Below are 57,671 nucleotides of genomic sequence, written 5' to 3' on the forward strand. Positions count from 1 at the left end.
ACTTCAGTCGCGATTTGTCGGGAGTGGCTACAGCGCCTGGTATTGTCCCCGCCGATAGCCAAGGTGGGGAAGACTGATCGGCGATGGTGACACCACCAGCTCAGCCGGCCTGGCGGCCGGATCGCGCTCACGAGCGCTCCTACACTAGCCATGGGGCGCATCCTGGCCGCGGTGGCTGGGTTACCCAAGCCGGCCTGACGGCCGGATCGCGCAGAAAATCTGCGCTCCCACCGGTTTAGGCGTGATGCGGTGCTGTTGTGGGAGCGAAGCTCTGCTTCGCGATGAATGCGGCACTGTTCGAGGATGCCGGCCGGCCTGGCGACCGGATCGCGCAGAAAATCTGCGCTCCCACCGGTTTAGGCGTGATGCGGTGCTGTTGTGGGAGCGAAGCTCTGCTTCGCGATGAACGCGGCACTGTTCGAGGATGCCGGCCGGCCTGGCGACCGGATCGCGCAGAAAATCTGCGCTCCCACGAGAGATGAGGCCATCCCGACGCGGAGTGATTACACCCAGTGTGTTATCCAGAGAATGATCTCCGGGAAGGCCGTGAACAGCCCTACCGCCCCGAGTAGAATCATCCAGTAGGGCAGGGACGCCTTTGCTGCGGCGGTCAAGTCGACATCGTTGTTCGAGATTGACGACAGCACGAAGAGGTTGAGCCCCACCGGGGGTGTGATCATGCCGATCTCGATTAGCAGAGTGACGATGATGCCGAACCAGATGGGATCGAAACCCAGACTGGTGATCATCGGGAAGGTGATGGGTAGCGTCATCAGCAATAGCGAGATGCCGTCGAAAAAGCATCCGAGCACGATATAGACGATGACGATCATCAGCAGGATGCCGTAGGGTCCAAGGCCGAAGCTTCCGATCGCATCGACGGCAGCGCGCGGGATGCCCAGTAGGCTGACGGCCTGTGACAGGATCACCGTGCCTATCAGGATCATGCCGATAGCCGCGAACATCAGCGAAGCATGCTTGAAGGCTTGCCACAGGCGTTGCAGGGTCAAGTCTCCCCATGTCATTCCTAGCACGATACTGGCGACCACCCCCAATGCGGCGGATTCGGTGGGGGTGGCGATCCCCAGGTAGATGGTGCCGAGTACGAAGAAAATGAGGATGGGGAGCGGCCAGATTTCCAGTATTCCATGGCGGATGTCAGCCCAGATGATTCTGTCCTTCGATGCTGGTGTCACCGCCTCGCCGATGTTGGAGCGGATCATGATCCATAACGAGAAGGCGGCAGCGATCAACAGGCCTGGTAGCATGCCGGCGATGAATAGCTTGCCTATGGAAACGTTCTGGGTCGCGCCATAGATGATCAGCGCCAGGCTGGGAGGAATGAGCAGGCCCAACGTCCCGCCAGCGGCCAGGGTGCCCACTACCACACTGGGTTTGTAACCACGCCCTTTGAGTTCGGGATAGCCTACCGAGCCTATCGCTGCCGCGGTGGAGGTGCTGGAACCACTGACGGCACCGAAAAGTGTGCATACGGCGATATTGGTATGCAGCAGTTGTCCGGGAATGCGCGCGAAGAGCGGTGTCAGGCCGTTGTAGACCCGCTTGGAGACACCGCTGGCCAGTAGAATCTCACCGAGGAAGATGAACAGCGGCACGGCGCTGAGCGTGAAGTCGGTGAGCATGTTCCATGCAGCGTTGATGGCGAGCGGCGTGGCGCCATTGGCCTGGAAATGAAGCAAAAACATCCCGGTGAGACCGAGAGCTGCGCCCAAAATCGCTCCGCTCGAGAGAAAAACGATCAGGCTTCCGCTGAGTAGTAGCCAGCTCATTAGATGGCATCCTCTGTCAGGGATTTTTCCGCAAGCGGTTGACGTATCCCATGCCGTAGCTGCACCAGTAAGCACAGCAACATGGAGAATGGCATGATCGCCATCCAGGGCCACAAGAGGATGCCGCTGATGTCAGTCCGTGAGTTGATGGAGTACGAGAAGCCCATGAAATTCCAGGCCTCGTAGGCAAAGATCAGGCAGAACACAATCAGCGTCATGGTGCCGACGATATCCATGACTCTCGCCATTGACGCAGGTACGAGATTGGTGAGTATTTCGATACGAATATGGCGACCCTTGTCGAGCACATGGGGCAGGCACAGGAAGGTCAGCGACAGGAAGAGCAAGCCGGCCAGTTCATCGGAAAACCGCAAGGGACGGCCACCAACATAGCGCATCAGCGTGCTGACGAAGATGAGTGCCGTCATGATCACACCGCCGACCACGCCAAGAAGGAAGGACCCCTATGCCGTTCTCTCGATCAGCAGATTGACTTTTTGCATCATTGACATTGCCCACCCCACAAAAGAGGAAGGAGTCGGCCAATGCCGACTCCTTTCGTGTTGCTATTCGGAAAGTGCCTGGGTGACGGTGTTGTAATAGTGTGTCCCGTCTTCTCCGGCGTTTTCGGCCATGGTTTTCCAGGTACTCCATGCTGCCGTGACGAAGGTGTCGACATCCGCTTCGGAGAATGATGGCAGGATGGTGATGCCCAGCGATTCGCGCTCCTCCCGAGCCAGCGCTTCGCGCTCGGGATCGACGGCGAGCTCGCGTGTCGTGTTCCAGGTCTCTTGACCTGCCTCTTCAAGGGCTTGACGCTGATTGTCATCGAGCCGTCCCAAGGCTCTTTCGCTGATGCCGAATAGCCACGGCGCGGCAGCCCAGGGATGCAGGTAGGATTCGTATTCCGTGACTTCCTGCAGAGAAACGGTCTTGGCTACTGTGGAGAGATAGTAGGCGCAATCCACGACACCCGTTTGCAGTGCCATGTACATGTCGTTCTGGGGGATGACTTGTGCGGAGATGCCCAGCGTATCGAAAGTATCGACCAGGTGCCGTGACCAGACGCGTACCTTCTTCCCCTGCAGGTCATCAAGGGAGCTGACAGGCTCCTTGCAATGGAGACCGACATCGAAGATGGGGGCGACTACACCGCCAACCGTATGAATGTTCCACTTTGCAAAGCCGTCGTCGTACATTTCCTTGATGACAGGAAGAATGTCGAGATGCTGCTCCGCTTCGGTAATCGCCCCTTGGGCATAAACCGATGCCAGGGCGGGTGCATCTCGTGTATAGTATTCGCCATATAGCAGTGCCATATCGACCATGCCGTGTTGCAATGTGCGCAGTATATCGGCTTCCTTCAGGCCAAGAGCGCCAGCATGGTAGACTTCGATCTTCAGTTCTCCACTTGATTTTTCATCGACCAGCTTGGCGAATCTTTCGATATGCTCGGCCTCTGGCCTGGATTGTGAGAGACCGCTATGGAATTTCAGGGTGATGGCATCTGCTTGTGCGTTTCCCGCTGTTGCCGTCAAGCCAAGCATGATCATGCCCAACGCCAGTTTGTCGCTATTGTAATTTTTCATTCAATGCCTCTCTGCGCAAGGTGGTTTTTCATCTTGCTGCAGAGTCTTCTCATCGCAACGGGCAATTTGCGACACCAAGGTGCCGGCTAGCGACATGATGGGGATGCCAAGATACTTATTTTGACAGGCCGAAATACAGTTGATTCTGAAGTAGAATAACTTAATATTCATCATGCCATGGTTTGCGGTGGGACGTTTCAATTTTGGCCGGAAGAGACAGTCACGGCATAATTCATCCACTTGATTGGATGTATGGACTGGAGCATGATGAAAATCTGCGGGGGACAGGTCGCAACGAAAAGAAATAATTTTACAAATGCGATTGATTGTCGAGCTGGCTACTAAACCTCTCCTTTACATGAAAAAAAGAGGTAGCTATGGGGGCACATTTTGCAAGTCTTCTGAAGAACAAGAACATGGTGTATATCGAAAGCGAAGCACCCTTTCAATCTGCTTGCCAAGTGAAGCGTGTCGCTTTCCTGTTGTTGGAGAACTTCTCGATGATGGCATTCACGGGCGCTGTCGATGCACTCGTGACCGCCAATCTGATGCGGCCGTCCACTATCTATGAAGTGCTGGTGGTGGGCAATGGAAGCGATGCGGTGGTTTCCGATCTTGGCATCGAGATCTCGGTCGATTGCCAGTTAGCGCAGCTCGATGAGAGGCAGTTGGACATCCTCATCCTGTGCGGTGGCCTCCGAGTGCAGCCACGAGCCAACCCGGCCATGCGTACCAAGCTGAAGGTTGCCAACAAAGCTGGAGTGGTACTTGGTAGTTTATGGAATGGTGCCTACTTCCTGGCCGAGGCTGGGTTGCTGGATGGCTACGAATGCGCCTATCACCCCGATGGGCGGGCGATGATGATGGAGGAGTTCCCGAATGTGGCAATATCCAACCGTAGCCATGTGCTGGACCGGTATCGCGTTAGCTGTGCCGGTGCCAGCAGTTCCCTGAACATGATGCTCGAAGTGGTTCGGAACGACTGCGGCAGTGAGTTCGCAAGCGCCATCGAAGAGGTGTTGAGTTGCGACAAGATGGCGGAAGTCATCGACGTCTCGGTCTGCAGCGTCGACCGTAATCCCACCTTGCCGGAACCTTTGAAAACTGCGCTGCAATTGATGCGAAGCAATATCGAGGAGCCATTGTCGATCGCGGAAATCACCGAATGTGTGGGGATTTCCAGACGTCAACTCGAACGATTGTTCTGTCATCACGTCTATGCCAGCCCCTCGCGGTACTACCTCGAGTTACGCTTGACCCACGCTCGGCAGCTACTTCAACAAACCAACAAGCCCATTGTCGAGATTGCGGTTGCCACGGGCTTTGTCAGCATCTCCCATTTCCGTCGCTGTTTTCACCAGTTGTTCGATATCTCTGCCGGACGCTTTCGCAAGACGTTTCAGGACGGAGACATGACGTCGGCGTGATGCGGGGGTAGGCTGCGCCGAGAGGGCACCATTGCACGGCTAACCGTGCAATGGTGGCTCGTTGTCTCAACCGGCAAGCAGTGTGGGCAGCCACAGTGCGATTTGTGGCCACACGCTGATCAGTGCGGCGGCCAGGCACATCAGCAGGAAGAAGGGCGCCGAAGCCCAGGCGACCCGGCCAATGTTTTCGCCGGTCATGCCTTGTAGCACGAACAAGTTGAAGCCGACTGGCGGGGTGATCTGGCCCAATTCCACCATGATCACCAGGAAGACGCCGAACCACAGTGGGTCGAAGCCTGCTAGGATGACGATGGGCAGGGTGATAGGCAGGCTCATCACGGTGATCGAGATGCCGTCGAGAAACAGACCCAGCACGATATAGAACACCGCCAGTGCCATGAGCAGTGCCATGGGCGTGAACTGTTGCGCGGCGATCCACGCGGCCAGCTCTCTGGGCAGGTGCAGGTAGCCCATGGCCGTGGAGAGCAGCATGGCGGTGACCAGTAGGCTACAGACCATGGTGGCGCTGACCAGGGTGCCTTTGAGGGCATCGAGCAGCAGGGGCAGGGTGAGCTGGCGTTCCAGGATGAGCAGCCCCAAGGTGGCGGCCACACCTACCGCGGCGGCTTCCGATGGAGTAGCGATCCCTGAATAGATCGAACCGATGACGATGGTGATCAAAGCCACCACCGGGGTCAGCAACGTCAGGGCCTGCCAGATGCCGACCTCGCTTCCCGTTTGCCGGGGAGCGAGTTGTGGCTGCAGCATGCTGCGCAGGACGATGAAACCGCTGTACAGCAGGGCGATCAGCAGGCCCGGTACCACGCCGGCCATGAACAGCTTGCTGATCGAGACCTCGGCCTGCACACCGTAGACGATCATCACGATGGAGGGCGGGATCAACAACCCCAGGCTGCCTGCACCGGCCAACGAGCCGATCGACAGATTGCGGTCATAGCCGCGGCTGGCGAGTTCGCGGGTGGTGATCTTGCCGATGGTGGCCGTGGTGGCGGCACTGGAGCCGCTGACGGCGGCGAACAGCGCGCAACCGAACACGTTGGTGTGCAGCACACCGCCGGGGAGGGGGCGTGTGAGTGGTGTCAGGCCCTTGAACAGCCGTTCGGAGACGTTGGAGCGGAAGATCAGCTCGCCCATCAGGATGAACAGCGGAATGGCGGAAAGCTCCCAACTGTTGCCGGCGCGATAGAGAATCCGCGAGAAGATCAGTCCGATACGGTCAAGCCCAAAATCCCCCAGCCACCACAGCGAGCCCATGGCGGCGATCACCAGGGCGGCGAAGACCCAGGTACCCATGGCCAGCACCGTGATCAGCAGTGCCGCCACGCCAATGGCGATCCATACCATGTCCATAGTCGATGATCCTCAGTCTTGTTCTGGAAGCACTGCTTAAATGCCTGTGCTACTCAATCGCTGCGGTGCGCGGAAGCCTCACCTATACCCCATAGGCTCCGGTTGACTCGAAACCTGCGGTTTCTCGCCCCTTCGGGGCCATCCTTCGGATGTTTGTCGCTTCGCTCGGTTCTGTGCTCCGGGCGCCTTGCGCTTGAGTATGCTCGTCGATTTAATCAGCGCTTCCTTGTGTCGGGTGGGTGTGGCGCGAACGCTCGGTGACGAGCTGCAGGCTGCGGACCACTAGCGTGAAGCACAGCAGCCACAGGCCGAGCAATACGATGCCCTCGGGAATCCATAACGGCGTTTCGGATAGGGTGTCGCTGGTGATTCCGCGCTCGTAGCTGCGGGCCACGTTCTGCCACCAGAACAGGGAAAGCCAGCCGAAAGCCGCGAAGCTGGTGGCGGCGATCAGCAGTTCTAGTGGCCAGTGCCATTTCTTGGGCAATCGGTCGAGGACCAGGGCGACCCGGATCAGGCCATCTTTTTCCAGGACATAGGGCAGGCCAAGAAAGGTCATGGCGGCGACGGCATAGCCGATGTATTCATCGAGTATGAACGTCGAGTGTCCGAACAGCCGCAGCACGATCTCGAGGATGATGTGCCCGAACATGTACAGGATCAGCAGGATCGCGACCCCCGCCGCGAGGCGATTCAAGCCTCGCGACAGGGTAGCCAGCCAACCGATCATGGGGTTTGCCCGTTATGGAAGGCGTCGAGGATCGCTTGGCCACGCTCACCCATGGTGTCTTGCCAGCCACTGACGACCGGGCTCGCGGCATCCGCCAGCGCTTGTTGGAAGTCGGCGGAGATCGGGTCGTGGATCGTCACGCCCTGCTCGTCGAGCGTGGCGTAGTTGCTCACAGTGCGTTCGCGCACCGCTTGCCAGTTGTGTTCGTCCGTACGGCGAGCGGCTTCGCGCAGGGCTTCCTGCTGATCCGCTGAGAGCGATTCGAAGGCATCGCGGTTCATATGCACCATGTTCAATGGGATGGCGTACTGGATACCGCTGAAGTGCTGCTGGTGTTCCCAGAAGCTGGCATTGGCGCCGGCCTCGGCGGAGGTGAGTACGGCGTTGATGCCTCCGGTGGCTAGCTGCGGAACCACATCGGCCCAGGAGAGGCTGACCGGGGCTGCGCCGGCATTGCGCAGGGTTTCGGTGCCGTTGCGGTCAAAGGTGCGGATCTTCAGGTTCTGAAGGCTTTCGCTGGAGGTGACGGCTTCACGCGACCAGATGCCGCTGGCCGGCCAGGGCGAGGCATACAGCAGGATTTGATCGTTGTCCTCGAACACTTCGTCGTAGTGGGGGCGTGCGATCTCGTACAACCGACGCGCTTCGTCGACGCCCTCTACCAGGAACGGCAGCGAGGAAAGCAGGAAGATGGGGTCGATGCCGCTCATGGTGCCCGAGAGGGTATCGGCGATCTGCACGGCATTGTCGGCTACGGCGTAGAAGTGATCGCCCGACTTGAAGCCCAGTGCGCCACCGGTATGCAGCGTGATGTCCACTTCACCGTCGGTGAGTTCCGTAACCTGTTCGATGAAGTATGCATCGCCCTGAGCATGAATGGAGTTGGCGTTGTATTCGTTGGAAAAATCGAGGCGCGTGGCCGCTTGGGCGGAGGCGGTGATGCCGAGGCACAAGGCAAGACCAAGCCCGGATAGTGACAGCCGGGAACGTGTGGGGCGGATCGCTGAGACGAGGGTTGATAGGGGCATTGAGAGACTCCGGTTATTGTTAGCTCTCTAACGGTCCCTTATTCCTTTTGTCCGTGGCTGCCCATTTGCGACTGCTCGGGTGTTATTTGCGACTGGAAGTTTCAGACCACGCCGTTGACTTGGCTCAACCAGGCCGGTCTGGCGGACGGATCGCGCAGCAAGCTGCGCTCCCCCTGGGATAATGTGATGGGTGGGGAAATCATTTCTCGATGAATACTTCGGCAAACTGCCGGAAATCGTCTAGCCGATTCTTGCAAATGGAAAACACCATGTCCCAGTTAACATTCTCGTAGTTGTGCACCACGATGTTTCGAAAGCCTACCGATTTACGCATATTGGTGGCGAGTTGTGGTGAAATTATCCCTGCCTGGGCAAGAACATCGAACGTTTGCCCCATGGTTACCGGGGCTGTCACGTCACCGTGTTCGGCAATCCAGTGGGCGGCAATATCGACACATATCTGTACGGCGCGGGTTAAGTTCAGCGATACGATATCTTGGGCATCCAAGTCGGTCGCCAGGGTCTTTGCATCATCGGGGCAGCGGGATTCCAACCGAGCGATACAGCGCCGCAGGGACTCCAGCTTTTGATTGATCACTTGCCTATCCATGCTCGCTGTCTCGTCGTCAGGATATGTTGTTGCAAGGGGACGAAATCCGTATTTTCCATGATGTTCTTGTAGATCAGTTGCCCCCATGCGGCATCCGATCCCTTGATGCGTACCCCGGTTGTCACGATCTGGCTTAGTAGCGGTTCTCCGGCACTGGCGAGGTCGATCAGGTCGACAGGGCGGTCGAACGCAAGAGCGAGGGCGTCAATCATTTCCAGGCGCCGCTCGGCGGTGAGTGGCTGTGCTGCCTGCACCGCGACATCTACATCGCTGCTTTCATGCGCCTGTCCGTTGGCAACGGAACCAAACAAGATGACCTGTTCCAGATCGGGAAAGGCCGTAATTACCTTCTCGAGTTTGGTGGACGCCAACATCACTTCATGAGATGCCACTGACCGGCTCATCGCTTTGCCTTCTCGCTTCCCTGACTGTTGTTGGGGCTTGCTGTGCTATTGAACAGTGTACCTTATGACCGGTCAGCACCGAAGCGCCGGCCTGGCGGCCGGATCGCGCAGCAAGCTGCGCTCCCACGGGGGGTACGTAACCTTATGGGGTGGTGGGAGCGCAATTTATTGCGCGATGCATTTGGCAGGGTCGCTGAGGAGGCCGGCCTGGCGGCCGGATCGCGCAGAAGATCTGCGCTCCCACGGGGGGTACGTAGCCTTATGGGGTGGTGGGAGCGCAATTTATTGCGCGATGCATTTGGCAGGGTTGCTGAGGAGGCCGGCCTGGCGGCCGGATCGCGCAGCAAGCTGCGCTCCCACGGGGATACGTAGCCTAATGGGGGTAGTGGGAGCGCAATTCATTGCGCGATGAATGATGCAACACGCACTGGTACTTTATAGCCACACAGCATTCCAGTAAGAGTATTGGCCAATGTCGTTAACCAAGCCGGCTCTTAGAGGGTTGGCCACTATGTATCTGGCCATAGCCTTTAGTTCGTTTTCCTGCCGGATAGCATGATCGTGAAATCCTTGCTGCCAGAGCGTGACTCCGATATCCAGAGACACCTTTGCTTTATAGATCCGGACTAACTTCGAAATATCGCCGGACAGTTGTATCAGCCAATGCACGTGATCTGGCATGACGACGTAGCTAAGTGTTTCACCATGTTGGCTCACTGCTGGGGCGTAGAGGTGGCGGCAGGCAATACGGGCATTCTTCGTAGAGATAAACCAAGGGTGACGATTTTGGGTGGCCATGGTGATCAGATAATAATGTCCTCTTATCGAATGCCGTCCTTTTCTGAGTGTATGACTGCGAGGATGTGACATATCGGCTTCCTTACCGAAGATTGTAAAGATTAACCTGGCTTGCTCGCGCAGGCCTCTGCGCTCCCATGAAATATGCGCAGTTTAACATGGTGGGAGTGCAGCTCCACTGCATGATGGATGGGGGGTGGGAGCGCCATGCATTGCGCGATGCATCTGGCAGTGGCCCGAGGGTGCCGGCCTGGCGGCCGGATCGCGCAGCAAGCTGCGCTCCCACGGGGATGCGTAGCCTTATGGGGTGGTGGGAGCGCAATTCATTGCGCGTTGCATCTGGCAGGGTCGCTGAGAGTGCCGGCCTGGCGGCCGGATCGCGCAGCAAGCTGCGCTCCCACGGGGGGTACGTAGCCTTATGGGGTGGTGGGAACGCAATCAGCCGGCATTGGCTTTCAGCCACTGCCAGTAGTCCTGGATGCCTTCGCGGATATCCGTGAACTTGGGCGCGAAGCCGAGTTCTTGCTGTGCCAGTGAGATGTCCAGTGGTGAGCCCCTGACCACGAACGGGCCGGGGCCGAGCTGGACGTTGGCGTGCGTGCCGATGATGTCGGCGACGTCTTCGACGATCTGCAAGTGGTCGACGGTGACACCGCTTGAGATGTTGAAGTTGCGGTGGGTGACGCTTTCCTGCTCGAACAGTTGCACGATGCCGGTTGCCGTGTCGTGGACATGGGTCCAGTCCAGGGCTTGTTCCGAGCCGTTGGGAGCCTGGATGTCGTCGAGCCCTTCCAGTGGCCCGAACAGCGCCTGATAGACCTTGTGCATGTGGGAAGGGCGCTTGCCGGGGCCGTAGACGAAGAACAGCCGCGCATTCCTGACATCCATGCCGTAGGTGTCGCTGTACTGTAGGCCGTAGAGCTCGCCGGCGATCTTGGTGGCGCCATAGAGGTCGGTCGCCTTGTAGGGAGTCGATTCGCTCTGCGGCCCTGCGGCATCGCCGTACACCGCGCCGGAGCTCATGTTGACGACTTTCTTGATGCCCAGGATGCGGCAGGTTTCGAGCACGTTCAGGGTGCCGGTGGCATTGATCGAGATGTTCTTGAAGGGGCGTTGCTGGAAGTGCGGGCCGGCGATGACCGAAACACCATGAATCACACCTTCCAGCTCATCGCGATGGCGTTGCAGGATCTCGAACATGGTGTGATAGTCGAGCACATCGGCGCTTTCTAGCACCAGGTTGTCGCGCACTTCTTCCAGATAGTCGAGGCCGAGACGATCGAATTGGCCGGCGGCCATGTCGCAGATGATGACTTTCTTGCCTTTCTTGGCCAGTTGGTAGGCCACCCAGGAGCCGACGTGGCCGAGCCCCCCAGTAATCAGAACAGACATGGATCGAGTCTCCTTGTGAATTCAGTGGTTCCTAGTTGAGGACCAGGTTGGGTATGAACATCACTACCGCCGGGAAGACGATGATGGTCAGTAGCACGATGAACAGCGGGATGTAGAACGGGATCGTCTCCCGGACAAGGCCCGCGAAGGACATGCCGGTGATCTTCTGTATCGTGAACAGCACGGTGCCGACCGGCGGTGTGATCAAGCCGATCATCAGGGTGAAGATCATCACCACGCCGAAATGCACGGGGTCGATGCCGTATTGCACCACCACCGGCACCAACAGCGGTGTCAGCAGGAACAGTGCCGGTACCGAGTCGATGAACAGCCCGATCAGCAGAATGAATAAGGCAAGCAACAGCAGCAGCGCAAGCGGGTCGGTCACGGTGGTGAGCAGGAAATCCGCCACCAGCGAGGTGACCTGGTAGCGTGCCAGCACCCAGCTATACAGGGCACTGCCGGCGATGATGAACAGCAGCGCGGCGGTGTCGATGGCGGTGGCGCGCAGGATATCCAGAAACTGGCGGAAACTGATCGAGCGGTAGACCATGAATGAGATGATCAGGCAGTAGAGCAGCGCGACCACGGAGGCTTCAGTGGGGGTGAACATGCCGGAAAGAATGCCCACGATGATGATTAGTGGCGTGAGCATGGGCAGCACGCCACGCGTGATGGCGAGGGTGAACTCGCTCAAGCGCGCCCTGGCCCGCGTCGGGAAGCCACGACGATGCGAGATGATGGCGACCATTACCATCAGCCCTAGCCCCATGATCAGCCCGGGGATGATAGAGGCGAGGAAGATCGCGGCAATCGAGGCATTGGCCAGTGCGCCGTAGATGACCGCGGGAATGCTGGGCGGAATGATCGGGCCGATGGTGGCCGAGCTGGCGGTGACAGCGGCGCTGAAGCCGATCGGGTAGCCATCGTCTTCCATGGCCTTGATCTCCAGCGCACCGAGCCCGCCGGCATCGGCGACCGCCGAGCCGGACATGCCGGCAAACAGCATGCTGGCGACGACGTTGACGTGACCCAGCCCGCCCTTGAGATGGCCGACCATGGTGCGGGCGATATCGAACACGCGGTCCGAAATCCCGGCACTGTTCATCAAACGGCCAATGAGCAGGAAGGCCGGGATGGCGAGCAGGGTGAAGCTGTTGACCCCATAGAGGGTACGTTGCGAGATCATCTCCATGGGGATGGCATCGAAGCCCCGGGTGTAGCCCAGCACCAACGCCGAGGAGGCGATCATGGCGAATGCCACGGGAACCCCGATCATCAGCAGGATGATCAGGCCGACGAACATGATGGCGAATACTTCCATGGTCAGTCACTCCTGCTTTCTTCGGTGGTGGGGTAACGGCTTCCGACAACGCGCTGGTAGAGGTCCTGGAGCAGAAGACCGATCATGAGAAGCGCGGAGATGAGCTGAATGAGGTAGATGTAGGAAAAGCTCATCCGGAATGTACTGGCCATGATGCCGGCCGTGCGGTCCATCATGTTCCAGGCGCCGACCACCAGCATCAGCAGCACCAGTACGCAGATGACGTCCGCCACGCTGGTGGCGATATTGCGAAGCGATGGACTCAGGACGTCGGTGACGATGGTGATGCGAATGTGCTCCTGGTAACGCAGTGCGAGAACGGAGCCAAGGAAGATCTCGGCCAGGAACAGGTAGCGCGAGGCCTCGTCGGTCCAGGGCACAGCGATGCCCAGGACGTAGCGTGAGATGACCTGGATGGCCATGATGATCAGCATCAGGGCGAAGGCCGTCATGACGATGCCGGTCAGCAGTTTCCAGAAAAGTTCGACCGTACGGGTAACGAGTTCCGCGGTTTTCACGGGAGCCTCCGATATGATGTCGATCGGAATGGAGGGGCTGGGCGATCCGTCGCGGTTGTTCCCGGACGGATCGCCTTACCTTTACTCGACGAGTGACAGGACGTAGTCACGTACCGCGGGGTGGTAGCTTTCGGCGATGTCGCGAATGGCGGGCTCCGCTGCGCTACGGAAGGCGGCCACGTCCGGCTCGACGACGGTCATGCCCAGTTCCTGTAGCGTGGCGTAGAGATCGTCCTGGCCGTTGGCGACCATGTCGTCACCCCAAGTGGTGGCTTCGTCGATGGCTCCGAGAATGACGTCACGCTCTTCGTCGCTGAGACCTTGGTAGAAGTCCTCGTTCATCAGCCAGTGGAAGAAGGAATAGACGTGCTCGGTGCGATTGATGTGGCTCTGCACCTCGTAGATCTTGCCGGCATGGATGAGGTCGACCGGGTTTTCCTGCATCTCGATCACCCCGGTCTGCAGCGAGGTATATACCTCGGGCCAGGCGATGGGACTGGGCAGGGCGCCGATTTCCTCCCAGATCTGGATCCAGGGCGCGATCTCGGGCACCCGCATGCGCACTTCCTGGATATCCTCGGGTGTTTCGACCGGGAAGTTGGAGGTCAGGTTACGCGGGTTGCGCGCCGACAGCCCGACCAGGCGGATATTGCCGTTGGAGATCAACTGTTCGTTGAGCAGTTCGCCGGTCTCGCCGCTGTAGACCTCGCGGGCCTGTTCGCTGGAGCTGTAGACGAAGGGCAGGTCGGCGGCGGCGAATTTTTCGGCATACAGGGTCATGGGCATCGAGCCACCCAGGGCGATGGCGTATTCGCCGTAGCTGGCGCCTTCGAGGTGGTCGCGTTCGCCACCCACCTCGGTACCCAACAGGGTGACCGAGAATTCACCATTGGTTTGTTCTTCGATGCTTTCCTTGAGCCGCTCGCCGACTTTGAACATGGCGTGCGAAGGCTCGACGTGGATGGCGATCGCCAGCTCCTTGGCCGAGGCGTTCACCGAGGCCCCGAGGGTAACGAGGCCGGCGAGTACGATTCCACTTGCTTTTATTGTCTTCATGATTGTGCCCCTTTTTGATTGTGAGCTTGGATGGCGTGTCGGTGCTTCATCCTGAAAACGGGCTGCGAAATGCCCGCAACGCGACGGCTAGGTCGGGTTCCTGTTTTGCTTGTTCTTCCAGAGGTACGCCGTTGGCCGTGGCTTCCCAGGCGGCGCGAAGGCTTCGGCATCCGGCGGCGATTCCATTGGGGTGGCCCATGATGCCGCCACCGCAAGTGAAGATGAGGTCGGTCGAGTGCAGCTTGGCGAAGGTGGCAGGGGCCTGATGGATCGTTTGCGCCGAGGAGAATACCGGCATGGCGCGGTCGTCTCGGCCTGGCCCTTCCAGCAAGGGCGCCAGGCAGGCACGCGCGGAGTCGATCACCGATTCATCGGCTTCGGCGAACTTGCTGCCCAGCCCGTTGACGTGCAGGTGGTCGGCCCCCGCGAGGCGTAGCAGGGCCTGATAGGCACGATAGCTCATGCCGATCTGTGGGTGACGATAGAACAGCCCCCAGCCGTTGCGATGGCCATGAATGGGGAGTTCGGAGTGGCGTCGCAGTGCCACTAGCGACGACATCCCTACCCAGTTGACGCTGGCCATGATGCAGGTGCCTCCATGATCGCGAACCAGGTCGTGGCGCTGGCGCATCTCGTCGATGTCGCCGGTGATGTTAAAGGCATACATAGGCTTGCGGCCGGTGCGCTGCGCATGCTCCTCGATGACTCGCATGATGGCGGGCACGCGCTTGGCTAGTGGCGAATAGGGGGGATCGGCGATCAGTTCATCGTCCTTGATGAAGTCGATGCCAGCCTCGATCAGTTGCTTGACCAGGTCCGCCGTTTGCTCTGGCGATAGCCCAACGCTGGGCTTGATGATAGTGCCGATCAGCGGGCCGTCGTCGACCCCGGCCAGGCGTCGCGTGCCGTCGATGGAGAACTGCGGTCCCGCGAATGCCTTGATGAAGTCGTTAGGCAGCGTGATGTCCGTCAGCCGGAGGCCGGAGAGTTCCCGCAACTCGGTGAGGTTGCCCAACACGGTGGCCAGCAGGTTGGGCAGGCTGGCACCGATGTTCTCCAATGGCCAGGACAGAATGACATCGGCGCGGGTGTAGGTTTCGCTGGGGAGTGCGCCAGGTAGCGACGGTGCGGTGACCGTTTCCCGACGGATCACCGATTCGACACGCGCTGCATGACGTTCGCGCAGTGCGTCGGTTTCCCCTGCGAGTTTGAGGAAGGTGCCGGAGGATTGTTCGCCGGCCATGGCCTCGGCGGCCCGTTTGGGGTCGAGTGGCGTTTCGATACGATAGCTGGCGCTGATTCGCGGCCTGTGCCGTTGAGCCATTTGTGTGCCCCCTTCAGCTTTCTTTGTCGTTGTTTAAGGAAAGCTAGCACGGTCTTTTTGGTAGCGCTACCATTTTTTTGATCATAAGGTAGACTGAAGACATTGCAACCCAGGCTGAACGAGGAAAAGGCCATGGCGACCGGGAAATCGGTAATCAGAGAGCGCCGCCGGCACCGAGGCGACAATCGTGTGACCATCGAGGATGTGGCGAAGCAGGCCGGTGTCGCCCCGATCACGGTGTCGCGTGCCTTGAACACGCCGGAGAAGGTCTCGGCGAAACTGCGCGAGCGTATCGATCACGCGGTGGAGGCGTTGGGGTATGTGCCGAACCTGATCGCAGGCGGGCTGGCATCGGCGGGGACGCGCGTGATTCCGGTGATAGTACCGTCGCTGTCGATCCTGACGTTCATTGAGGTGGTACACGGTATTCAGCAAACCCTGGAAGCGGCCGGATATCAGGTACTGCTGGGGTCGACCGATTTCGATCTGGACCGCGAGGCTGCGTTGGTCGACTCGGTATTGGGCTATTCGCCTTCGGGGGTGATCATGACCGGCCTGTTGCACCGCGATAGCACCGTGCGCCGCTTGAAGGCCTGGGGTCGGCCGGTGGTCGAGCTCATGGAGCTGGGTGATTCCTGCCTCGACATGAATGTGGGGGTGGAGAACGACGAAGCCGGTGCCTGCATGGCCAGACACTTGCTGGAACGCGGCTATCGTCGCATCGCTTTCCTGGGTACCGGCATGCAACGCGACTATCGCGCACGACAGCGCTACGAGGGGCACCGCCAGGCGCTGGAAGCCGCGGGAGTGAAAGGCGACCTGTTGTTCCACAATGAGGAACCGTCATCGTATGCCGCTGGCCGGCGCGTCTTCCTCGAGGCGCTGGAGGCATGCCCCGATCTCGAGGCGATGCATTTCGCCAACGACAACCTGGCCGCTGGGGCGATCCTGGAAGCCAACCGGAGAGGGATGCGCGTGCCGGAGGATATCGCCATCGGCGGCTACCTGGGTTTGCCATTGGGAGAGCATTTGACGCCCCAACTGACGACCGTGGCGGTGCCACGCTTCGAGATGGGTGTCGAGGCGGCGAAGCTGCTGTTGGTGCGACTGGAGGGCAGGTCACCCCCTTCGCCTCGGGTCGACATCGGTTATGAATTGATCGTGCGAGAGAGCACCTGAACCTACGACCGGAGGACAACGATATGCAACGACTGCTGGCGGCCTTCTATGGCGATGATTTCACCGGCTCGACGGAAAACCTGGCGCAGTTCAGTCGCCACGGGCTACGTGGACGGCTGTTCTTTTCCAGCGCCAACCGCGAAGCGATCATGAACATGGCGCCAGGGTTGGACGTGATCGGGTTGGCGGGGACGGCCCGTGGGCTTGCACCCGCAGCAATGACCGAGGAGGTCGAGCCGGCCCTGGCGGTACTCGAAGCGCTGGATCCGTTAGTCAAGCAATACAAGGTGTGCTCGACCTTCGACTCGTCGCCGACGGTGGGCAGTATCGGCCATGTCATGGAATTGGCCAGACGCCACTGGTCGGGGTGTGCCTTGCCGGTCTTGCCCGCCACACCCGCTTTCGGTCGTTACACGGCGTTTTCCCACCTGTTCACGCGCTATCAAGGCGAGATCTGTCGGTTGGATCAGAACCCGGCCATGGCCCATCACCCTTCGACGCCGATGACGGAGGCCGACTTGAGACGGCATCTGGCCAATCAGACGGCCATATCGCCTGCGGCGGTGACGTTGCTCGACTATCGCACTGAGGATGGCGGTTGGCAGCAACTGGAATCCGCCGCGGAGGAGGAACGTTTCGTCGTCCTCGATGCAACTGACCAGGACGAACTGCAACATGCCGCCGGCTTGATTGTGAAGCTCGCCAAGCAACGTTCCACGCTGGCAGTGGCCGCGCAGGGTCTGGCCGATGCCTTGGGGCGGCTTTGGTCGCGGGATATGGACGAGCGGGAGCCGTTACCGACCAGCTACCCGGGGGTGGAGCGGTTGTTGGTGCTGTCCGGCAGTTGTTCACCCCAGACACGTGGCCAGCTCGCCCATTTCGAAGCCGAGGGAGGCAAGATCGTGGCGGTCTCACCCGAGCAGGCGTTGCGCGACCCGGAGGGTCTGGCCAGCCAGCTTGCCAGCCAAGTGGCGGAGGTATTCGAAGAGGGGCTCGATGTCGCGGTGGCGACCACTCGGGGGGATGCCGACGTAATCGCTGGCCTGTCTTCCGAACGCCTGGCGCAAGCCGTGGGGCAGGTATATGCGTGTCTGGCGCGGGAGCTCAGGGAGCGCAAAGCCATTCAACGAATCGTGTTCGCCGGTGGCGACACCTCGAGCCACGCCATGCGCCAGACCGGTGCCGATGCATTGGAGCTGGTGGCCTTCGACGAGGCCCAGGGCGGGCACTTGTGCCGGCTGGTGGCCATCGATTCGCCGATCGACGGGCTGGAAGTGGTGCTCAAGGGCGGCCAGATCGGTGGCGAGGATCTGTTTTCGCGGGTGAAGCGCGGCACCCAGTAGCCTCGCTCGCCAATGGGCGATTGTGGGAGCGAAGCTTTGCTTCGCGATGGATGCGGCACTGCTCGAGGATGCCGGCCTGGCGGCCGGATCGCGCAGAGAATCTGCGCTCCCACGAAGGAGGCACAGCCTTATGGGGTGGTGGGAGCGCAATTCATTGCGCGATGCATCTGGCAGAGGCGCTGAGGAGGCCAGCCTGGCGGCCGGATCGCGCAGCAAGCTGCGCTCCCACGAGGGAGGCACAGCCTTATGGGGTGGTGGGAGCGCAATTCATTGCGCGATGCATTTGGCGGGGGCGCTGAGGGCCGGCCTGGCGGCCGGATCGCCGCCACGGCGGCTCCTACATCAGGTTTCGTGCCTATAGCCACCCAGCTCAATGGACGAATGAAAGCCAATGCGGGAGTGACCGTGATCGCGATGGGAGATGCCACCCACGCCAGCCCCGTGGCACAAACGCCAGGGTAGGAGCGACCGTGGTCGCGATGGGAGATGCCACCCACGCCAGCCCCGTGGCACAAACGCCAGGGTAGGAGCGACCGTGGTCGCGATGGGAGATGCCGCCCACGCCAGCCCCGTGGCACAAACGCCAGGGTAGGAGCGACCGTGGTCGCGATCCGGCCGTCAGGCCGGCTGAGTGTCCAACGGCACCACCGCATATGGCTACCGGGCAGGGCCCGTTGGCCAATCCCACCCCATCGCGACCACGGTCTCTCCTACTTTAGCTTGTCGGCATAAGGACAAGACAGGGCCTCGTCTGAGCCCCTGCCAATGCCATCGCGAGCTCGCGCGTTCCTACGCCAGGCGCCTTGAGCGTAATCCTTTGTGACGACCGTCGTTTCCTGGCGCGTTGATGACTTGACAACTCGCCTCAGGGGTGCATATACCATCTATATGGATGGTGTATGGATTCCATGCGGATGATTTATTTGCCGGGGATAAGCTGATGAGTGTGCATGAACTTCGACGAAAGGCAGGCGATACCACCGAGAAGATCACTATCAATCTGGCTGTGGTTGATCTGGGGCAGATCGATCTGCTGGTGCAAGAAGGTTTCTACTCCAACCGTACCGACCTGATTCGCACGGCGATCCGCAACCAGCTGGCGAAGCATGCAGAAGTGGTCAGGGAGACAGCGGCACGCAAGACCTTTGTCCTGGGGTTGCAACATTACAGCCGCAGTGATCTCGAGGCGGTACAGGCAGCCGGGGAGGTACTTCAGATTCAGGTATTGGGGCTGGCCAGTATCGCCGATGATGTCTCCCCTGAGCTTGCCCTCGCCACCATCGATTCGGTCGTCGTGCTGGGTGCTTTGCATGCCAGTGCGGCGGTCAAGGCCGCCTTGGCGGATCGAATTCATTAATGGGCTACAACGCCAAGGAAGCTTCCGATGATGAACACAACGATGATGGCGGGATTACAAGAAGCGACGCGGTTGACCCGCGCGGGTCAGTTGCATGAGGCAACCGCGCTGATACAGCGCACGCTGCGAGGCGTGCCGAGCCAGGATGTCGCGGCTCAGCCCACTTCCGACGCTTCAGCTCCGGGAGAGACACTAGAAGGGAGCTACTGCGTGATTGACGACGAGCCCGCTTCGGCAGCAAAGTCAGCCGCCGGTGAGTCGCCATGGCGTGCATCACCTGCACCCGAGGCGAAGCGCGAGGATACGCAGACCCGCCCGGAAGGCCCTCAGCCGAATCCTGCGCGCACCCCGGCGGCACCGCGACCATTCGCCGCCGGTCTGCATGACGTATGGCGCGAAACGTTGCATCGCTTCCGAGAACCCGAGGAGGCCGGGTCACAGCCGCTCTCGGACCGGGTCCCTGACAGCGTGCCCGACGCTGGAAAATTTACTACCGGGACTTTCACTAACCATGCCGGCACGCGCGACTACAAGCTATATATCCCCAGCGGCTATCATGGCCAGTCGCTGCCGCTTATCGTCATGCTTCACGGATGCACCCAGGATCCCGATGATTTTGCCGCTGGCACTGGCATGAATAAGCTCGCCGAAGAACAACTGTGCTTCGTGCTCTATCCCGCCCAATCCACTGCCGCCAACCACGCTAAGTGCTGGAACTGGTTCATGGAGGCTGACCAGCAGCGTGAACGAGGTGAACCGGCCATCATTGCTGGCCTGACCCGCCAGGTCCTCGACGAGCATCGCCTGGACGAGCGGCGAGTCTATGTGGCGGGTTTATCGGCCGGCGGTGCCATGGCAATGACGCTGGCAATGACCTACCCGGATCTTTATGCGGCGGTGGGCATCCACTCGGGGCTTCCCCACGCGGCCACGCACGACCTTCCCTCCGCACTCGCGGCGATGCAGGGCGGCACCGGCCCCTTGGCGAGCCACAAAAAAACGGGGGCTGTCGGTAGGCCGGCCAGCACGGCCGGCGTTCCCGCAGTGATATTTCACGGCGACCGCGACGCCACGGTGCATCCGTGCAATGGCGACCAGGTGGTCGCTCAATGTGTGTCGTCCCCTGCCATAGGGGAGGCGTCGAACGAGGGTAGAGGTGCGCGCGTGGAACGCGGCCGGGTGCCCAACGGCCATGCCTATACGCGCACCACCCATCATGACGCGAGTGGTCAGCCCACGGTGGAGCAATGGCTGATCCACGGCGCCGGTCATGCCTGGTCGGGTGGAGATCCACGCGGTTCGTATACCGATCCTAAAGGGCCGGATGCCGCCAAGGAGATGCTGCGCTTTTTCTTCGCCCACCCGAAAATTGCGGAGTCAGCAGACTGAAATTGTAGGGTCCTGGATATCAGCGAATTGGGTCATTGGTGGTATGCCCCGTTTAGTACCTTGTGTCTATTGAGCAAGTGTTTGGGATCGAGCGCCTGCTTGAGGGTGCGCATCAGAGCGATCTCCTGGGGCGAGCGCGACAGGCCCAGGTAGTCACGTTTTTCCAGGCCGATGCCATGCTCGGCGGAGATCGAGCCGCCCAGCACGGCCAGTGGGGCATAGACCAGCCGTTCGATCGCTTGGCGGGTTTCGGTATCGTCGCGGCCGACAGTGATCGAGACATGCAGGTTGCCATCGCCCAGGTGGCCGAAGACCACCATGCGCCCGGTATCCGGCCAGCGAGCGGCAAGGCTGGCTTCCAGATCTTCCACGTAGCGCGCCATGCGCTCGATCGGCAAGCTGATATCGAAGGTGAACAGGGGAGAGAACTCGGCGAGCAAGCCTTCGATATCCTCGCGAATGGCCCAGATTGCACGACGCTGGCCTTCCGATTGGGTGACGACCGCATCGCTGACCAGCGATTGCTCGAAAGCACTTTCCAGGGTGCTGTTGAAAAGCTTGGCATCTTGCTCTTCGTCGATGCCCTGGGCTTCGGCGATCACGTAGTAGGGATATTCGGCGGGCAGTGGGGGCGTGTGCCGGCCGCTGTCCACGGTGAGCAGCCGGTAATGGTTCTGCCAAATTGCCTCGAAGGCGCTAAGGTTGCCCCCCAGTTTCTGGCGCATGAGGGCCAGGAGGTGGCTGAGTGCCTCGAAGGAGGGGACGGCGATCAGCGCGGTCTCTTCGCTGGTCATGCGTGGCTGCAAGCGAAGCACTGCGCGGGTGACGATGCCCAGTGTGCCTTCGCTGCCGATGAACAGGTGCTTGAGGTCGTAGCCGGCATTGTTCTTGAGCATGCGGTTGAGCGAGCTGATCACGGTGCCGTCGGCGAGCACGGCTTCAAGGCCGAGCACTTGCTGGCGCATCATGCCGTAGCGAATGACGCGGATGCCTCCTGCGTTGGTGGCGATGGTGCCGCCAATGGTGCAGGAGCCACGAGCGCCAAGGTCCAGCGGGAATTGCCACCCTTGTGCTTCGGCAGCTTCCTGCGCTTTCTGCAGCGGCACGCCTGCCTGTACCGTCATGGTGCCGGCGAGGGTGTCGAGTTCTTCGATGGCGGTCATGCGTTCCAAGGAAATGACCAGTTCGTCGGGTGCCGCCCGCCCGCCGTGCACCAGGCCGGTCAAGCCGCCATGGGTGACGACCGGCTGGTTGGCGGCGTGGCACAGCGCCATGACCGCGGCAAGCTGGTCGGTATCGGCCGGACGCACGATGGCGGCGGCTTGACAGCTTTCGCCCCTGAGCCAGTCGACGTTGCGTTGGGTGACGTCGTCACCGGTGAGAATGCCTTGGGTGCCGACCACTTTCTGGATGTCATTGAGCAGTGATTGCATGCGTATTCCTTAGCCAAGTTTCTAAGCGATGGCTACAAATCGCGCAGAAAATCTGCGCTCCCACCAGGTAGCGAGCAGCCTTGCCCGGGGTGGTGGGAGCGCAGCTCCGCTGCGCGATGGAGTTGGGGACCGTGTCCAAGAAGGATTGCCGGCCTGTCGGCCGGATCGCGCAGAAAATCTGCGCTCCCACCAGGCGGCGAGCAGCCTTGCTTGGGGTGGTGGGAGCGCAGCTCCGCTGCGCGATGGGGTTGGGGACATTGTCCAAGGAGGATTACCGGCCTGTCGGCCGGATTGCGCAGAAAATCTGCGCTCCCACCAGGTAGCGAGCAGCCTTGCCCGGGGTGGTGGGAGCGCAGCTCCGCTGCGCGATGTAGTTGGGGACCGTGTCCAAGAAGGATTGCCGGCCTGTCGGCCGGATCGCGCAGAAAATCTGCGCTCCCACCAGGTATCGAGGGGGCTTCCATGAGCCATTCGTCATGCCATCGCCGGTTCATGGGCGCGGCCAGGAATGGCATCCAACAATTGTCGGGTATAGACCTCGCGAGGTGACAGGAACACTTCCTCGGCAGTGCCTTGCTCGACGATGCGGCCGTGCTGCATGACGATGATGCGGTCGCAGATCTGGGCGGCCACCCGTAGATCGTGGGTAATGAACAGCAATGATAGGGAAAGTTTTTGTTTGAGATCCTCGAGCAACTCGAGAATTTGCGCCTGGATCGACACATCCAGCGCCGAAACGGCTTCGTCGGCGACGATCAATTCGGGATTCAGTGCGAGCGCCCGGGCGATACCGATGCGCTGGCGCTGCCCGCCCGAGAATTCGTGGGGAAAGCGTTCGGCCGTCTTGGCACCCAGCCCGACCAGCTCGAGCAAGTCTTCGGCTTGCTTGAGTGCCTGCTCGCGAGGCACGCTGTTGGCCATGGGGCCTTGGGCGATGGCCATGCCCACGCGGGTGCGCGGGTTGAGTGAGGCGTAAGGGTCCTGGAATACCATCTGCACGCGCTTTCGCTCGCGACGTAGGGCGTCGCCCTTGAGCACGGTGAAATCGATACCGTCGAGGCGTAATTCGCCACTATCGGGACGTTCGAGGCGCACCACGCAGCGTCCCAGGGTCGACTTGCCGGAGCCGGACTCACCGACGATGCCCACGGTCTCGCCGCGGTCGAGGGTGAAGGAGACGTCGTGAAGTGCCACTACCTCGCGGGCCGGTTTGAATAGCCCCCCACGTGAGCGGAAGACCTTGTGCAACTGCCTTACCTCGAGCAGCGGGGCAGGTTCGCGCTCGGCGCGCGTCGGTGGCACGGCATTGCTGGGAATGGCGTTGATCAGGGCGCGGGTGTAGGCGTGTTTCGGAGTATCGAGCACGTCATTGGCCGAGCCAAGCTCGACTACCTGGCCTTCGCGCATCACGCAGACTCGGTTGGCGATCTCGGCGACCACGCCGAAGTCGTGGGTGATGAACATCACCGCCATATGATGGCGTTGCTGAAGGTCGCGGATCAGCTCGAGGATTTGTGCCTGGGTGGTGACGTCCAGCGCGGTGGTAGGTTCATCGGCGATCAGCAGTTCGGGCTCCAGGGCCAGGGCCATGGCGATCATCACCCGCTGGCGCTGGCCGCCGGAGAGCTCAAAGGGATAGGCGCGAATGGCTTTTTCCGGCTGGGGAATGCCGACTTCTTCGAGCAAGGCCAGGGCCTTGGCTTGCCGCTCCTTGGGCGTGAGCACGCCATGGGCTTCGAAGACCTCGGCGATCTGGTCGCCGGCGCGCATCAGCGGATTGAGCGCGGTCATCGGCTCCTGGAAGATCATGCCGATGCGCCGTCCGCGCAGATGGCGGTGCCTGTCCTCGCTGAAGGTGAGCAGGTCCTGGCCGTCGAACAGGATCTCGCCGCCGGTGGCGCGCACGCCCTTGGGCAAGAGTCCCATGACAGCGTTGGCGGCCATCGACTTGCCCGAGCCGGACTCACCCACCACACACATGACTTCGCCCCGGGCCACGTCATAGGTGACGTTCTCCACCGCGTAGTGGCGGTCGGCGCCCCTGGGCAGCGCCAGGCTGAGGTCGCGGATACTCAGGATGGTGTCGCTCATGGTGTTCTCCTGTGAGACCTACTGGCGTTGGCGGGCGAGCTTGGGATTCAAGGCGTCGTCGAGGCCCTCGCCGACCAGGTTCAACGCCAGCACGGTGAGCAGGATAGCGATGCCGGGGAAGAAGCTTAGCCACCAGGCCTGGCGGATCACGGTGCGTGCCGCGCCGATCATATAGCCCCAGGACATGACGTTGGGATCGCCCAGGCCGAGGAAGGATAGGGCGGATTCCAGCAGGATGGCGGTAGCCACCATCAGCGAGGCGAGCACGATGATCGGCGACAGGGTGTTGGGCAGGATCTGGCGCAGGATGATGGTGCTATTGGTTTGGCCGACCAGCCGCGCGGCTTCCACGTATTCGCGATGTCGCAGCGACATGAACTCGGCGCGGACCAGACGCGCCACCGGTGGCCAGCTGACGATGGCGATGGCCAGCACGATGGAGGTCACGCTGGGTTGCATGATCGCCACCAGCACGATGGCCAGGGCGAAGTTGGGGATGGTCTGGAAGAACTCGGTGAAGCGCATCAGGCCGTCGTCGATCAGGCCCCCGTAGTAGCCGGCGATAGCGCCCAGCGGTACGCCGATGATCAGCGCCACAGCGGTCGAAACCAGGCCAATCAGCAGCGATACCCAGGCACCGTGCATCAACCCGGCGGCGACATCGCGACCCATGGTGTCGGTACCCAGCACGAAGCCGTCGACTTCCATCGGGGAGAGGAAAGGGCGCTGCACCATACGCCACGGCGATTCGGGATAGAGCAGCGGCGCGAGGATGGCCATCAGGATGATCATGGTCAGAATGATCAAGCCAATCAGGGCACCGCGGTTCTGGGCGAAGCGGGCGAAGAAGCTCATGACGCCTCCTTGATGCGCGGGTCGGCCAGGCGATAGACCAGATCGGTGACGATGTTGAACACGATCACCAGTGCCGCCGAGAAGAAGAAGATCCCCAGCAGCAGGTTGTAATCGCGCTGCATCAAGGCCTCGTACATCAGGCGGCCGATGCCCGGCCAAGCAAACACGGTCTCGGTGAGGATGGCGCCGCCGACCATCTGCCCGGCCTGCAGGCCGGCCAGGGTGATGATCGGCAGCAGGGCGTTGCGCAGGATGTGACGCCGTTGGATAACACGATCCTTCAGGCCCTTGGCACGAGCGGTCTTGACGTAGTCCTGCTGACTGGCCTCGAGCATCGAGGCGCGGGTGATGCGGGTGTAGATCGCCATGAAGAATAACGCCAAGGTGGTGGCGGGCAAAATCAGGTGCTTGGCGACGTCCAGCACCAGGGCGAACCCTTCGAGACCGGCACCTACCGTGTACATGCCGTAGGCCGGCAGCCAGTCGAGATAGACGGAGAACAGTACCACCGCCATCAGCGCGACCCAGAACAGCGGTGTGGCGTAGAAAAGCAGGGCCAACGCCATGATCAGCGAGCCGGAGACTTTCTTGACCCTGGCGGCGGCCAGCGAGCCGGCAAGGATCCCCAACGCTAGCGACAGCACGAAGGCGGTACCGGTGAGGAGTAGGGTAGCGGGAAGGCGCTGTAGGATCAGGTCGAGCACCGGCATCTGCTGGCGGTAGGAGTAGCCGAAATCGAGCGTGGCGATACCCGAGACATAGTGCCAGAGCTGGACGTAGATGGGTTGATCGAGCCCGAAGCGCTCACGTAGCTGGCGCAGGAATTCCTTGTCGGTGGCACCCGCTTCACCGGCCAGGATCGCGGCAGGGTCGCCGGGCGCCATATGGATCAGGAAGAAGTTGAAGATGATGATCAGAAACAGCACAACGATGGCTTTCATCAGTCGCATCGTGATCAGTCGGGCATACAGCATGCTGGAAAGCCTCTGCGAGCATGACGAGCAACGAGGGACGGCCCGTGCCGCCCCTCATGGACTGGGTCAGTCTTCGATCCAGGCGTCCTTGAAACCGTCGTTGACGCCGACCCCGGAAGTGACCAGGTTTTTGACGTTGCAGCGGTAGATGGTGGGGAAGCCGAGTTCCAACAGCCAGCCGACCGGGACGTCCTCGTGAAGGATTTCCTGGACGTTGTGGTAGTGCTCTTCGCGCTTTTCGTCCGGGTGGGCGGTCGCCGCCAGGTCGAACAGTTCGTCGACACGCTCGTTTTCATAACCTTCGACGTTGTTCCAAGGCGAGCCCTTCTCGATGTTGGATGAGATGTAGGTGCGCGAGATGCCTAGTGCCGGGTCACCGTACTGGTAGAGATAGGTGAAGGCCAGGTCATAGTCCCAGTCACCGAGCCGCTGGTTCCAGCCGCCCACGTCGGTGGCTTCGGTACGCACATTGATGCCGACTTCCTTGAGATTTTGCTGCACGGCTTCTGCCCAACGGTTCCAGGTCTCGCCGTAGGGCAGCGGCAGCAGGCGAATCTCTTCGCCGTCATAACCCATCTCGTCGAGCAACTCGCGCGCCTTGTCCGGATCGTGCTCGTAGGGATCGAGACCCTCGTTCTGGAAACGGGCGTTGGAGCCGAAGGCGGAAAGTGGCACTTCGCCCAGACCATTCCACAGCACATCGCGAGCGAAGTCGCGGTTCATGGCGTACATCACCGCCTGGCGGAAGCGCTTGTCGGCGGTGGGCCCTTCGCGGTTGTTCATCCAAAGCATGGCGAAGGGGCTGAAGTACTCATGGCCCTCCTGGGTGACGCAGGAGTTGTCCATCTCGACCAGGCGCGGGACATCGAAGTTTTCCACTGTGCCGTAGGGCAGCACGTCGACGGTGCCGTTTTCATAGGCTACCGCGCGCGAGGCGCCATCGGGGATGATGTGCCAGTTGATGCCGTCGAGGTAGGGCAAGCCGTCTTCGTAGTAGTCCTCGTTCTTGACCAGTTCGATGACGGTACCGCGATCCCAGTTGGCGAACTTGAAGGGGCCGGTGCCGATGGGGTGGTTGTTGGCTTCGTTATTACGGAAGTCGGTGCCTTCGTAGATGTGCTTGGGCACCATGGTGAAGGTGCCGGCCTCGAAGGAGATCAGGAAGGGACCGAAGGGTTCCGCAAGGGTGAAGACCACGGTGTGATCGTCGGGTGCTTCGATGCTTTCGATATGTTGCAGCACGGCGCGCGCGCTGGGGTTGAGTTCGCGGTGGAAGACGTCGGCGGAGAACACTACATCGGCGGAGGTGAAAGGCTCGCCATCGTGCCATTTGACGCCTTTGCGCAGATGGAAGGTATAGGTCAGGCCGTCGTCGCTGACTTCCCAGGACTCGGCCAGTTGCGGCATGGGGTTGAGGTCAGTGTCGTAGCGCAGCAGGCCTTCGTAGATGTTGCCGGCCACGGTGCGGGTTGGGGCATTCTGGATCATGCCCAGCACCAGTCCTGGCGGTTCGGGTTGGATCACGGTATCGACGACGCCACCTGCTTGTGGTTCGGCCAAGGCGGGTAGCGTGACCAGGGAACAGGCAGCAACGGCGGAGGCGAGTGATTTTTTCATTGTGACTCTGTCCGGTTGTTGGTTCGTTGTGGTTGTAGGTGAACGCTTTTTGAACTTAGCAGTGGTTCTTCAAACTGTCGACAGTCGGCGCTCGACGGTCGACAAAGGGAGGTAATAGGTCATACTGTGAATAGAATCCGATTTCTAACGATCTAGATGACCACAATGAATACCAAGCACGCGGCCAGCTTCCCGAGTCTCCGGCAAAGCAATCTCGTCGAGCAGGTTGCCGATGTCCTTACCGAGGCGATCATCGCTCGTCGTTTAGAGCCCGGAGAACGGCTTTCCGAGGTGCAGTTGGCTCGTGACATGGGGGTCAGCCGGGCGCCGGTGAGGGAAGCGGCTCGTCTATTGGAGAGTCGAGGGTTACTGGTATCGCGGCCGCGCAGGGGTTTCTTCGTGCGCGAATTGGACAGCGACGATCTCGCCGATGTGTTCGACTTGCGTCTGTGTCTCGAGCGGCATGCTTTCCAGTTATTGGCAGCGCGGTTTACGCCCGAGATGCATGACGCCCTGCATCGGCAGGTGGAGATCATGTGCGATGTGGCCAAGGAGGGCGATGACGGTCGCAAGATCGAGGAGGATCTACGCTTCCATCGGTTGGTCTTCGAGTTCGCCGGCAATCGCCGCCTGCTCAAGGCGTTCGATGACCTGTCGCACGAGTTGCGCCTGTGCATGGCGTTGATCGGCCGCACTCATGCCGATCCCGACAGCATCGTCACCAGTCACTGGGCGCTGGTCGAAGCCCTGGCAAGCGGCGAGGCCGATAATTGCCGGGCCGCCGTCGATTATCACATCGGGGTGGCACGGGACTATGTGATTCAGGGAATCGCCCCGCCGCCGAGTGGGTAGAAACGCAGAAACGTCTATCGTCTCGAGGAGGTGCCAGATGCCAAGCGATGTCGAAAGCCGTGTGCTGGAGCAGTGTGATCGCCTGTTCGACGATACCTTGGACTTGACCCGTGACCTGGTTGGGCAATACAGCGTGCTTGGCAACGAGCAAGGTGCGCTGGAGACGATGGCACGCTGGTTGCGGCACCTGGACATGCCGGTGGAGCAGGTGCCGATGGATGATCCGGACCTGCACCGCAACCCCCATTACGCCCCTGTCGATTGGTCCAGCGAGGGCCGCTATAACTTGGTATCACGCCTGAACCCTGAGTCCAGCCGTCCCCATCTGGTGTTCAACGGCCATCTCGACGTGGTACCCGCCGAACCGACCGATATGTGGACGAGAGCCCCTTGGGAGCCGTGGGAACAGGATGGCTGGCTTTACGGGCGTGGCTCCGGCGACATGAAGGCGGGAATCGCGGCCATGGTGATGGCTGTGCAGGCGGTGCGTGAGGCCGGTGTCACCATCGACTTTCCCCTGACCCTGCAGACGGTAATCGAGGAAGAGTGCACGGGAAACGGGGCGCTGGCTTGCGTCAACCGTGGGCATGGCGGTGATTTCGTGTTGATTCCCGAGCCGTTCGGTACACGGATCTATTCCGGGCAGATTGGTGTGCTGCGGTTTCGCATTCGCGTCAATGGGGTGCCCGCGCATGTGCTGGATACCTCAGCAGGGAGCAATGCGATCGAGTACCTGCAGGCTTTGATCCCCGGGCTCAAGGTATTGGAGGAGGAACTCAACCGTGCACCACGGATGCCGCCTTACGACAGCCTGGAGCATCCCTTCAACCTGAATATCGGGCGTTTCGAAGGTGGCAACTGGGCCTCCAGCGTGCCGGCGCACGCCACCCTCGAGGGGCGTCTGGGCTTCGCCCCGGAGATGTCGCCGCAGACGGCAATGGAGATGATGCGCGAGTGCGTGGCAAAGAGACATGCCGAGCTAGGTGGCAATGTCGAGCCACCCATCGTCGACTTCCATGGCTTTCGATCCGAGGGCCATCTGGTCGATCTGGATAACCCTGGCGTTCGCCTGCTTACGGAGTGCCACCAGGCGCTGACCGGCAGCGAGCCGGAGCATTATTTTTCCACTTGTACCACCGACCTGCGGGCTTTCCATGTCGGGGCTGGTGTCACCGGTACCTGCTATGGGCCGGTGGCGGAACGGATTCACGGGGTGGACGAATGCGTCGATATCGAATCGATTCGCCACGTGCTCAAGACCTATGCCCTGTTCATTTGTCGCTGGGGCACCTAATGGCGAATACATGATTTAACGCGGTTTCATCCATCGCGCAGCGGAGCTGCGCTCCCACCACACCCTCCAAGGCCATGCATCCCCTGTGGGAGCGCAGATCTTCTGCGCGATCCGGCCGCCAGGCCGGCTTGGTTTCTTGCATCCGTACTACTGACGAGCTTCCGCAAAGAAAGTTACGCCCACTCCCGGCGCCTATTCGCGCCTTTGGCTGGCTTGCACGCCGTTATCATGAAGACTCCCGATATTGCCACTCTTCCATGCGGGCGTACTCATGAATCCTTCCACTTTGATCGGTATCGTCGCCAGCGTCATGCTGCTGGCCAGCGTGTTGTTGCTGAGCGCCGAGTCGCCAGCCAGCTTCGTCAACCTCCCGGGCCTGGCCATCGTCCTGACCGGAACCCTGGCGGCGACCTTCATCAGTTATCCGTTGAAGGAGGTGGTGCGGGTAGTACGCCTGGTAGGGATCGTCTTCCGGCGCGAAAACAGCTACGCGCATGATGATATCCAGGAACTGGTGAGCATGGCGCGGCTGTGGTTCAAGGGCGATCTGCGTGCCGTAGAGGAGGCGCTGGCGCAAACTCGCAACCCTTTCCTGCGCACCGGCGTTCAATTGGTGATCGACAACACTCGTGAGGAAGAAATTCTCGATCTGCTGCGCTGGCGCATCGCGCGGATGAAAGCTCGTGAGCGTGCCGAGGCGCAGATCTTCCGCACCATGGCGCTGTATGCGCCGGCATTCGGCATGATTGGCACCCTGGTGGGTCTGGTGAACATGCTGGAGGTAATGAATAGCGCCGAGGTGGGGATCATCGGCGAGCGCATGGCGGTGGCACTGTTGACGACCTTTTATGGCATCGTTTTGGCCAATCTGGTGTTCAAGCCAATCGCTGTGAAGCTCGAGCGACGTACCGAGAAGCGCTTGATCGCCATGAACATGGTGCTCGAGGGGGTGTCGTTGATGTCGCGCCGTCGTTTGCCATCGTTCATCGAGGAAACGCTGAAGTCGTTCATGGCCAACCATCGCGACGAAATTCGGGATGAGGCGTTGGCCGTAACACCAACGGCCCGGCCAAAGCGGCGGTGGAAACGGAGGCGGAAGATGGCGGCGGGAGCCGTGGATGCTTGACGACGCTTTCCACCGAACTCGCGGCGACTCCCGCTACGATGTCATTCTGGACGCTGGTGTTCAGGAGGATGTCGGTGGGGTCTGGATGGTCAGCTACATCGATATCATGACGTTGCTGGTAGCCACCTTCGTGCTGCTGTTGTCGCTCTCCGCCCGGGTAGGGGGAAGCGAGGAGGTGGATGAGTCCAAGGAAGCGACGCTAACCGAAGCCGTTGTCATTGCATCTGGAGTTCGCTTGGGCGTGCCGTTGCCGCCGACAGCCAAGGTGACACCTGTCATGGCATCGCCAGAACCTGAACCTGAACCAGACTTCACCGGTCAGATCGACCCGCAAGCAGTCGTCGTGGCGCTCGGCGTGGCGGGGCGAGTGCAAGCACCAGCGGTGGAACTGCCCGAGGTCATGGCCCCCGACGACATCGACCTAGGCAAGCCACTCGAGGATATGGTGGTGGTGGTCACCGAGAACGAGCCGCCACGCATGAAGCGCGTGGATCCGCAAGCCATCGAAGTGGCTACGACGCTTGCCGAGTCGCTGGAACGGCGCCTGGCCGATGCTCCCCATCTGCCGAGTCTGGAAGGGGTATCGGTGTCGCGCGTGGCGGAGGGGATCAGTCTACGCGTGGAGGACCATCTGTTGTTCGAGTCAGGGACCGCGGAACTGATCGGTTCCGGTCGTGATGTGATCGATAGCTTGCTGAACATTATCCAACGCTACGAGGGCGAGGTTTCGGTCGAGGGGCATACCGATAGCCAGCCGATCAATACCGATCGCTTTCCTTCCAACTGGGAGCTTTCCAGTGCACGAGCCACTGCCGTACTACGACATCTTCAAGTGGCAGGTATCGATGGCACGCGCCTGAAGGCGGTGGGGTTCGGCGATATGCGGCCGATCGCCGACAACGATAGCGCCGAGGGGAGGGCGAAAAATAGAAGGGTAGAGGTGATCGTCCACTTGGATTGATACCGCGGCTTACCCCCCATTCGGCTTTTTCTTCCTATTCTTGCTGTTCTTGACAGAGAACATGGCCTGCTTGAAGACCAGGGTGATGGCAAACATCATCCAACCGGCACTGGCCAGGATGTTGAACAGCAACATCTTCTGTGGCCCGCTCAGGGGCGAAAATAGAGCCTCGATCGGGATGGCCAGACCCAGCGCCAACAATAGCGGCAGGGCGAGAATGTGCATCCACATCTCCGTACGCCGCTTGCGGATGCGGTAGCGAGCCAGGGTCAGGCGCATGGGCCGATGCCCCCACGTGACCACAATCACAGTTCCCACCAGACTCAATGCGCCCAGTGTGGGCAGAGTCGTGCCTTGCGCGATCGAAAAGCTGACCGACCAGGCCAGCACCAGCCACATCAAGCCTTCCGACACGGCGATGGCATCGGCGGAGGTGCGGGCAAATCGCATGAACGTTCCTCTTGGTTAGTACATGCAGATAGTACGTGATATGTGGCGTTCTGTCGGTAGCTAATCAACCTGTGGCGATAATATCAGGCCTCTCATTCCCCCCTCCCCTGTGTTTCTCATCTAGAGATCGGGTGTTTCCCCTTTGATGAGTCAGAGATATGGCTCAAGAGTCTCAACGGCCATAGCTTAAACAAAGGATAAATCAAGATTGTTCTCTCCATATTCAGATGGGCCTTTGGCTCAGTCTGCATAGAAATTTTCTTATTACTTTCCTCAGTAGCACATGGATAAAAAAATGAGCATGTGAAATTCCAATCTTTATGTAAACCTTTGTAGTAAGTGGTAAGTGCTTTGTAACGCCTGCCTGGCCGAACGGCAGATGAGAACAAGTAAGGGAAAGACAGATAACAATCTGATTTACATGGCCCTGGAGAAAGCCAAGCGACAACTCCCGGGCGGTAGCGTGGGGAACGAGCGATGCAATTAGGTAATTTCCGACAGCTGTTGGTCAGAAGGCTGTTCTTCATATCCTTGGTCGGCATGCTATCCGGTTGCGCCTTGGCACCCGGTGGGCACATCGACTATGACGCCGAGCCCCCGCCTATCGATCACCTGGTAGATATCGAGCCGATAACCCCGGAGCTTGTGGCGGCCTATCGACGCGAGATCAATGGTGATATCGCAAGCCTCATGCCCCCGCACCTGAAAGCCGAGATTGATAACTATCAATACCTCGTGGGACCAGGCGATGTTCTCAGCATCATCGTTTATGATCATCTTGAGCTAACCATTCCGGCTGGGCCCGAGCGTAGTGCAGTGGAAGCCGGGAATACCGTGCATCGCGATGGTACCATCTTCTATCCCTATATCGGTCGCGTGCAGGTTGCAGGCAGAACTGTGGACGAAATACGAACTATCCTGACGCGACGCCTTGCCACTTACATTACGGATCCACAGATTGAAGTCAGTGTGGCAGCTTATCGCTCTCAGAAAATCTACATCAGCGGCGCAGTTGGAGCTCCTGGGACTCTACCGATCACCAATGAGCCTCTGACCATACTTGATGCCATCAGCCAGATAGGTGGCCCCTCCGAAGACGCGAATTGGCATCAGGTTGTGCTGAATCGTGATGGTCAAAAGCAGGAGATTTCATTGTATGCTCTGCTTCGACAAGGGGATCAGACGCAGAATCGCTTATTGAAAGACGGCGATGTACTACATGTGCCGACATTGGAAAATCAGAACGTGGCGGTTCTCGGTCAGGTACGTAATCCAGGCAATTTGCCACTGGGCAACGAGCGCATCACCTTGACTACCGCATTGGCCAGAGCCGGTGGTGTGGTGGAGACCTTGGCCGAGCCTACGGGAATCTTCGTGATCCGCATCATGCCGGAAGAGAGCGAGAAGCTGGCGACTGTCTATCAACTGGATATCAGCAATGCCACAGCACTGACCATGGGAACCCACTTCCCCTTGCAGCCCCAGGATGTGGTGTATGTCACTTCGGCACCGCTGGCACGCTGGAATAATGTGATCAGCTTGTTGTTGCCATCGGCGGTGTTGCCTGGAACCTTGGTTGGAACAACATCTGATCTTAGCGATTTATAACTTCTGATGTTTAATTCGATCCTGATCGTGTGCCGAGCCAATATCTGTCGTAGCCCGGTTGCAGAAGCGCTTATGAAATTGAGATTACCGACGCATAGCATCGAGTCGGCGGGACTTTCCATGAATGTCATGGAAGGTCAAGGGATTCCTGCCATTGCCCAGGAATTGGCCAAAAAGGAAGGGTTGGACCTTTCGAAACACCGATCACGGTGCATACAAAGAGAAATGATCGAATCTGCTGACTTAGTTCTCGTAATGAGTGAATCTCAACGCCTTTCCATTGGCGAGTTATCTCCGGAAGCTACTGGAAAGACCATGTTGTTTGGACGTTGGCTGAGAGGCGGTGGAGCCCAAGGAATGGAAATCCCCGACCCCTATCGTAAAAGTCGCGAAGCCTATGCTCATGTACACCGATTATTGGTAAAAGCCGCTGACGAATGGCAAGTCAGATTGACATAGTTATCAGGAATTATAATGACTCAAATGCCCTCACTACCCAGTACCCCAAAGAATAATGACGATGAAATAGATTTTCAACGTCTGTTTGGCTTGCTGTTGGACCACAAATGGCTGATTGTTCTGGTGACAGCAGCATTCATGGTGGGTGGCATGATCTATGCGACGTTATCAACGCCCATCTATCAAGGTAACGCGCTTGTACAGGTCGAGAGACGCTCATCCGTCAGTCCTCTTGGGGATTTAGCGACAGTCATGGGTAGAGAGGAGCAAAGCGCTTCGGCAGAAGTCGAGATTCTGCGTTCAAGAATGGTGTTGGGCAAGGTGGTCGATAGAATTGAATTGGATAGCGTAGTTATCCCTAGAAAGCTTCCAATTATAGGAGAGTACATTCAAAGGAATGGCATCGCACGGCCTAATCTGAAAACTTGGCCAGTCATCGGGAGTCTGATTGAAAGATATGATTCCGAGATCCCTTTGATTGACGCAGTAAATAGTGCTGTTTGGGGAGGGGAGAGCCTACAGCTAGGACGTCTCGATGTCACTGATAAGTTTCGTGGTCAGCCCTTCTTTTTACGTGTCCTTGAAGAGGATAGGTTCCAGCTACGGCTGAATGATCAGATAATCGGAGAAGGAGTTGTTGGTGAAACTACTGGTTTTTTAGATGGAGGAGTTAATCTTCGAATATCCAAAATTGACGCTCCTCCAATGACCGAATTCACTTTGATAAAGCTTCACAGGGCTTCTGCGATTGGCTCATTGGCTGCTAGGCTGGGTGTTTTCGAACAGGGGGGAGAGCGTGGCGGCGGTACCGGTATGTTGCGTTTGATATTGACAGGAACGGATCGCGAGGAAATCCGGCGTGCGCTCGATGCCATCAGTCAAACATTTCTGATGCAGAACGTCGAGCGCCAGTCCGCCCAGGCAGATCAAAGCTTGGAATTTCTTGAAGAGCAAGCACCTGAGCTTAGAGCTAAGTTATCCGATGCTGAAGATCGGTTAAATCAATATCGTGTAAAATTGGACAGTGTCGACCTTAATAGTGAAGCACAGTCCTATATCAATCAATTTATTGAAATAGAAAGGCAGTTAAATGAATTGGAGCTTCAAGAGTCAGAGATATCTCAACGGTTTACCCCACAACATCCTTCATACCGGACCTTGCTTAGACAAAAAAATCACCTCATAAATGAAAAAAATCGCTTGAATGAACTTGTCAATGAGATGCCGGCCGCTCAACAGGAAATTGTACGTCTGACACGCGATGTAGAAGTGACGCAAGCGATTTATGTCAATGTACTTAATCGGGCACAGGAGCTACAGCTAGCTAAAGCCGGGACGATTGGCAATGTACGGATTATCGATGATGCACTAGTCGCAGGAGGTCCAATCGCACCTAACAAACCGATACTAGTCATATTATCTACCATAGTGGGTGCCGTGCTTGCGGTGGCTTATGTATTGGTTAAGGGGATCTTGAATCGAGGAGTAGAGAGCCCAGAGCAGTTAGAAGAGCTTGGTCTTCCAGTGTACGCTACTATTCCTCTATCTGAAGATCAGTTGAAGCTGGTAAGACGCATAAAATACCAACGTGATAAGCGAAGCAGTTCTATTATCAAAGGTATCTTGGGGGTCGTAAACCCCACGGATACGGCTATTGAAGCCCTTAGAGGGCTGCGTACTAGCCTACACTTTGCCATGCTGGAAGCCAAAAATAACTGCATCATGATTACAGGGCCAAGCCCAGAAATAGGGAAAAGTTTTATCACTATAAACTTGGGAACAATATGTGCTCAGGCAGGACTCAAGGTATTAATCATCGATGCCGATATGCGTAAAGGACATATCCACAACGCTTTCAGACATGCATCAGAGGGTGGGCTTTCTGAGCTACTTTCAGGGGAGTTGGAATGGCAGAATGCGATACGCCAAACCGAGATTGATGGATTGTTCTATGTATCACGTGGGAAGATTCCACCTAATCCTTCCGAATTGCTGATGCAGGAACGATTTGGTAATTTTCTTGAAGGGTTTAGTCCTGAATATGATTTAGTACTCATCGACACTCCTCCGATATTAGCCGTGACCGATGCTGCTATTGTTGGAAAGCGAGTAGGTGCTAGTTTAATGGTCGCTCGCTTTCAATTGAATCCACCTAGAGAAGTCAGTATTGCACTGCGGCGTTTGGAAACTTCTGGTGTGGAAGTTAAGGGATGCATCCTAAATGCCATGGAGAAAAAGTCTTCAGTCAGGTACGGATATGGGTATTACAATTACTCCTATCATTAATGCTGACAATACGAAAAATCGAGGTTTTATATTTGGCATATAAAACTTATATATCAAGCCTGAGCTTTTTATTTCACGCCAACTTTTCTGAAAATACCAATGAATACTAACGCCGAAACCTTGATGATTCTTGGTAGTGGTTTGATGCAAAAGTCAGCCTATATGCAAGCAAAAGAACTCGGGTTAAATATTGTCGGAGTAGATCCCGGTGATAAAGCATGTTGCAAAAAAATAGCAGACATTTATTATGACTATGATCTGGGCGATATTTCGAAGTTAAAAGACGTTGTCAATAAGCACTCAGTAACCGGAGTGATGACATTGGCCGCTGATTATCCAATATCATCGATTGGGCAATTAAACGATGAGTATGGTTTTTCAGGCATATCATACGAGGTGGCAAAGATTGTAACGAATAAGTCGAAAATGAGAGAGGTTGTGAAAAAATTCAATGTCAAATGCCCAAAATGGACATTGGTGGCGAATATAAATAATCTTTGCGATTTTGATTTTGATATTAATAAAACTTCACCAATTATTGTCAAGCCGGTAGATAGCTCGGGTGGTCGTGGAGTCACTTTTCTAAACAAGGGTTCTGAAGTTTTCTTGATGGAGGAGGCGATACGCTATGCTAATAACTTCAGCAAAGCCGGCCAGGTCATAGTCGAGGAGTTTGTTTCTGGAAGCGAGTTTTCAGCCGAAACCGTAACGTTTCAAGGTGTTACACAAATAATAAGTATAACAGAAAAAATAACATCACAAGAGCCTTATTTTATGGAGATAGGTCATAACGTGCCTTATCAGTTTGATGAAATAGAAAATAAAGTTGTCGAATTCTTCATAGAAAAAGTAATTCAGGCTACTGGTATAAACAACAGTCCAGCTCATATTGAATTTAAGATGCGCGATGGTGAACCGGTATTGATTGAAGTCGGTGCAAGACTAGGAGGTGGCTTTATCACGACTGATCTTGTTCCATTGGCAACTGGATATAATATGGTGTCAGCAGCCATAATGCTCAGCCTTGGTCGAAAACCAGAATTACAAAAAACACTGCATCGAGCAGCTTCGATACGCTTTTTTATACCATCCCCAGGATGTATTAAGTCCATCAAAGGATTTTCTGATGTGAAAAATATTAATGGGGTAAGTTCTATTTTTTGCGATTATAAGATTGGTGAGATAATACCTGTTATCAGGGATGCCTCAGGAAGAAAAGCATATATAATTGGAGTTGCAGAGTCTTTGGAAGACGTAAAATTTCTACTTGACACGGCCGCCAGCTCTATCCTGATTGAGACTTAATATGATTGATATACCTTTTTTCGATTCATTGACACATGCTTCAAGAAATGGATGTTGGCTTGGAAAAAATCATTTCAATGCAAGCCTAGATCGTCTTCTAATGGAAGCAAGAAAAATAGAAAACTATAAGGCTTGCCTGGTGAATATTGCCGGATATCAAGATAATAATGAACTTGAGTCAATCGCTCTACAATATCCTAATCTTTTTGTACCTATTGCTGGATTTGACCCAAGTAAGTATGAATCAATTTCAGAGATCTCAATTAAATTAAAGGAAATTTCATGCCGCAGATTTGCTGGCATTAAACTCCACCCGAGGCTTAACAAATATAACCCGTTATCAAGCAAATGCTTATTTACAATCCAGAAGGCATCGGAGTCAGGCTTGATAGTATTTCTTGATACTCTATTCAGACAAATGTATCTACCAAGCCGTCATACTGCAGATATAATTGATAAGATAGCTTTTTCCTGTCCAGATACTAAAATTGTTCTTCTTCATGGAGGCGGAACAAGCATGCTTGACGTCTATGAGATAGTTAGGATGAGGAAAAATTTGTTATTGGACATTTCATTCTCCATGATGAGGTATAAAGGAAGTTCGTTGGATTTGGATATAAAGTTTATTGCTAATACTCTTGATGAGCGTGTTACTTTGGGTTCCGACTTTCCTGAGTACGTGCCTGAAGAGTGCCGAAATGTTGCGATCAATATGATGCAAGAACTACCTTTAAAAAACATTCATAATATTTTTCATGGTAATCTAGAGAGATTTTTCGAAAAATGGATTTAGCTATTGAGCTGATAATATTTTGTTTTTCGTAAATCAAGGTTTACCATTGAAAATGAAAAAAGTATTTTCTGGGCCATGTTGGGAAAATTCAACCCATTCAAGAGTTGGTATAAGTAGAGCCACATGGAATGAATGGTGGTCAAAGCAAAATCCTTCAGCCTCTAAAAAATTTGGCCGGCAGGCAAAGCCTGGAGACTTTGGAGCAATACTTGTAAAAAATGGATATAAGATTGAAGAGTGGGGGAATATCGAGTATCGGTATCAATCAGCGTCAGTAGGGAAAGCGTTTACTAAGCTTGTTTTACAGTTAAGCATCGATAAGAGACTTATAGGTTCTGTGCATGATTTGGTTTCTAACTACTGGACTGGCCTGAACTTTTTAGATAATCCTTTAAAACAACTTGATTATGGTGCTCACCGGTTTATTAGTTTTAATTACTTATATTGCCATTGTGCTGGGTTTCCTGTTACAAATGGTTTTTTTTGGCGTAATCAAAAGAATGTCCCCAAGTGGGCCTCTTGCAGTGGTGATCCGAGTCGTGATAACTATGCTCATTGCCAACCTGGAAAGTTTACATGCTATTCCAGCGGTGGCTATTGGAGGTTATCACAAATTCTCACTAAGGTATGGGGACAAGATCTTAAAAGTGTCTTAGACGAACATTTGTTTTCAAAAATAGGCATAGAACCCTCAAGTTGGAGGTGGTTGGGTGGGGATGAAGTTCGCAGTAATATGTTTTTTTACCCTGAAATGCCAGGTTATGGCGATTTCATTGACCCACCTTATACAATAAATGGATATCGTATCCAGGGAGGAGGTGGGTGGGTGGAAATGTCTCCAGTTGATTTGGCGCGAGTAGGGCTACTAATTGCACGTAGAGGGCTTTGGGAAAAGTGTCGCTTGCTCAGTGATAGTGAATTACTTAATGGGCATAAGGGGGGTAATGATAGTGAGTTATACGTTGATAAGGCTCGAGATTTAGTGTTTGCGAAAGTAACGACAGATGGGTTGGATATAAATAATTTAAAATATTAACAATAGTTAAATAACAATTTACATATATTTTATAAATTAATTATTTTATTTACCATGGTGTACAAAGGGGCTGGGGTTTAAAGAAATCAAGGGAGGGGGTATGTTGTGCTATGACAAGGTCGTGAGAGCAGGGGCTATCGATGATGTCTTAAGAGATGAGGTTGAATTAAATAAGATAAGAGAAGATATTGTCAAAGGGTGTATATATATATTCAATAGCGGAATTGACAAGCTATTGCTTGAAAGGATAAGAAAATATTTGATTTCACTAGGGAAAAACTCACTCCCAGTATATTACTCAATCCATGAGGGGTGTCCTAATTTTCATAGGGTTAATCATTGGGACCCTAGATCTCATGTTCGTGGATGTTTTCATCAATTTTCCTTCTTCCCTTGGAATGATGATATATTTAAATTTTTCGAGTTATTTAAAAATGTATTTTACTTGAAAAATAGGCTAAGCGGATTGCCCGAAACTAGCTTCTTGTCTAGTGTTCCTGAAGATGGTTGTGTTGCAAGATTGTCATTCCAGTACTATCCAGTTGGTGGAGGGGCTCTTAATAAGCATAAAGATCCGGTTGATTACCATCAACTGACTGTTCCTACAATGCTTCTTTGCCAAAAGGGGGTCGACTTTCACAAAGGAGGTGCATATGTCATGAATCATCTAGACGAAAAGATCTATATTGACGAACTCAGCGATTGGGGTGAGGTGACTTATTTTAATGCTCAAATGGTGCATGGTGTCGATAAAATTGATCCTGATGCTGAACACTGTTGGGAAGAATTTAAAGGGCGCTGGATAGCCTTATTTGCAGTCAATAAGCTTGCGTCAAGTAACAGGATATCCAATTCAATTGATCTAGGGTCTTAGAAATGGTTTCTATGATGTGGAACTGGCAAAAGCTGGGAGCGATTGTTAAGCCTTCATCAATATATCCTCTATGGCTAAGAAATTTTACTGGCGCAACAGCAGTAGTAGAGCATGGTAGTCCGGGATTATTTTGGTTTTACATAACGGGACGTGATGATTATAACAAATCTCATATTGGAAGAATTCTTGTTGATTTAAATCATGGCCCTGCTGTTGTGTACATAGAAGAAGATGTTTGCTTCTCACACGGTCGACTTGGAACATTTGACGAAGACGGAGTTTCTTATCCTTGTCTGATTGAAGCTCGATACGGGATTGATTTATTTTATACAGGGTGGGTAGCAACTCGCAGCACAGGTTTTCAGAACCATCTTGGCAAGGCTTATAGTATTGATGGTGGAAAGACATTCAAGAGATACTCAAAAGCGCCAATTTTAGCCAGAAATGATTCGGAACCATATTCCATTGGATCCGTATTTGTGATGCAGGATAATGAGTTATGGAAAATGTGGTATACAAGCTTTGTCAGTTGGGAAAAAAAGGATGATAATACAATACAGCACAAGTACCTTATAAGATATGCAGAGTCAGAAGATGGCTTTTCCTGGTTCCGCGACTACGAAAATTGTATTGACTTTGACAAAGGAGAATTTGCCATATGCAGGCCGACAGTTATTAAGTTAAATGGTATATATCACATGTGGTTTTGCGCACGAGGAAATGAGTATAGACTCTGTCATGCTATTTCTAAAGATGGTCGATCGTGGAAACGTCTATATTATAATATAGTTCCATCAAGTTCTTCAAAAGAATCTTGGGATAGTCATAGTCAGTGTTATCCTGCAGCATTTAGATATAGTGGATACTTGTATCTGTTATATAGTGGTAACGGTTATGGAAAGGAAGGTTTAGGGTTAATAAGGATATCAATTGATGCATTGTCAAAAATTCCCGACTTACTAATAGGATGACGATAATGTTAAGTTTAGAAGAGCTTGAGTCCGCTACTTTGGATGTCACAAATATTGATGATCTAGATGTCGATGTTCTTAATGAAATTTTAAATAAACATGACTACGGCATTGTCAAGGGCCTGATCAATCCTGATGAAATTAAACACGCTAAAAATTTATTATTTGAACAATTTTTAGTTGAAAACGATTCTCCTGCTACTGGAGAATCACCAAATCGGATTCAAGATAATTTCCAGAAGTTATCTATAGGAGGAGGGGAGCTGAGAGAAAAAGATTTATCAAAATGTGTAAGAACTTTTTATAATCCAATTTTTGCGAAAGATATCTACGGTCTTAGGAATGCTTTCAGGCAAGCTGCAATGGTGAGAAATCTGGTAACAGGTTTTAGAAAGGACTTTGCGCTAGATACTGTTCAAGATGGTTTTTGGACAGCTTCTCGTATACACCACTATCCAACCGGCGGGGGGCATATGGAAGGACATATTGATGATTATGTTCCTGTAATAGTGGGGCAATATGGCGTAAACTCTTATTTCCAACCTTTGATCGTAATGAGTAAAAAAGGCGAAGGGGAAGATTGTGATTATAAAAAAGGAGGAGGGTATTTTGAAAATAATGGTGGACGCATTTATTATGATGCTTTTTTGGAGTTAGGTTCAATTATCATATATAATACTAAAATTTTCCATGGTGTGGAAGAAATTGATCCTCATCTACCTTTCAGACAATCATGCTTGAATGGTAGATTTTCTGGCTTGGTTACAATGTATAGAGATTTATCGTAGAAAAGGTCGTTTTTAGATTTTTAATTTAATTGATGGTTGAATATGATCGCCTTTAAATTATTAACTGTCGGGTCCCCGATGATCGACTGAGCTATAGAAGCTATCCTTTGCTGGCAGCCAAGGAGCTTCTTCACCAGGTCATTCGGGAGCAAGGATATGGACATCAAGCTACATAAACAGGCGACGACCACACCCAAGATCCGCGCCGAGATCCAGGCTGCGCCACCTGGCATCAGCAATAGCGAGCTGGCAAGGAGGTATGGTGTCGCTGACACTACCGTTCGTCGCTGGCGGCTCCGCCAGGATACCCATGACCGCTCGCATACTCGGCATAATCTGCTGGCCACGCTGACGCCCGAGCAGGAAGAGGTGCTCATTGCCGCCCGGGAATTCTTACGGCTGGGCCTCGATGACCTGCTGGTGGTCGCGCGTGAATTCCTCAATCCTCGCCTCTCGCGCTCTGGGCTTCATCGCATGTTGAAGCGACGTGAGGTACCGACACTGACGGAACTGGCTCGGCAAGATGCCGCTGATGACGAGACACCCAAGCACAAGCCGTTTCGGGACTATGCGCCGGGCTTCGTGCATGTCGACATCAAGCACCTGCCGCAGATGCCGGATGAGGAGCGGAAGCGCTATCTGTACGTCGCCATCGATCGCGCCACGCGCTGGGTTTACCTGGAAGTGCGGCGTAGTCAGTCAGCTCAGGATGCGCGGATCTTTATGAAGCGAGTGATCGAAAAGGCGCCGTTCAAGGTCCAGAAAGTGCTGACTGACAACGGCAAGTCCTTCACGGACCGCTTCACCCGTGCGGGCGAACGGACACCCAGCGGTCAGCATCCTTTCGATCAGGAATGCCAGCAACACGGCATCCAGCATCGCCTAATCAAGCCGGGACGGCCACAGACCAATGGGATGGTCGAGCGCTTCAATGGCCGGATCAGCGACGTGTTGGCGACACGACGAGGAGTCAGGTGAAGACCTGGAGCAGACGCTGAAATGCTACTGCTGGTTGTACAATCACCACATACCGCAGAAGGCGCTGCACCATCAGCCACCCATTACGGCGATGAAAGACTGGCAGGCGAAACGTCCAGAATTATTTCATAAGCATGTGATTAATCACCCGGAACCTGACAATTGAAAGAGAATTTGTGTTAAGCCTTCTTTTTTCAGCCATTAATCTACCATTTTATTCTATTTGTCATTTGTATTTTTATGGAGCTTTCAATGATAAATAATATAAAGGAAATTTTATTTTTAATAGATAAAAAACAACGGAGAAATTTTGTAAAATTGCAAATCCTTGTAATTGTAATGTCACTTTCTGAAATCGTGAGTGTAGTGGCCATTGGCCCTTTTATGGCTTTGGTAGGCGATATTGATCTCCTTGAAAGTGATGGTTGGATTTCTTGGGTTTATGAAAAAAGTAACCTTGATAGTCCAGAATTTTTTTTATTTTGGATGGGAGTTGGTGTGTTATCAATTTTAATTGCTTCTGGTTTATTTTCTATATTTACAGTTTGGAGATTGTCTATGTACGGTGCTTATATTGGTGCTGAACTTGGCAATAGATTATTTAAGCATTACATGTATAAGCCATGGCTGTTTCATGCAGGGAATAGAAGTAGTAATTTAACAAAGCAGATATCACAGGAAGTTCAGCGATTAACTAGTAGTGTCATTATTCCCTTGATGCAGATGAATGCCAAGTTGGTGATGGCTTCGTTAATGTCAATAACTGTATTTATTTATGACCCCATGGTGGCGTTAGCAGGGATATCTATTTTTGTTATATCATATCTCCTTCTTTATAAGACAGTTCGTTTGAAATTAATAAAATATGGAAGCACAATTTCTCGTGAACAATCTTTACGCTTCAAGCTAATGTCGGAGGGCTTTGGTGGAATAAAAGATACGTTATTGCTAGGGCGTCAGAGAATGTTTATTAACCGATTCGAGAATGCAAGTGAACATCTTGCAAAAGCTCATGGTTTTACCCAAACATTGAGCCATGCGCCACGATATGCAATGGAGATTATTGCGTTTGGCTCTGTGATTTTTTTGATACTTTATCTTCTTAAGTCATATGATGGAAATTTGAGCAGTATTTTGCCTGTGTTGTCTTTTTATACTCTCGCAGGATTTAAACTGTTGCCTTCATTTCAACAAATCTATTCTAATGTCTCAAGGGTTCGTGCCAACTTGGCTGCATTTGAATCTATACGTAGTGATTTGTATGAGAGCATGGATAACCAATCAAAATTTAACTATAGTCATGGTGAGTTTAAATCCACACTTACACTTAAAGATTTTATTTTATTTGAAAATATTGTGTTTCGCTATCCTGGGAAAAATGAGGCTGCTTTAAATAATTTGTCACTGACTATTCCCGCTAACCATGTTGTTGGATTGGTAGGTCTTTCTGGTGCAGGAAAGTCTACAGCCATTGATGTACTTTTAGGTCTAATTCGTCCTGACCAAGGACAGATATTGATAGATCAAACTTCTCTTACCGATTACAATATTCGTGCATGGCAAAATACATTGGGATTTGTTCCACAAAGTATTTTTTTATCCGATGCCAGTATTCGTGATAACATTGCTTTCGGTTTGCCGCCAGAGGAAATTGATGAAGCACGAGTAAAGTTTGCTGCTCATATGGCAAATTTAGATGAACTTCTGATGAAGCTACCTGATGGCTTGGAAACGCATGTTGGAGAAAGAGGTATACAGCTCTCAGGTGGTCAGCGTCAACGTATTGGGATAGCTCGTGCCTTATATGATGATGCCAAAGTGCTTATCTTGGATGAAGCAACTAGTGCCTTAGATGGAATAACTGAGAAGGTAATTATGGATGCTATTCACAAATTTTCAGGTAGCAAGACAATCATAATGATTGCCCACAGGCTTGCTACTGTTAAGCAATGCCATAAGATTTATCTTCTTGAACAGGGGTGTGTTCTAGATCATGGAACTTATGATGAATTAATATCCCGGAACCTAACTTTTAGACGCATGGCAGAGCATGCTTGACTATAACACAGGGAGGAATGGCGGTCTCAAGTTCCAACCGCAACACTATTGAAGCGTCCTTGGGCCGGTGACGGATTTTTCGAGCACCTCGGCAGAAACCTCCAGCGGCGTCCGCCACTCCGTATAACCGTGAGCCCCATGACGAGGCCGAGTTGGAGATAGGAACGGAGAACAAGCATACATGCCATGATGGCTAGGTATGCGATGGAGCCGCCAACAGATCGGGTATATGTGTGCAGTCCTCACCCATGCCTCATCAATTCTGGTTTGCACAACGGGGCGGGGTCATATAAGCAGTGAGAGTAGCTGCTGATAAACTCAATAAAAATGGATATTATGGATATTTCAGACATTTGGCTGAAAATCATGGCTAAGAGAAGTTGCAATCTCCATATTTGCCCTCTAGACAAGTTCATCCCTTCTTTTATTGATTTTGTTAGAAAGGAGTTTCCGGACTCAGGCAATTTTTTTTATACAATAGGCAAAATTGAAAAACATCCCTATCGAGAGGGGAAGGATAGTTGTCACCAAAGAAGCCGAAGATTGGGCTATTTTCGGCTTCTTCAAGCTATGCATTCATCTAAAAAAATAATCCTCCATGGTTTATCCAATGATTACGTAGTTATGCTTCTTTTTCTTAACCCTTGGGTATTAAAAAAATGCTATTGGGTGATATGGGGCGGTGATCTTTACCGATATCAAAAGCCTAAAAAACGAAATAAGGAGAGATTTGTAGAATATGCTCGTTGTTTCGTTATAAAGCGAGTTGGTTATTTAGTTACCTACTTTCCAGGTGACGCTACTTTGGCAAGAAATTGGTATGGAGCGAAAGGTAAGAATATTAAATGTTTCATGTATTTAAGCAATGTTTTTAAGCCTGTCTCTGGAGGGGTAAAAAAAAAGAAATCTATTAAAACACTGCTTGTTGGAAATTCTGCAAATCCATCAAATGATCATGAGCTTGTTTTCAAAAAAATTGCAAAATTGGATCTGAGTAATTGGCGTATTGTTGTTCCACTTTCTTATGGAGATCATGCTAACTCTAAAAAAATTATAGAACTGGGGCGAGAGTTATTTGGGGAGAGGTTTGAGCCTCTTACTAACTTTTTGCCATATGATGAATACTTAAAACTTCTTAGTGACGTAGATATTGCCATATTTGCGCATAACCGACAACAGGCAATGGGAAACACCATTAGTCTTTTGGGAATGGGTAAGCGAGTATATATTAGGCGAGATACGTCGTCATTTGAGCTGCTTTCGAGTATCGGACTAGACGTTGGTAGTATAGATTCTCTTACGCTGGATAAACCTGTTTTCGATGAAGAAAACAACCGGAAAATAATAGAAAGGTATTTTTCGGAAGGGAGTTTAAAGAGCCAGTTAAAAAAAATTGTTGGATAATGTCCTTATCGTGCATCTGGTAATGCAGCCGCTGAACAAATCTAGTGCCAAGATTTATCTTTATATCATCTGTTCGGAATAAGAATCTCTGTAGTTTCTTTTATCGAGGAGCTTAAATTTCGTATCTTCCAGAAGAGTTAATTTATTATATTGCCAATAAATGTATGAAGAGCTTAATATGATGAGTATATGCTTCAATAAACCGTCTGCTACAGGCAATGAAATAAAATATATTCAGCAAGCATTGCAAAACGAAAGTCTTGCCGGAGATGGTTTTTTTGGCAAAAATTGTCAGCAGTGGTTTGTGAATCACTTGCGCTGCAAAAAAGCATTGCTTACGCCTTCTTGTACCCATGCGCTTGAACTTGCTGCGATATTGATTGATATTCATCCTGGTGATGAAGTTATCATGCCTAGCTACACTTTTGTGAGTACCGCTAATGCCTTTGTATTGCGTGGCGCAAAAATTGTTTTTGTTGACATCCGTCCGGATACCATGAATATCGATGAAAGAAAGATTGAGGATGCCATTGTAGAGAAGACTAAGGCTATCGTTCCGGTTCATTATGCCGGTGTGGGCTGTGAAATGGATACCATCATGGCCTTGGCTGAGCGTTATGACCTCTTTGTTGTGGAAGATGCTGCTCAAGGTATGATGAGTAGCTATAAAAGCAGAGAGTTAGGTTCGATTGGACATTTAGGGGCTTATAGCTTTCATGAAACGAAAAACTACACTAGTGGTGGAGAGGGCGGTTTACTTATTATCAACGACAGCCGGTTCAAGGAACGTGCCGAGATCGTAAGAGAAAAAGGTACCAATCGTAACCTGTTCTTTCGAGGAATGGTAGATAAGTATAGCTGGGTAGATGTAGGGAGCAGCTACCTTCCTTCCGAGCTACAATCCGCTTATCTGTGGGGGCAGTTGGAGAAAGCAGAAGACATAAATCGACAACGTCTTACTGCTTGGGAGTATTACTACTATCACTTAAGTGTTCTGGTAGAGAAAGGTAATATTGAGTTGCCTATAATTCCAAATGGTTGTATACATAATGCGCACATGTTTTATATAAAGGTAGCGGATGTCGAAGAGAGAAGTTCACTGTTATCACATCTAAAAGAAAATGGCGTGGCAGCGTTATTTCACTATGTGCCCTTGCATAGTTCTGAGGCAGGTATGAAATATGGCCGTTTTCATGGACAGGACGAGTATACAAGCAAAGAAAGTGACCGTCTGATTCGACTGCCTCTATGGCTTGGAATTTCACAGTCCGAGCAAAATAAAGTCATTTCTTTAATAAAAGACTATTACTTTTGAGCTTTTGGTATCACCAATAAAAATTGCTTCCAAGAACTACTCTACGGAAAACGATCGTTAAAGTGTGACGAAGTGCTTTTCGATCAGGCTGCTAATTTTAGTAAAATAGGAGCGAATACCTCACACACTTTTCAACGAAAGTTACCATAAAATAATGTCACAGTCCTGCAGTATTTATTTCTATAAAAATCACATGAATGTGACGTCTCTTGACAGGTGCCTGGAAGGTCGCGGGGAGTATGGGTCATGGGCAGAAATCTTGCAAGTGATGAGTTCAACTGGAACGGGGCTTCGGCCCGAGAGCCCAAAACTCCGCTCACTTCAGGGGGGGGCAAAAGCAACGAGGATGAGTCTAGCGCCATGCCTCCCACTTCTTCGCTCTTAGCAGGGTCGCAGTCTCGTTCCGAGTGGCGTGTCGTGCCCCCTAGTGACGATGCTGCCGCCTTGGAACATCAGCGCCGTCATGCCAGCATTCATGAGCGACTGCTCTATAGCACCCGGGTACAACGTCTGATTGGTATGGTGATAGCGGTGCTGCTGCCGGCCGCTTGGCTCTGGGGCTGGGGCTTTTGGCAACACATTACCGTTACTCAATGGAATTCTCTGCTCGGCACCGCTACCGCCTATCTGTTGGCCGTCACCGCCGTGCAGCGACTGGCGAAGTTACCAGGTACACGCGCTTACCTTCTGATCGTGCCGAGCATCACCCTTTGCTATTGCTTGCTGTTAATCGTGCTATACCTCTTAACCATTGAGCATGCACAGCAGCATATTCTTGTTAGTTACGGCTCTGCAGTAGTCTACTGTACAACCGGTTATGCAATCTCGACCCGCTTCAGCCGACTCAAGCTGGCGGTGGTGCCTTTCGGGAAAACCGTCGATCTATGTCATGGTCAGGACGTTGATTGGTGCTACCTTGACGCGCCTGCGCTTAGTCAGGAATGCGTGGACGGTGTCGTGGCCGACTTGCGCGCTGAGCTGCCTGAGTCGTGGGAGCGTTTTCTTTCCGATTGCACCCTACACCGCATTCCCGTCTATCACGTCACTAATGCCTTCGAGTTTTTGACTGGCCGAGTTCTTCTCAATCACCTGTGCGAGAGCTGTCACGGCACCCTTCAGCCCGACGAAGGCTATGAGATCATCAAGCGTGGCCTCGACCTGCTGGTTGTACTGCTGCTGATGCCCTTCGTTCTACCGATGATGGCCGTTACTGCCTTAGCGATTCGTCTCGACAGTCCCGGTCCGGCACTGTTCACCCAGCAACGAATGGGCTTTCACTGTCGACCTTTCACCGTTTACAAGTTTCGCAGCATGTATATCGATCACGAGGGTACCGGCTTCACCCAGAATGGCCATGACCCTCGCATCACCTTGGTGGGCCGAGTGATCCGCAAGTACCGTATCGATGAGCTGCCTCAGTTGCTCAATGTACTCAAGGGCGATATGAGTCTGATCGGTCCTCGACCGGAATCCCTGGAGCTGACCGATTGGTACCAACAGGACGTTCCATTCTTCCACTATCGCCATGTAGTCCGCCCCGGTATTTCCGGCTGGGCCCAGGTTGAGCAGGGCTATGCTGCTGAAGTTGACGGTATGGTCCGCAAGCTCGAGTACGATTTCTACTACATCAAGCACTTCTCGCTGTGGCTCGACTTACTCATTGTTATCCGCACCATCAAGATTCTGTTTACCGGTCGTGGGTCGCGATAAATAACTAAGATTGAATTTTAATTATTAGTTATTTTCCAAAATTCATAAATACAATGGACTACCTTGATGGCCACCCATCCATTCAATATTGACCATGCAAGATTAAAAATCTTGGTCACTGGTGGTGCGGGTTTTATTGGCTCGGCCGTGATTCGCCATATTATCGCAAACAGCCGGGATAGTGTAATTAATGTCGACAAGCTGACCTACGCCGGCAACCTGGAGTCGTTGGCCGAGGTCGCCGACAATCCCCGTTACACCTTCGAGCAGGTAGATATCTGCGATCAGGCGGAACTCAAGCGGGTGTTCGCTGAGCACCGACCGGATGCCGTGATGCACTTGGCTGCAGAAAGTCACGTGGATCGTTCCATTGATGGTCCGGCAGCCTTTATCGAAACCAATATCGTCGGTACCTATACGTTGCTGGAGGTCGCTCGGCTCTACTGGCAGGGGTTGCATGAGACATACAAGAGAACTTTCCGTTTTCATCATATTTCTACTGATGAGGTCTATGGTGACTTGGAGGGAGCGGAAGGATCGTTTACCGAGCAGACACCTTATGACCCCAGTTCACCATATTCCGCCAGCAAAGCTAGTTCCGATCATTTGGTGCGTGCTTGGCAGCGGACTTATGGTTTTCCCACCTTGATCACCAATTGCTCGAACAACTACGGTGCTTATCATTTTCCGGAAAAACTGATTCCGTTAATCATACTCAACGCCTTGGAGGGCAAGCCGTTGCCAGTGTATGGCCAAGGCGAGCAGATTCGTGATTGGCTTTACGTGGAGGATCACGCTCGGGCATTGTACACCGTGGTGACTCAAGGCCGGCTCGGCGAAACCTATAATATTGGTGGCAACAATGAGCGGCGAAACATCGATGTGGTAACCACACTCTGCGACCTCTTGCAAGAATTGACAGGGGGAGGCTTTGGAGGGCGATGGATAGGAAACTATCGTGATCTCATCACCTTCGTCGCTGACAGGCCGGGGCACGATTTACGTTATGCTATCGATGCTAGCAAGATTCAGCACGATCTTGGTTGGGTACCACGAGAAACCTTCGAGAGTGGCATCCGCAAAACGGTGCAATGGTACCTGGACAACCTTGAATGGTGCCGCCGTGTGCAGAATGGCAACTATCAGCGTGAGCGTTTGGGGGCAGGCGTCATCGCATGAGAATTCTTCTGCTTGGAAAGAACGGTCAAGTGGGATGGGAGTTGCAGCGTGCCTTGGCACCCATCGGTCATGTCATTGCCTTGGATCGAAGCGGTCAGGGCGGTCTGAGTGGTGATCTTGCAGATCTTGATGGGCTACGTTTCATGTTGCGCGAGTTCAAACCCACGGTGATCGTCAACGCCGCTGCCTACACTGCGGTGGACCGTGCCGAGGAAGAGTGTGAAATGGCCAGCCTGATCAATGCCGAGGCTCCACGCGTATTGGCCGAAGAAGCCCAAACATTTGATGCATTGCTGGTACATTACTCCTCCGACTACGTATTCGATGGTAGCGGTAAGGCCCCTTGGCAGGAGAGAGATACACCATCACCGCTTAACCACTATGGTGCCAGCAAGTTGGCCGGAGAACAGGCCATCCAGGCTAGTGGCTGCCGATATCTGATTTTCCGTACCAGCTGGGTATACTCTGCTCGAGGCAAGAACTTCCTGGCCACGATGGTGAATTTGATCAAAACGCGAGAGGCATTGAAGGTCGTCTGTGATCAAATCGGTGCCCCCACCGGTGCCGATTTGATCGCCGACGTGACCGCTCACGCCATTGTTCGTGCACGCAACAATGCATCACTCGAAGGTCTTTATCACGTGGTTGCCGCAGGCGAAACCAACTGGCATGGCTACGCGACCTTCATTGCTGAGTGGTTCCAAAGACAGGGTGTCGACATCCAAGCCACGCCTGAACGCATTGATCCCGTGCCCTCCAACGCTTGGCCTACTCCTGCAACACGCCCACTCAACTCACGACTTTCCACAGAAAAACTGGAACGTGTCTTTGGATTGGCGTTGCCGAGTTGGCAACAGGGCGTCGCTCGGTGCTTGGCTGAAAGATGACTATCTTTATTGAACTGGTATTTGTGAAGCACTGTTCAAAACCGTTTTGACGCAACGTGGGTAACGAATAACATCACCACCCTGCAAGCACAGCTCCCATAACACAACTATCGCCGTTGTGCTAATCATTACAACGCATTGAGTCAACTCCCTCTGGGTGCGAATTTATTCGCGAAAAACTGCACTACCAGTGGCCATGAAAAAGTATAAATAAGGAGCGCATATGACACGCAAGGGTATCATCCTCGCGGGTGGTAATGGCACGCGCTTATATCCCATCACAAAGGGGATTTCCAAGCAGCTGTTGCCCATTTACGACAAGCCGATGATCTACTACCCACTTTCTGTGCTGATGCTGGCAGGTATTCAAAAGATCCTGGTTATTACCACTCCGGAAGATAAGGATGGTTTCCGGCGTCTGCTTGGTGACGGTAGCCAGTTCGGCATCTCGCTCAGTTATGCCGTACAGCCCAGCCCCGACGGGCTGGCACAGGCCTTCATCATCGGAGAGGAGTTCATTGGTGATGACTGCGTGTGCCTAGTGCTAGGCGACAACGTCTACCACGGCCCCGGTCTGAGTAAACAGTTGCAGGCGGCCAATGCCCGACGAAGCGGTGCCACAGTGTTCGGTTACCGTGTCACCGATCCTGAACGCTTTGGTGTGGTGGAATTCGACGAGCAAAAGCGTGCCATCTCCATCGAGGAGAAACCCGCCAAGCCGAAATCCCATTTCGCGGTGACTGGTCTGTACTTTTACGACAACGATGTGGTCGAGATCGCCAAAGCGGTGAAACCTTCTCACCGCGGTGAGCTAGAAATCACCAGCGTCAATCAGGCCTACCTGAAGCGAGGTGATCTTAAGGTGGAATTGCTAGGCCGCGGCTATGCTTGGCTGGATACCGGCACCTTCGACTCGCTGCAGGAGGCTTCGGGCTTTATCGAAACCCTAGAGAAGCGCCAGGGGCTGAAGGTGGCCTGCCTGGAAGAGGTGGCCTATCGAATGGGCTATATTGACTGTGAACAACTTCTGGCCCACGCCGATGCGCTCAAGAAGAATAGCTATGGCGAGTACCTTCGACAGCTTGTCGAGTCGGAAACTTGAATGGTTGATAAGTAGAGTTGAAGCTTGATGAATATCGTCAATACCAGAATTCCCGACGTCAAACTGATTGAGCCGAAGGTGTACGGCGATGAACGTGGCTTCTTCATGGAAACCTGGAACGCCAGGAGCTTTGCTGAGGTCGGCATTAACGCCCACTTTGTCCAAGATAACCACAGCCGCTCCGTACGGAATACCTTGCGTGGTTTGCATTACCAGATCCGTCAGCCTCAAGGCAAATTGGTGCGGGTGACCCGCGGCGAAGTATTTGATGTTGCGGTAGATTTGCGCAGGAGTTCACCGACCTTCGGTCAGTGGGTTGGGGATTATCTTTCAGAAGAAAATCAACGCATGCTATGGGTGCCTCCAGGCTTTGCCCATGGGTTTTATGTCACGAGTGAAATAGCTGATTTCCAATACAAGTGCACAGACCTTTATGCACCTAAATATGAGCGGTGTATTTATTGGAATGACGTTGACTTAGTTATTGAGTGGCCTATACCTTCAGGTGTTGAGCCTGTAGTGTCTCCCAAGGACGCAGCAGGCAATGCATTGGCAGAAGCTGAATACTATACATGACATGTTATCACCATTTTGTCGAAGTGTACTGTGAGTGTGACGAATTGGTGCTGTAGAGTTTTTCGATTACACAAAGAGTGTTTCTGTGATTTATATCGCTTCAGTCAGATAGGAAGCGACAAAAACACCAATAGCTGAATCGGCTGTGCTCCCGAAATACACCGCCTTTAGGAAGGCCACCGAAATCAAGGTGAAGAGGTTATTAAAGTCTGAATAACGAGTTCAGGAAAAGCCAGGATCATCAAACACCATTTCAGGCTAAATAATAATGGGCTATGGAAGCCTAGGGTGTTACATTAATGGTGTAACAATTCTGATTGTCTATATAATTATTACTTCAGAGTGGAAAGGCATGAGCAAGCGCATAATAATAGGTTTCTTTAAATCCATAGGGGCCCAGTTTAAAAAAGCTGTTTTTTATTTGAATTGCTATCAATATTACTACAAAGAAAACAGCAATGAGGGACCTTTTTTTATAGTGGGTGTTGGTAGGTCTGGAACTCACTTTTTATGTAAAATATTGAATCATGTAAACGGTTTGAATGATTACTACGAAGGAAAAGAAAGCCCCCTTTTTTTTGGTAAGGTTACAAGAAAGGCAGTTCATAATAAGAGGTTGACAAGGTTACATATTGGCTATTATAGACTTTTGCAAAGTAAAGTAAATGACGATATTTTAATAGATCAAACCCATCCAAACTTATGGCATGCGGAGCAGCTAATCAGTGCGTTTCCACATGCAAAGTTTATAGTTATTGAGAGAGAGCTAGAACAAGTAATTACCAGCATGAAAAAACATAAATATGTATCTCAGTGGGGGGAAGATTTTAATAAGTATCCACATCCAAATCCATTTCTAGGAACTACCAAAAATAATCTTGAAATATATCAGAACGTATGCACTTTGCAAAGAAATGTTTTCAAATGGTATTCGCATATCTTAAAGGGGCGTCAGCTTAAGAACTGTTATCCTCATCATGTTTATATATTAAAATATGATGACTTATCAAAAAACATGGACTTGGAAGTCACAAATCTATGTAACTTCCTAGGCGTGAAAAGTGATTACACTGAAGTTGAGTTTAATAAAGACGCACTAACCAAGAAGAGAAACCTAACTCCTGAGGAGAAGAATATGATAAAAGAAGCGATTAACATGTGCATGAATATTAATTAAAAACATTTTAATGGTTATAGAGAAATGATTGAAATATTTAGTGTGCTACAGTGCGTCAGAAAAATATCAAATGGACTAATAAGAGTAACTGATGACTTTAAAAATTACCTTATACATCCCAAAATAGTTCCTGTTGTGTTCTTTGATGGCCAAAAAAATGTAGGTGATCAACTTAATGCTTATTTAATCAGAAAAATGTTTGGGAAAAAAATCTACAAAGCTAAAACAAATAAACTGCCACACGTTCGCTTTGTAGGAAGTGTCTTAGGATCTGCCTCTTGGCAAAGTTATATATATGGAGGAGGATCAATTGACGGAAAAAAACCACTACATAAGATTGATAAAAAAAAGATATATGCCCTCAGAGGAAAAAAGACATTGAAACTGGTTCGAGAACATTGTCAAGATGATAGTTTTGATGTGCCTTTAGGTGATCCGGGGCTTATACTTCCTTTATATTATTCAATTAATGTTAAAAAAGAAAAAAAGGTAGGCTTGGTTCCGCATTTTGTCGATAAAAATAACGCCATCATCCAGTGGTTTCGTGGTGATTCTAGAGTATTAATAATTGATGTGGGGAGTGAGGTTGAAGATTTTGTTGATAAGTTATTGTCTTGCGATTTTGTACTTTCTTCTTCCCTTCATGGTCTTATCTTATCTGATGCCTATGCTATCCCAAACAAAAGGTTAATTTTCAGTTCTAAAGTTCTCGGTGGCGATTTTAAGTTCGAGGATTATTACAGTGTTACTTCAAGCCCAGAAGAAAAAGGTTTAACCATATATAACGAAGAAGACTTAGAAAAAGTAATTGATAGCTTGCAATCAATTTGCTCTGTAAAAAAGTATGTAGGTGATATTCGAGCTTTACATGATACTTTCAAAAGTATAGGAAGTCGGCATGGATGAAAAAGTGTTTGAAAACTATAGCATTGTAAATAGGAAAAGAAACATTTGTAAGAAAACGAATGTTTTTGTCGGGCGTGCGGGTTATGTCATTGAGTTAAAAGGTGGAAAAAATGGATCCTATCATTCTGAATATAATGGTTTAAAAAAAGAACTTTTTAAATTATCCCTTTGTCATGCGATCCGTTATGGGGTTGATTTTAAGAATCATAATGTTTCAGGGTTGATTTTTCATAATCCATGGTCTTCTGGATATTACCATTGGTTAATTGAAGCTATGCCACGACTTCTTGCCCTGAAAGATGAATGGGGGCGTTACCCGATAGTCATTCCACCTAAAGTCCCTAATACATGGTTTAAAAAGTGGCTCACTGATATTAGCTGTGGCAGGTATGTTGAACTTAAATCAGGAATTACTTTTTTTAAGGAGGTTATATACCAAGACAATCCTGGAAAAATGTCACAGCATTCGACGCCAGATTTAAAAGTAGTGTCTGATTATTTTTCCTCATTGGCATTGCGTCAGATCAAACATGCAGGAAATTTTCAAAAAATTTATATTAGTAGAAAGAATGCTGGTCATCGTAAAATATCAAATGAAGATGAAGTTGAAATCTTCTTAAAAAGAGTAGGGTTTGAGTTTTTTCAGCTGGAAAATATGAACTTTCTTGAGCAGGTTTTAGTTTTCTTTAATGCAAAATGTGTTGTATCTATTCATGGTGCTGGATTGTCAAATATCCTATTTATGCGCCCTGGAGCAAAAGTGATAGAACTTATCCAACAACCAGATCCCAAGCTGACATGGGGAAGCAGAAGAGGTACATATTTGCTAAACCCATGCTTTAAGTCATTGGCCGAATCACGATCTCTTGATTATAAATATATACTTTGTGAATATGATGAAGACTCAACTCCTTTAGGAGTTTTAAACAAGCATGGTGCACTTCATGGGAATATAAAAGTGAGTGTGAATTCATTAAAAAGAACTCTTATAGAAGTTATTTAATTTTCCAATTGTAGTAAGTATGGGAAATCAGAGAAATGAAAAAAATAGCAATTCTCTTACCTGATTTGCGTTCGGGTGGTGTAGAAAGAGTTCGAATTTTACTAGCGAAAGAGTTCTCTAAAAATGATTATATAGTTGAATTTGTTTTGTTAAAAGCTAAGGGGGAGCTGCTGAAAGAAGCGTTAAGTGATTTTGTTGTAGTTGAACTTGGCGTCAATCGTATTCGCGAATTGGTCTTTGCACTTCCTAGGTATTTGATAAAAAACAAGCCTGATATTCTTCTGGTCGGCATGTGGCCTTTGACAGGCATTGCTTGTATTTTGACAACAATCTTTTCAAAAAAGACTAAGTTAATTGTAAGTGAGCACGTCAATTTAGAATTATCGCCCACCTTTACAAGAATCGAAAAAAAGTTTTTAGCCCAATTTGGGAGATTTATATATGCTAAAGCAAATTCTGTTATAGCAGTGTCCGAAGGTGTGGCCGATAGCATTTCAACATTGACAGGGCTGTCACGTGAAAGAATTAAGGTTATATATAATCCAGTCAGAAATGATAGTTTTATTGTAAATAATGATGGTTTTGTAGACCCTGGCCAAGCTTGGTGGAATGGTTCTAACTATAAAATTATTGCCGTGGGAAGCTTGAAGAAACAAAAAGGCTTTGAGGTTTTAATATCTGCCATGAAAGTTGTAATTTTATCTTTAGATGCCAAGCTTATCATCTTGGGGGAAGGAGAGTTGAGAGGTGATCTTGAGGCCCAAATAGACTCTCTAGAACTTAAAAATAACATTTGTCTATTAGGGTATAAGGAAAGCCCTTACGATTACCTGAATAAGGCAAATTTGTTCGTCCTTTCTTCCCACTGGGAAGGTTTGGGTAATGTGATTACAGAAGCGCTAACTGCCGGAGTGCCAGTTGTTGCTACAAATTGCAAGAGTGGCCCATCCGAAATTTTATGTGGAGGTCGTTAT

50 protein-coding genes and 1 pseudogene (1 of these 51 running past the window's edge) are annotated in these 57,671 nt (G+C 52.9%); 31 read left to right on the top strand and 20 right to left on the bottom strand.

Features of this window, described 5'->3' with window-relative positions; genetic code table 11:
• Positions 1-503 precede the first annotated feature (503 nt).
• From IE093_RS18855 to dctP, 3 genes are all read right to left on the bottom strand, one after another.
• Positions 504-1,790 (bottom strand): TRAP transporter large permease, encoded by a 1,287-nt coding sequence (locus IE093_RS18855; protein ID WP_189471921.1) that lies wholly within the window; start codon positions 1,788-1,790, stop codon positions 504-506.
• Complete coding sequence (locus IE093_RS18860; RefSeq protein WP_229803752.1) at positions 1,790-2,218, bottom strand: TRAP transporter small permease; 429 nt, start codon at positions 2,216-2,218, stop codon at positions 1,790-1,792. The genes IE093_RS18855 and IE093_RS18860 overlap by 1 nt, the downstream gene beginning before the upstream one ends.
• A 138-nt stretch (positions 2,219-2,356) precedes the next feature.
• Positions 2,357-3,379: a TRAP transporter substrate-binding protein DctP gene (gene dctP / locus IE093_RS18865; RefSeq protein WP_189471923.1), complete on the bottom strand. Its 1,023-nt coding sequence runs from the start codon at positions 3,377-3,379 to the stop codon at positions 2,357-2,359.
• A gap of 416 nt (positions 3,380-3,795) precedes the next feature.
• On the opposite strand from dctP, the gene IE093_RS18870 reads away from it, so the two are divergent.
• Positions 3,796-4,806, top strand: a complete 1,011-nt coding sequence (locus IE093_RS18870) for a GlxA family transcriptional regulator (RefSeq protein WP_268247411.1) — start codon at positions 3,796-3,798, stop codon at positions 4,804-4,806.
• A 66-nt stretch (positions 4,807-4,872) separates the two neighbouring features.
• On the opposite strand, the gene IE093_RS18875 is transcribed toward IE093_RS18870, so the two are convergent.
• The 11 genes from IE093_RS18875 to IE093_RS18925 form a co-directional block, all read right to left on the bottom strand.
• Positions 4,873-6,177, bottom strand: a complete 1,305-nt coding sequence (locus tag IE093_RS18875) for a TRAP transporter large permease (RefSeq protein WP_189471927.1) — start codon at positions 6,175-6,177, stop codon at positions 4,873-4,875.
• A 211-nt stretch (positions 6,178-6,388) separates the two neighbouring features.
• Positions 6,389-6,907 carry a TRAP transporter small permease gene (locus IE093_RS18880; protein ID WP_189471929.1) on the bottom strand — a complete coding sequence of 173 codons (519 nt, stop codon included), beginning with the start codon at positions 6,905-6,907 and terminating at the stop codon, positions 6,389-6,391.
• Positions 6,904-7,935 carry a TRAP transporter substrate-binding protein gene (locus IE093_RS18885; protein WP_189471931.1) on the bottom strand — a complete coding sequence of 344 codons (1,032 nt, stop codon included), beginning with the start codon at positions 7,933-7,935 and terminating at the stop codon, positions 6,904-6,906. The genes IE093_RS18880 and IE093_RS18885 overlap by 4 nt, the downstream gene beginning before the upstream one ends.
• Before the next feature lie 199 nt (positions 7,936-8,134).
• Complete coding sequence (gene hepT, locus IE093_RS18890) at positions 8,135-8,545, bottom strand: type VII toxin-antitoxin system HepT family RNase toxin (protein ID WP_189471933.1); 411 nt, start codon at positions 8,543-8,545, stop codon at positions 8,135-8,137.
• Complete coding sequence (gene mntA, locus IE093_RS18895) at positions 8,530-8,937, bottom strand: type VII toxin-antitoxin system MntA family adenylyltransferase antitoxin (RefSeq protein WP_229803756.1); 408 nt, start codon at positions 8,935-8,937, stop codon at positions 8,530-8,532. Before mntA ends, hepT begins: the two co-directional genes overlap by 16 nt.
• Before the next feature lie 447 nt (positions 8,938-9,384).
• A complete protein-coding gene (locus tag IE093_RS18900; protein WP_189471935.1) occupies positions 9,385-9,819 on the bottom strand; it encodes an REP-associated tyrosine transposase in 435 nt (144 codons plus the stop codon).
• A 366-nt stretch (positions 9,820-10,185) separates the two neighbouring features.
• On the bottom strand, positions 10,186-11,139 hold the full coding sequence (locus IE093_RS18905) for an NAD-dependent epimerase/dehydratase family protein (RefSeq protein WP_189471937.1): 954 nt from the start codon (positions 11,137-11,139) through the stop codon (positions 10,186-10,188).
• Between the two features lie 31 nt (positions 11,140-11,170).
• Positions 11,171-12,463: a TRAP transporter large permease gene (locus IE093_RS18910; protein ID WP_189471939.1), complete on the bottom strand. Its 1,293-nt coding sequence runs from the start codon at positions 12,461-12,463 to the stop codon at positions 11,171-11,173.
• Between the two features lie 2 nt (positions 12,464-12,465).
• A complete protein-coding gene (locus IE093_RS18915; protein ID WP_229803758.1) occupies positions 12,466-12,981 on the bottom strand; it encodes a TRAP transporter small permease in 516 nt (171 codons plus the stop codon).
• Positions 12,982-13,062: 81 nt separating this feature from the next.
• Positions 13,063-14,037: a TRAP transporter substrate-binding protein gene (locus IE093_RS18920; RefSeq protein WP_189471941.1), complete on the bottom strand. Its 975-nt coding sequence runs from the start codon at positions 14,035-14,037 to the stop codon at positions 13,063-13,065.
• 46 nt (positions 14,038-14,083) lie between these two features.
• A complete protein-coding gene (locus IE093_RS18925) occupies positions 14,084-15,361 on the bottom strand; it encodes a ribulose-bisphosphate carboxylase large subunit family protein (RefSeq protein ID WP_189471943.1) in 1,278 nt (425 codons plus the stop codon).
• 132 nt (positions 15,362-15,493) lie between these two features.
• Between IE093_RS18925 and IE093_RS18930 the strand changes: the two genes are divergently transcribed.
• The 4 genes from IE093_RS18930 (at position 15,494) to IE093_RS18945 (ending at position 20,629) form a co-directional block, all read left to right on the top strand.
• Positions 15,494-16,540 (top strand): LacI family DNA-binding transcriptional regulator, encoded by a 1,047-nt coding sequence (locus IE093_RS18930; protein WP_189471944.1) that lies wholly within the window; start codon positions 15,494-15,496, stop codon positions 16,538-16,540.
• A 23-nt stretch (positions 16,541-16,563) separates the two neighbouring features.
• The gene (locus IE093_RS18935) at positions 16,564-17,883 is read left to right on the top strand and encodes a four-carbon acid sugar kinase family protein (protein WP_189471946.1); all 1,320 of its coding nucleotides are present in this window, start codon (positions 16,564-16,566) and stop codon (positions 17,881-17,883) included.
• Positions 17,884-18,823: 940 nt separating this feature from the next.
• Complete coding sequence (locus IE093_RS18940) at positions 18,824-19,240, top strand: CopG family transcriptional regulator (RefSeq protein ID WP_189471948.1); 417 nt, start codon at positions 18,824-18,826, stop codon at positions 19,238-19,240.
• A gap of 27 nt (positions 19,241-19,267) precedes the next feature.
• A complete protein-coding gene (locus IE093_RS18945) occupies positions 19,268-20,629 on the top strand; it encodes an extracellular catalytic domain type 1 short-chain-length polyhydroxyalkanoate depolymerase (protein WP_189471950.1) in 1,362 nt (453 codons plus the stop codon).
• Positions 20,630-20,661: 32 nt separating this feature from the next.
• Here IE093_RS18945 and IE093_RS18950 read toward each other — a convergent pair whose 3' ends face one another.
• The 5 genes from IE093_RS18950 to IE093_RS18970 form a co-directional block, all read right to left on the bottom strand.
• Positions 20,662-22,062 (bottom strand): FAD-binding oxidoreductase, encoded by a 1,401-nt coding sequence (locus IE093_RS18950; RefSeq protein ID WP_189471952.1) that lies wholly within the window; start codon positions 22,060-22,062, stop codon positions 20,662-20,664.
• 474 nt (positions 22,063-22,536) lie between these two features.
• Complete coding sequence (locus tag IE093_RS18955) at positions 22,537-24,153, bottom strand: ABC transporter ATP-binding protein (protein ID WP_189471954.1); 1,617 nt, start codon at positions 24,151-24,153, stop codon at positions 22,537-22,539.
• 18 nt (positions 24,154-24,171) lie between these two features.
• On the bottom strand, positions 24,172-25,008 hold the full coding sequence (locus IE093_RS18960; protein WP_189471955.1) for an ABC transporter permease: 837 nt from the start codon (positions 25,006-25,008) through the stop codon (positions 24,172-24,174).
• The gene (locus IE093_RS18965; protein ID WP_189471957.1) at positions 25,005-25,982 is read right to left on the bottom strand and encodes an ABC transporter permease; all 978 of its coding nucleotides are present in this window, start codon (positions 25,980-25,982) and stop codon (positions 25,005-25,007) included. Before IE093_RS18965 ends, IE093_RS18960 begins: the two co-directional genes overlap by 4 nt.
• 66 nt (positions 25,983-26,048) lie before the next feature.
• Entirely contained in the window at positions 26,049-27,599 is a 1,551-nt protein-coding gene (locus IE093_RS18970; protein ID WP_189471959.1) for an ABC transporter substrate-binding protein, read from the bottom strand.
• Positions 27,600-27,764: 165 nt separating this feature from the next.
• On the opposite strand from IE093_RS18970, the gene IE093_RS18975 reads away from it, so the two are divergent.
• From IE093_RS18975 to IE093_RS18990, 4 genes are all read left to right on the top strand, one after another.
• A complete protein-coding gene (locus IE093_RS18975; protein ID WP_189471961.1) occupies positions 27,765-28,451 on the top strand; it encodes a GntR family transcriptional regulator in 687 nt (228 codons plus the stop codon).
• A 37-nt stretch (positions 28,452-28,488) separates the two neighbouring features.
• The gene (locus tag IE093_RS18980) at positions 28,489-29,745 is read left to right on the top strand and encodes an ArgE/DapE family deacylase (protein ID WP_189471962.1); all 1,257 of its coding nucleotides are present in this window, start codon (positions 28,489-28,491) and stop codon (positions 29,743-29,745) included.
• 271 nt (positions 29,746-30,016) lie between these two features.
• Positions 30,017-30,871: a motility protein A gene (locus IE093_RS18985; RefSeq protein ID WP_189471964.1), complete on the top strand. Its 855-nt coding sequence runs from the start codon at positions 30,017-30,019 to the stop codon at positions 30,869-30,871.
• Entirely contained in the window at positions 30,864-31,832 is a 969-nt protein-coding gene (locus IE093_RS18990) for an OmpA family protein (RefSeq protein WP_189471966.1), read from the top strand. Before IE093_RS18985 ends, IE093_RS18990 begins: the two co-directional genes overlap by 8 nt.
• Positions 31,833-31,841: 9 nt before the next feature.
• Here the strand turns inward: IE093_RS18990 and IE093_RS18995 are convergent, their stop codons facing one another.
• Positions 31,842-32,282, bottom strand: a complete 441-nt coding sequence (locus IE093_RS18995) for a hypothetical protein (protein ID WP_189471968.1) — start codon at positions 32,280-32,282, stop codon at positions 31,842-31,844.
• A gap of 477 nt (positions 32,283-32,759) precedes the next feature.
• Here IE093_RS18995 and IE093_RS19000 point away from each other — a divergent pair, with 477 nt between their 5' ends.
• From IE093_RS19000 to IE093_RS19105, 22 genes and pseudogenes are all read left to right on the top strand, one after another.
• Positions 32,760-33,890, top strand: coding sequence for a polysaccharide export protein (locus IE093_RS19000; protein ID WP_189471971.1), 1,131 nt, complete (start codon positions 32,760-32,762; stop codon positions 33,888-33,890).
• 6 nt (positions 33,891-33,896) lie between these two features.
• A complete protein-coding gene (locus IE093_RS19005) occupies positions 33,897-34,349 on the top strand; it encodes a low molecular weight protein-tyrosine-phosphatase (RefSeq protein WP_189471973.1) in 453 nt (150 codons plus the stop codon).
• Between the two features lie 15 nt (positions 34,350-34,364).
• Positions 34,365-36,635, top strand: a complete 2,271-nt coding sequence (locus tag IE093_RS19010) for a polysaccharide biosynthesis tyrosine autokinase (protein ID WP_189471975.1) — start codon at positions 34,365-34,367, stop codon at positions 36,633-36,635.
• Between the two features lie 99 nt (positions 36,636-36,734).
• Positions 36,735-37,940 carry an ATP-grasp domain-containing protein gene (locus tag IE093_RS19015; protein WP_189471977.1) on the top strand — a complete coding sequence of 402 codons (1,206 nt, stop codon included), beginning with the start codon at positions 36,735-36,737 and terminating at the stop codon, positions 37,938-37,940.
• A gap of 1 nt (position 37,941) precedes the next feature.
• Positions 37,942-38,733 (top strand): amidohydrolase family protein, encoded by a 792-nt coding sequence (locus IE093_RS19020; RefSeq protein WP_189471979.1) that lies wholly within the window; start codon positions 37,942-37,944, stop codon positions 38,731-38,733.
• Positions 38,734-38,785: 52 nt separating this feature from the next.
• Positions 38,786-39,769, top strand: a complete 984-nt coding sequence (locus IE093_RS19025; RefSeq protein ID WP_189471981.1) for a serine hydrolase domain-containing protein — start codon at positions 38,786-38,788, stop codon at positions 39,767-39,769.
• A 100-nt stretch (positions 39,770-39,869) separates the two neighbouring features.
• On the top strand, positions 39,870-40,643 hold the full coding sequence (locus IE093_RS19030; protein ID WP_189471983.1) for a hypothetical protein: 774 nt from the start codon (positions 39,870-39,872) through the stop codon (positions 40,641-40,643).
• A gap of 2 nt (positions 40,644-40,645) precedes the next feature.
• The gene (locus tag IE093_RS19035) at positions 40,646-41,614 is read left to right on the top strand and encodes a glycoside hydrolase family protein (RefSeq protein ID WP_189471985.1); all 969 of its coding nucleotides are present in this window, start codon (positions 40,646-40,648) and stop codon (positions 41,612-41,614) included.
• Between the two features lie 5 nt (positions 41,615-41,619).
• Positions 41,620-42,402 carry a hypothetical protein gene (locus tag IE093_RS19040; protein ID WP_189471987.1) on the top strand — a complete coding sequence of 261 codons (783 nt, stop codon included), beginning with the start codon at positions 41,620-41,622 and terminating at the stop codon, positions 42,400-42,402.
• Between the two features lie 156 nt (positions 42,403-42,558).
• Positions 42,559-43,546: pseudogene (locus tag IE093_RS19045) on the top strand (IS481 family transposase).
• Positions 43,547-43,632: 86 nt separating this feature from the next.
• Positions 43,633-45,438 (top strand): ABC transporter ATP-binding protein, encoded by a 1,806-nt coding sequence (locus tag IE093_RS19050; RefSeq protein WP_189471989.1) that lies wholly within the window; start codon positions 43,633-43,635, stop codon positions 45,436-45,438.
• Between the two features lie 336 nt (positions 45,439-45,774).
• On the top strand, positions 45,775-46,842 hold the full coding sequence (locus tag IE093_RS19055; protein WP_189471990.1) for a TDP-N-acetylfucosamine:lipid II N-acetylfucosaminyltransferase family protein: 1,068 nt from the start codon (positions 45,775-45,777) through the stop codon (positions 46,840-46,842).
• Between the two features lie 178 nt (positions 46,843-47,020).
• Positions 47,021-48,157 carry a dTDP-4-amino-4,6-dideoxygalactose transaminase gene (gene rffA, locus IE093_RS19060; RefSeq protein ID WP_229803760.1) on the top strand — a complete coding sequence of 379 codons (1,137 nt, stop codon included), beginning with the start codon at positions 47,021-47,023 and terminating at the stop codon, positions 48,155-48,157.
• 444 nt (positions 48,158-48,601) lie between these two features.
• Entirely contained in the window at positions 48,602-49,867 is a 1,266-nt protein-coding gene (locus IE093_RS19065; protein WP_229803761.1) for an exopolysaccharide biosynthesis polyprenyl glycosylphosphotransferase, read from the top strand.
• A 66-nt stretch (positions 49,868-49,933) separates the two neighbouring features.
• A complete protein-coding gene (gene rfbB, locus IE093_RS19070) occupies positions 49,934-51,046 on the top strand; it encodes a dTDP-glucose 4,6-dehydratase (RefSeq protein ID WP_189471992.1) in 1,113 nt (370 codons plus the stop codon).
• Positions 51,043-51,933 carry a dTDP-4-dehydrorhamnose reductase gene (gene rfbD / locus IE093_RS19075; RefSeq protein WP_189471994.1) on the top strand — a complete coding sequence of 297 codons (891 nt, stop codon included), beginning with the start codon at positions 51,043-51,045 and terminating at the stop codon, positions 51,931-51,933. The genes rfbB and rfbD overlap by 4 nt, the downstream gene beginning before the upstream one ends.
• Positions 51,934-52,156: 223 nt before the next feature.
• A complete protein-coding gene (gene rfbA, locus IE093_RS19080; RefSeq protein ID WP_189471996.1) occupies positions 52,157-53,035 on the top strand; it encodes a glucose-1-phosphate thymidylyltransferase RfbA in 879 nt (292 codons plus the stop codon).
• 27 nt (positions 53,036-53,062) lie between these two features.
• Entirely contained in the window at positions 53,063-53,611 is a 549-nt protein-coding gene (gene rfbC, locus IE093_RS19085; RefSeq protein ID WP_189471998.1) for a dTDP-4-dehydrorhamnose 3,5-epimerase, read from the top strand.
• Positions 53,612-53,963: 352 nt separating this feature from the next.
• Positions 53,964-54,788 carry a sulfotransferase family protein gene (locus IE093_RS19090; protein WP_189472000.1) on the top strand — a complete coding sequence of 275 codons (825 nt, stop codon included), beginning with the start codon at positions 53,964-53,966 and terminating at the stop codon, positions 54,786-54,788.
• Positions 54,789-54,812: 24 nt separating this feature from the next.
• On the top strand, positions 54,813-55,694 hold the full coding sequence (locus tag IE093_RS19095) for a polysaccharide pyruvyl transferase family protein (RefSeq protein ID WP_189472002.1): 882 nt from the start codon (positions 54,813-54,815) through the stop codon (positions 55,692-55,694).
• Positions 55,687-56,697, top strand: coding sequence for a glycosyltransferase family 61 protein (locus IE093_RS19100; protein ID WP_189472004.1), 1,011 nt, complete (start codon positions 55,687-55,689; stop codon positions 56,695-56,697). Before IE093_RS19095 ends, IE093_RS19100 begins: the two co-directional genes overlap by 8 nt.
• Before the next feature lie 35 nt (positions 56,698-56,732).
• A protein-coding gene (locus IE093_RS19105) for a glycosyltransferase (protein ID WP_189472006.1) crosses the window boundary here: on the top strand, positions 56,733-57,671 show its 5' portion. It continues 168 nt past the right edge of the window; 939 of the gene's 1,107 nt are visible here — the first part of the coding sequence; its start codon is at positions 56,733-56,735; its stop codon lies off the right edge, out of view.

Origin of the sequence: Litchfieldella qijiaojingensis (genome assembly GCF_014651875.1) — a bacterium.
Classification (GTDB): domain Bacteria; phylum Pseudomonadota; class Gammaproteobacteria; order Pseudomonadales; family Halomonadaceae; genus Litchfieldella; species Litchfieldella qijiaojingensis.

What these genes read in the sequence shown, in the direction of transcription:
- IE093_RS18855 (WP_189471921.1), bottom strand. Translation starts at nt 1,790, where the DNA reads ATGAGCTGGCTACTACTCAGCGGAAGCCTGATCGTTTTTCTCTCGAGC.
- IE093_RS18860 (WP_229803752.1), bottom strand. Translation starts at nt 2,218, where the DNA reads ATGACGGCACTCATCTTCGTCAGCACGCTGATGCGCTATGTTGGTGGC.
- dctP (WP_189471923.1), bottom strand. Translation starts at nt 3,379, where the DNA reads ATGAAAAATTACAATAGCGACAAACTGGCGTTGGGCATGATCATGCTT.
- IE093_RS18870 (WP_268247411.1), top strand. Translation starts at nt 3,796, where the DNA reads ATGGTGTATATCGAAAGCGAAGCACCCTTTCAATCTGCTTGCCAAGTG.
- IE093_RS18875 (WP_189471927.1), bottom strand. Translation starts at nt 6,177, where the DNA reads ATGGACATGGTATGGATCGCCATTGGCGTGGCGGCACTGCTGATCACG.
- IE093_RS18880 (WP_189471929.1), bottom strand. Translation starts at nt 6,907, where the DNA reads ATGATCGGTTGGCTGGCTACCCTGTCGCGAGGCTTGAATCGCCTCGCG.
- IE093_RS18885 (WP_189471931.1), bottom strand. Translation starts at nt 7,935, where the DNA reads ATGCCCCTATCAACCCTCGTCTCAGCGATCCGCCCCACACGTTCCCGG.
- hepT (WP_189471933.1), bottom strand. Translation starts at nt 8,545, where the DNA reads ATGGATAGGCAAGTGATCAATCAAAAGCTGGAGTCCCTGCGGCGCTGT.
- IE093_RS18900 (WP_189471935.1), bottom strand. Translation starts at nt 9,819, where the DNA reads ATGTCACATCCTCGCAGTCATACACTCAGAAAAGGACGGCATTCGATA.
- IE093_RS18905 (WP_189471937.1), bottom strand. Translation starts at nt 11,139, where the DNA reads ATGTCTGTTCTGATTACTGGGGGGCTCGGCCACGTCGGCTCCTGGGTG.
- IE093_RS18910 (WP_189471939.1), bottom strand. Translation starts at nt 12,463, where the DNA reads ATGGAAGTATTCGCCATCATGTTCGTCGGCCTGATCATCCTGCTGATG.
- IE093_RS18920 (WP_189471941.1), bottom strand. Translation starts at nt 14,037, where the DNA reads ATGAAGACAATAAAAGCAAGTGGAATCGTACTCGCCGGCCTCGTTACC.
- IE093_RS18925 (WP_189471943.1), bottom strand. Translation starts at nt 15,361, where the DNA reads ATGGCTCAACGGCACAGGCCGCGAATCAGCGCCAGCTATCGTATCGAA.
- IE093_RS18930 (WP_189471944.1), top strand. Translation starts at nt 15,494, where the DNA reads ATGGCGACCGGGAAATCGGTAATCAGAGAGCGCCGCCGGCACCGAGGC.
- IE093_RS18935 (WP_189471946.1), top strand. Translation starts at nt 16,564, where the DNA reads ATGCAACGACTGCTGGCGGCCTTCTATGGCGATGATTTCACCGGCTCG.
- IE093_RS18940 (WP_189471948.1), top strand. Translation starts at nt 18,824, where the DNA reads ATGAGTGTGCATGAACTTCGACGAAAGGCAGGCGATACCACCGAGAAG.
- IE093_RS18945 (WP_189471950.1), top strand. Translation starts at nt 19,268, where the DNA reads ATGATGAACACAACGATGATGGCGGGATTACAAGAAGCGACGCGGTTG.
- IE093_RS18950 (WP_189471952.1), bottom strand. Translation starts at nt 22,062, where the DNA reads ATGCAATCACTGCTCAATGACATCCAGAAAGTGGTCGGCACCCAAGGC.
- IE093_RS18955 (WP_189471954.1), bottom strand. Translation starts at nt 24,153, where the DNA reads ATGAGCGACACCATCCTGAGTATCCGCGACCTCAGCCTGGCGCTGCCC.
- IE093_RS18960 (WP_189471955.1), bottom strand. Translation starts at nt 25,008, where the DNA reads ATGAGCTTCTTCGCCCGCTTCGCCCAGAACCGCGGTGCCCTGATTGGC.
- IE093_RS18965 (WP_189471957.1), bottom strand. Translation starts at nt 25,982, where the DNA reads ATGCTGTATGCCCGACTGATCACGATGCGACTGATGAAAGCCATCGTT.
- IE093_RS18970 (WP_189471959.1), bottom strand. Translation starts at nt 27,599, where the DNA reads ATGAAAAAATCACTCGCCTCCGCCGTTGCTGCCTGTTCCCTGGTCACG.
- IE093_RS18975 (WP_189471961.1), top strand. Translation starts at nt 27,765, where the DNA reads ATGAATACCAAGCACGCGGCCAGCTTCCCGAGTCTCCGGCAAAGCAAT.
- IE093_RS18980 (WP_189471962.1), top strand. Translation starts at nt 28,489, where the DNA reads ATGCCAAGCGATGTCGAAAGCCGTGTGCTGGAGCAGTGTGATCGCCTG.
- IE093_RS18985 (WP_189471964.1), top strand. Translation starts at nt 30,017, where the DNA reads ATGAATCCTTCCACTTTGATCGGTATCGTCGCCAGCGTCATGCTGCTG.
- IE093_RS18990 (WP_189471966.1), top strand. Translation starts at nt 30,864, where the DNA reads ATGCTTGACGACGCTTTCCACCGAACTCGCGGCGACTCCCGCTACGAT.
- IE093_RS18995 (WP_189471968.1), bottom strand. Translation starts at nt 32,282, where the DNA reads ATGCGATTTGCCCGCACCTCCGCCGATGCCATCGCCGTGTCGGAAGGC.
- IE093_RS19000 (WP_189471971.1), top strand. Translation starts at nt 32,760, where the DNA reads ATGCAATTAGGTAATTTCCGACAGCTGTTGGTCAGAAGGCTGTTCTTC.
- IE093_RS19005 (WP_189471973.1), top strand. Translation starts at nt 33,897, where the DNA reads ATGTTTAATTCGATCCTGATCGTGTGCCGAGCCAATATCTGTCGTAGC.
- IE093_RS19010 (WP_189471975.1), top strand. Translation starts at nt 34,365, where the DNA reads ATGACTCAAATGCCCTCACTACCCAGTACCCCAAAGAATAATGACGAT.
- IE093_RS19015 (WP_189471977.1), top strand. Translation starts at nt 36,735, where the DNA reads ATGAATACTAACGCCGAAACCTTGATGATTCTTGGTAGTGGTTTGATG.
- IE093_RS19020 (WP_189471979.1), top strand. Translation starts at nt 37,942, where the DNA reads ATGATTGATATACCTTTTTTCGATTCATTGACACATGCTTCAAGAAAT.
- IE093_RS19025 (WP_189471981.1), top strand. Translation starts at nt 38,786, where the DNA reads ATGAAAAAAGTATTTTCTGGGCCATGTTGGGAAAATTCAACCCATTCA.
- IE093_RS19030 (WP_189471983.1), top strand. Translation starts at nt 39,870, where the DNA reads ATGTTGTGCTATGACAAGGTCGTGAGAGCAGGGGCTATCGATGATGTC.
- IE093_RS19035 (WP_189471985.1), top strand. Translation starts at nt 40,646, where the DNA reads ATGGTTTCTATGATGTGGAACTGGCAAAAGCTGGGAGCGATTGTTAAG.
- IE093_RS19040 (WP_189471987.1), top strand. Translation starts at nt 41,620, where the DNA reads ATGTTAAGTTTAGAAGAGCTTGAGTCCGCTACTTTGGATGTCACAAAT.
- IE093_RS19050 (WP_189471989.1), top strand. Translation starts at nt 43,633, where the DNA reads ATGATAAATAATATAAAGGAAATTTTATTTTTAATAGATAAAAAACAA.
- IE093_RS19055 (WP_189471990.1), top strand. Translation starts at nt 45,775, where the DNA reads ATGGATATTTCAGACATTTGGCTGAAAATCATGGCTAAGAGAAGTTGC.
- rffA (WP_229803760.1), top strand. Translation starts at nt 47,021, where the DNA reads ATGATGAGTATATGCTTCAATAAACCGTCTGCTACAGGCAATGAAATA.
- rfbB (WP_189471992.1), top strand. Translation starts at nt 49,934, where the DNA reads ATGGCCACCCATCCATTCAATATTGACCATGCAAGATTAAAAATCTTG.
- rfbD (WP_189471994.1), top strand. Translation starts at nt 51,043, where the DNA reads ATGAGAATTCTTCTGCTTGGAAAGAACGGTCAAGTGGGATGGGAGTTG.
- rfbA (WP_189471996.1), top strand. Translation starts at nt 52,157, where the DNA reads ATGACACGCAAGGGTATCATCCTCGCGGGTGGTAATGGCACGCGCTTA.
- rfbC (WP_189471998.1), top strand. Translation starts at nt 53,063, where the DNA reads ATGAATATCGTCAATACCAGAATTCCCGACGTCAAACTGATTGAGCCG.
- IE093_RS19090 (WP_189472000.1), top strand. Translation starts at nt 53,964, where the DNA reads ATGAGCAAGCGCATAATAATAGGTTTCTTTAAATCCATAGGGGCCCAG.
- IE093_RS19095 (WP_189472002.1), top strand. Translation starts at nt 54,813, where the DNA reads ATGATTGAAATATTTAGTGTGCTACAGTGCGTCAGAAAAATATCAAAT.
- IE093_RS19100 (WP_189472004.1), top strand. Translation starts at nt 55,687, where the DNA reads ATGGATGAAAAAGTGTTTGAAAACTATAGCATTGTAAATAGGAAAAGA.